Origin of the sequence: Sphaerisporangium rhizosphaerae, assembly GCF_042665155.1 — a bacterium.
Lineage (GTDB): Bacteria > Actinomycetota > Actinomycetes > Streptosporangiales > Streptosporangiaceae > Sphaerisporangium > Sphaerisporangium rhizosphaerae.
The window spans coordinates 1-56,026 of record NZ_JBHTCG010000003.1; the positions used below are offsets into that span (position 1 = coordinate 1).

The 56,026-nt window shown below is 71.7% G+C and carries 55 protein-coding genes; 27 read left to right on the plus strand and 28 right to left on the minus strand.

What is annotated here, in order from left to right:
* The 3 genes from ACFQSB_RS05045 to ACFQSB_RS05055 form a co-directional block, all read left to right on the plus strand.
* Window positions 1-807 (plus strand): DMT family transporter (locus tag ACFQSB_RS05045; protein WP_380824533.1); only part of this gene is annotated, 807 nt, incomplete at its 5' end.
* Complete coding sequence (locus ACFQSB_RS05050) at window positions 804-1,421, plus strand: GntR family transcriptional regulator (protein WP_380824535.1); 618 nt, start codon at window positions 804-806, stop codon at window positions 1,419-1,421. The genes ACFQSB_RS05045 and ACFQSB_RS05050, both read left to right, overlap by 4 nt.
* 80 nt (window positions 1,422-1,501) lie before the next feature.
* The gene (locus ACFQSB_RS05055; RefSeq protein ID WP_354837977.1) at window positions 1,502-1,852 is read left to right on the plus strand and encodes a hypothetical protein; all 351 of its coding nucleotides are present in this window, start codon (window positions 1,502-1,504) and stop codon (window positions 1,850-1,852) included.
* Window positions 1,853-1,925: 73 nt separating this feature from the next.
* Here ACFQSB_RS05055 and ACFQSB_RS05060 read toward each other — a convergent pair whose 3' ends face one another.
* A complete protein-coding gene (locus ACFQSB_RS05060) occupies window positions 1,926-2,702 on the minus strand; it encodes a crotonase/enoyl-CoA hydratase family protein (protein ID WP_380824537.1) in 777 nt (258 codons plus the stop codon).
* 255 nt (window positions 2,703-2,957) lie between these two features.
* Between ACFQSB_RS05060 and ACFQSB_RS05065 the strand changes: the two genes are divergently transcribed.
* From ACFQSB_RS05065 to ACFQSB_RS05100, 8 genes are all read left to right on the plus strand, one after another.
* Complete coding sequence (locus ACFQSB_RS05065; RefSeq protein WP_354917189.1) at window positions 2,958-4,424, plus strand: sugar transferase; 1,467 nt, start codon at window positions 2,958-2,960, stop codon at window positions 4,422-4,424.
* Complete coding sequence (locus ACFQSB_RS05070; RefSeq protein ID WP_380824539.1) at window positions 4,424-5,491, plus strand: glucose-1-phosphate thymidylyltransferase; 1,068 nt, start codon at window positions 4,424-4,426, stop codon at window positions 5,489-5,491. Before ACFQSB_RS05065 ends, ACFQSB_RS05070 begins: the two co-directional genes overlap by 1 nt.
* Entirely contained in the window at window positions 5,488-6,468 is a 981-nt protein-coding gene (rfbB, locus tag ACFQSB_RS05075) for a dTDP-glucose 4,6-dehydratase (RefSeq protein ID WP_380824540.1), read from the plus strand. Before ACFQSB_RS05070 ends, rfbB begins: the two co-directional genes overlap by 4 nt.
* Window positions 6,465-7,337, plus strand: a complete 873-nt coding sequence (rfbD, locus tag ACFQSB_RS05080; protein ID WP_380824542.1) for a dTDP-4-dehydrorhamnose reductase — start codon at window positions 6,465-6,467, stop codon at window positions 7,335-7,337. Before rfbB ends, rfbD begins: the two co-directional genes overlap by 4 nt.
* Entirely contained in the window at window positions 7,337-8,752 is a 1,416-nt protein-coding gene (locus ACFQSB_RS05085) for an MFS transporter (protein ID WP_380824543.1), read from the plus strand. The genes rfbD and ACFQSB_RS05085 overlap by 1 nt, the downstream gene beginning before the upstream one ends.
* A complete protein-coding gene (locus tag ACFQSB_RS05090; protein ID WP_380824545.1) occupies window positions 8,749-9,693 on the plus strand; it encodes a glycosyltransferase family 2 protein in 945 nt (314 codons plus the stop codon). Before ACFQSB_RS05085 ends, ACFQSB_RS05090 begins: the two co-directional genes overlap by 4 nt.
* Window positions 9,694-9,791: 98 nt before the next feature.
* Entirely contained in the window at window positions 9,792-10,973 is a 1,182-nt protein-coding gene (locus tag ACFQSB_RS05095; RefSeq protein ID WP_380824546.1) for a hypothetical protein, read from the plus strand.
* The gene (locus tag ACFQSB_RS05100; protein WP_380824547.1) at window positions 10,970-11,728 is read left to right on the plus strand and encodes a WecB/TagA/CpsF family glycosyltransferase; all 759 of its coding nucleotides are present in this window, start codon (window positions 10,970-10,972) and stop codon (window positions 11,726-11,728) included. Before ACFQSB_RS05095 ends, ACFQSB_RS05100 begins: the two co-directional genes overlap by 4 nt.
* A gap of 228 nt (window positions 11,729-11,956) precedes the next feature.
* Here the strand turns inward: ACFQSB_RS05100 and ACFQSB_RS05105 are convergent, their stop codons facing one another.
* Window positions 11,957-12,877: a glycosyltransferase gene (locus ACFQSB_RS05105; RefSeq protein WP_380824548.1), complete on the minus strand. Its 921-nt coding sequence runs from the start codon at window positions 12,875-12,877 to the stop codon at window positions 11,957-11,959.
* A gap of 35 nt (window positions 12,878-12,912) precedes the next feature.
* On the opposite strand from ACFQSB_RS05105, the gene ACFQSB_RS05110 reads away from it, so the two are divergent.
* Window positions 12,913-13,596, plus strand: a complete 684-nt coding sequence (locus ACFQSB_RS05110; protein ID WP_380824550.1) for an acyltransferase — start codon at window positions 12,913-12,915, stop codon at window positions 13,594-13,596.
* The gene (locus tag ACFQSB_RS05115; RefSeq protein ID WP_354917162.1) at window positions 13,593-14,609 is read left to right on the plus strand and encodes a TolB-like translocation protein; all 1,017 of its coding nucleotides are present in this window, start codon (window positions 13,593-13,595) and stop codon (window positions 14,607-14,609) included. Before ACFQSB_RS05110 ends, ACFQSB_RS05115 begins: the two co-directional genes overlap by 4 nt.
* Window positions 14,610-14,620: 11 nt before the next feature.
* On the opposite strand, the gene ACFQSB_RS05120 is transcribed toward ACFQSB_RS05115, so the two are convergent.
* Both ACFQSB_RS05120 and ACFQSB_RS05125 read right to left on the minus strand, forming a co-directional pair.
* Complete coding sequence (locus tag ACFQSB_RS05120; protein WP_380824551.1) at window positions 14,621-15,559, minus strand: right-handed parallel beta-helix repeat-containing protein; 939 nt, start codon at window positions 15,557-15,559, stop codon at window positions 14,621-14,623.
* 74 nt (window positions 15,560-15,633) lie between these two features.
* Window positions 15,634-16,317 (minus strand): hypothetical protein, encoded by a 684-nt coding sequence (locus tag ACFQSB_RS05125; protein WP_380824552.1) that lies wholly within the window; start codon window positions 16,315-16,317, stop codon window positions 15,634-15,636.
* A 175-nt stretch (window positions 16,318-16,492) separates the two neighbouring features.
* Between ACFQSB_RS05125 and ACFQSB_RS05130 the strand changes: the two genes are divergently transcribed.
* Entirely contained in the window at window positions 16,493-17,668 is a 1,176-nt protein-coding gene (locus ACFQSB_RS05130; protein WP_380824554.1) for a YveK family protein, read from the plus strand.
* A complete protein-coding gene (locus ACFQSB_RS05135; RefSeq protein ID WP_380824556.1) occupies window positions 17,665-19,014 on the plus strand; it encodes an O-antigen ligase family protein in 1,350 nt (449 codons plus the stop codon). Before ACFQSB_RS05130 ends, ACFQSB_RS05135 begins: the two co-directional genes overlap by 4 nt.
* Before the next feature lie 428 nt (window positions 19,015-19,442).
* Here the strand turns inward: ACFQSB_RS05135 and ACFQSB_RS05140 are convergent, their stop codons facing one another.
* From ACFQSB_RS05140 to ACFQSB_RS05160, 5 genes are all read right to left on the minus strand, one after another.
* Window positions 19,443-20,051: an ATP-binding protein gene (locus ACFQSB_RS05140; RefSeq protein WP_380824557.1), complete on the minus strand. Its 609-nt coding sequence runs from the start codon at window positions 20,049-20,051 to the stop codon at window positions 19,443-19,445.
* A gap of 97 nt (window positions 20,052-20,148) precedes the next feature.
* Window positions 20,149-21,318, minus strand: a complete 1,170-nt coding sequence (locus ACFQSB_RS05145; protein ID WP_380824558.1) for a helix-turn-helix domain-containing protein — start codon at window positions 21,316-21,318, stop codon at window positions 20,149-20,151.
* Between the two features lie 270 nt (window positions 21,319-21,588).
* Window positions 21,589-22,098 (minus strand): hypothetical protein, encoded by a 510-nt coding sequence (locus tag ACFQSB_RS05150; RefSeq protein ID WP_380824560.1) that lies wholly within the window; start codon window positions 22,096-22,098, stop codon window positions 21,589-21,591.
* Between the two features lie 35 nt (window positions 22,099-22,133).
* Window positions 22,134-23,228: a helix-turn-helix domain-containing protein gene (locus ACFQSB_RS05155; RefSeq protein ID WP_380824562.1), complete on the minus strand. Its 1,095-nt coding sequence runs from the start codon at window positions 23,226-23,228 to the stop codon at window positions 22,134-22,136.
* Window positions 23,229-23,350: 122 nt separating this feature from the next.
* On the minus strand, window positions 23,351-24,328 hold the full coding sequence (locus ACFQSB_RS05160) for a helix-turn-helix transcriptional regulator (protein ID WP_380824564.1): 978 nt from the start codon (window positions 24,326-24,328) through the stop codon (window positions 23,351-23,353).
* A gap of 45 nt (window positions 24,329-24,373) precedes the next feature.
* On the opposite strand from ACFQSB_RS05160, the gene ACFQSB_RS05165 reads away from it, so the two are divergent.
* The 4 genes from ACFQSB_RS05165 (at window position 24,374) to ACFQSB_RS05180 (ending at window position 26,452) form a co-directional block, all read left to right on the plus strand.
* A complete protein-coding gene (locus ACFQSB_RS05165; protein ID WP_380824565.1) occupies window positions 24,374-24,847 on the plus strand; it encodes a hypothetical protein in 474 nt (157 codons plus the stop codon).
* Window positions 24,844-25,296 (plus strand): hypothetical protein, encoded by a 453-nt coding sequence (locus tag ACFQSB_RS05170; protein WP_354838019.1) that lies wholly within the window; start codon window positions 24,844-24,846, stop codon window positions 25,294-25,296. Before ACFQSB_RS05165 ends, ACFQSB_RS05170 begins: the two co-directional genes overlap by 4 nt.
* Before the next feature lie 127 nt (window positions 25,297-25,423).
* Window positions 25,424-26,167: a dienelactone hydrolase family protein gene (locus ACFQSB_RS05175; protein ID WP_380824567.1), complete on the plus strand. Its 744-nt coding sequence runs from the start codon at window positions 25,424-25,426 to the stop codon at window positions 26,165-26,167.
* A gap of 12 nt (window positions 26,168-26,179) precedes the next feature.
* Entirely contained in the window at window positions 26,180-26,452 is a 273-nt protein-coding gene (locus ACFQSB_RS05180; protein WP_380824568.1) for a DUF6295 family protein, read from the plus strand.
* A gap of 104 nt (window positions 26,453-26,556) precedes the next feature.
* Here ACFQSB_RS05180 and ACFQSB_RS05185 read toward each other — a convergent pair whose 3' ends face one another.
* The gene (locus ACFQSB_RS05185) at window positions 26,557-26,967 is read right to left on the minus strand and encodes a hypothetical protein (protein ID WP_380824569.1); all 411 of its coding nucleotides are present in this window, start codon (window positions 26,965-26,967) and stop codon (window positions 26,557-26,559) included.
* Entirely contained in the window at window positions 26,964-27,209 is a 246-nt protein-coding gene (locus tag ACFQSB_RS05190; RefSeq protein ID WP_380824571.1) for a hypothetical protein, read from the minus strand. The genes ACFQSB_RS05185 and ACFQSB_RS05190 overlap by 4 nt, the downstream gene beginning before the upstream one ends.
* A 202-nt stretch (window positions 27,210-27,411) precedes the next feature.
* Here ACFQSB_RS05190 and ACFQSB_RS05195 point away from each other — a divergent pair, with 202 nt between their 5' ends.
* Window positions 27,412-27,804: a VOC family protein gene (locus tag ACFQSB_RS05195; RefSeq protein WP_380824573.1), complete on the plus strand. Its 393-nt coding sequence runs from the start codon at window positions 27,412-27,414 to the stop codon at window positions 27,802-27,804.
* A 106-nt stretch (window positions 27,805-27,910) separates the two neighbouring features.
* Here ACFQSB_RS05195 and ACFQSB_RS05200 read toward each other — a convergent pair whose 3' ends face one another.
* From ACFQSB_RS05200 to ACFQSB_RS05250, 11 genes are all read right to left on the minus strand, one after another.
* Entirely contained in the window at window positions 27,911-28,444 is a 534-nt protein-coding gene (locus ACFQSB_RS05200) for a cytochrome b family protein (protein ID WP_380824574.1), read from the minus strand.
* A 72-nt stretch (window positions 28,445-28,516) separates the two neighbouring features.
* The gene (locus ACFQSB_RS05205; protein WP_380824575.1) at window positions 28,517-29,614 is read right to left on the minus strand and encodes a DegT/DnrJ/EryC1/StrS family aminotransferase; all 1,098 of its coding nucleotides are present in this window, start codon (window positions 29,612-29,614) and stop codon (window positions 28,517-28,519) included.
* Window positions 29,611-30,300 carry a NeuD/PglB/VioB family sugar acetyltransferase gene (locus tag ACFQSB_RS05210; RefSeq protein WP_380824578.1) on the minus strand — a complete coding sequence of 230 codons (690 nt, stop codon included), beginning with the start codon at window positions 30,298-30,300 and terminating at the stop codon, window positions 29,611-29,613. The genes ACFQSB_RS05205 and ACFQSB_RS05210 overlap by 4 nt, the downstream gene beginning before the upstream one ends.
* Before the next feature lie 70 nt (window positions 30,301-30,370).
* Complete coding sequence (locus tag ACFQSB_RS05215) at window positions 30,371-31,813, minus strand: oligosaccharide flippase family protein (RefSeq protein ID WP_380824580.1); 1,443 nt, start codon at window positions 31,811-31,813, stop codon at window positions 30,371-30,373.
* On the minus strand, window positions 31,810-33,021 hold the full coding sequence (locus ACFQSB_RS05220) for a glycosyltransferase (RefSeq protein ID WP_380824581.1): 1,212 nt from the start codon (window positions 33,019-33,021) through the stop codon (window positions 31,810-31,812). The genes ACFQSB_RS05215 and ACFQSB_RS05220 overlap by 4 nt, the downstream gene beginning before the upstream one ends.
* Before the next feature lie 117 nt (window positions 33,022-33,138).
* The gene (locus ACFQSB_RS05225; protein ID WP_380824583.1) at window positions 33,139-34,260 is read right to left on the minus strand and encodes a DegT/DnrJ/EryC1/StrS family aminotransferase; all 1,122 of its coding nucleotides are present in this window, start codon (window positions 34,258-34,260) and stop codon (window positions 33,139-33,141) included.
* Complete coding sequence (locus ACFQSB_RS05230) at window positions 34,257-35,417, minus strand: glycosyltransferase (protein ID WP_380824584.1); 1,161 nt, start codon at window positions 35,415-35,417, stop codon at window positions 34,257-34,259. Before ACFQSB_RS05230 ends, ACFQSB_RS05225 begins: the two co-directional genes overlap by 4 nt.
* Window positions 35,414-36,397, minus strand: coding sequence for an NAD-dependent epimerase/dehydratase family protein (locus ACFQSB_RS05235; RefSeq protein ID WP_380824587.1), 984 nt, complete (start codon window positions 36,395-36,397; stop codon window positions 35,414-35,416). The genes ACFQSB_RS05230 and ACFQSB_RS05235 overlap by 4 nt, the downstream gene beginning before the upstream one ends.
* Window positions 36,394-37,431: a Gfo/Idh/MocA family protein gene (locus tag ACFQSB_RS05240; protein WP_380824588.1), complete on the minus strand. Its 1,038-nt coding sequence runs from the start codon at window positions 37,429-37,431 to the stop codon at window positions 36,394-36,396. The genes ACFQSB_RS05235 and ACFQSB_RS05240 overlap by 4 nt, the downstream gene beginning before the upstream one ends.
* Before the next feature lie 131 nt (window positions 37,432-37,562).
* Window positions 37,563-41,549: a DUF4082 domain-containing protein gene (locus tag ACFQSB_RS05245; RefSeq protein ID WP_380824589.1), complete on the minus strand. Its 3,987-nt coding sequence runs from the start codon at window positions 41,547-41,549 to the stop codon at window positions 37,563-37,565.
* Between the two features lie 240 nt (window positions 41,550-41,789).
* On the minus strand, window positions 41,790-42,449 hold the full coding sequence (locus tag ACFQSB_RS05250; protein WP_380824590.1) for a class I SAM-dependent methyltransferase: 660 nt from the start codon (window positions 42,447-42,449) through the stop codon (window positions 41,790-41,792).
* A 174-nt stretch (window positions 42,450-42,623) separates the two neighbouring features.
* Here ACFQSB_RS05250 and rfbC point away from each other — a divergent pair, with 174 nt between their 5' ends.
* Together rfbC and ACFQSB_RS05260 are read left to right on the plus strand one after the other, a co-directional pair.
* Entirely contained in the window at window positions 42,624-43,253 is a 630-nt protein-coding gene (rfbC, locus tag ACFQSB_RS05255; protein WP_380824591.1) for a dTDP-4-dehydrorhamnose 3,5-epimerase, read from the plus strand.
* Between the two features lie 305 nt (window positions 43,254-43,558).
* Complete coding sequence (locus ACFQSB_RS05260; RefSeq protein WP_380824592.1) at window positions 43,559-45,268, plus strand: DUF4082 domain-containing protein; 1,710 nt, start codon at window positions 43,559-43,561, stop codon at window positions 45,266-45,268.
* A gap of 84 nt (window positions 45,269-45,352) precedes the next feature.
* Here the strand turns inward: ACFQSB_RS05260 and ACFQSB_RS05265 are convergent, their stop codons facing one another.
* From ACFQSB_RS05265 to ACFQSB_RS05280, 4 genes are all read right to left on the minus strand, one after another.
* On the minus strand, window positions 45,353-46,429 hold the full coding sequence (locus ACFQSB_RS05265; RefSeq protein WP_380824593.1) for a 2-oxoacid:ferredoxin oxidoreductase subunit beta: 1,077 nt from the start codon (window positions 46,427-46,429) through the stop codon (window positions 45,353-45,355).
* Window positions 46,422-48,275 carry a 2-oxoacid:acceptor oxidoreductase subunit alpha gene (locus ACFQSB_RS05270; RefSeq protein WP_354838061.1) on the minus strand — a complete coding sequence of 618 codons (1,854 nt, stop codon included), beginning with the start codon at window positions 48,273-48,275 and terminating at the stop codon, window positions 46,422-46,424. Before ACFQSB_RS05270 ends, ACFQSB_RS05265 begins: the two co-directional genes overlap by 8 nt.
* 258 nt (window positions 48,276-48,533) lie before the next feature.
* Window positions 48,534-48,629, minus strand: coding sequence for a putative leader peptide (locus tag ACFQSB_RS05275; protein ID WP_354838729.1), 96 nt, complete (start codon window positions 48,627-48,629; stop codon window positions 48,534-48,536).
* A gap of 42 nt (window positions 48,630-48,671) precedes the next feature.
* A complete protein-coding gene (locus tag ACFQSB_RS05280; protein ID WP_380824595.1) occupies window positions 48,672-50,237 on the minus strand; it encodes a polysaccharide deacetylase family protein in 1,566 nt (521 codons plus the stop codon).
* A 181-nt stretch (window positions 50,238-50,418) separates the two neighbouring features.
* On the opposite strand from ACFQSB_RS05280, the gene ACFQSB_RS05285 reads away from it, so the two are divergent.
* The 4 genes from ACFQSB_RS05285 (at window position 50,419) to ACFQSB_RS05300 (ending at window position 53,041) form a co-directional block, all read left to right on the plus strand.
* Entirely contained in the window at window positions 50,419-50,790 is a 372-nt protein-coding gene (locus tag ACFQSB_RS05285) for an NADH-quinone oxidoreductase subunit A (protein WP_354838065.1), read from the plus strand.
* Window positions 50,791-50,881: 91 nt separating this feature from the next.
* A complete protein-coding gene (locus ACFQSB_RS05290; RefSeq protein ID WP_459117325.1) occupies window positions 50,882-51,412 on the plus strand; it encodes an NADH-quinone oxidoreductase subunit B in 531 nt (176 codons plus the stop codon).
* Window positions 51,409-52,092 (plus strand): NADH-quinone oxidoreductase subunit C, encoded by a 684-nt coding sequence (locus tag ACFQSB_RS05295; RefSeq protein ID WP_380824597.1) that lies wholly within the window; start codon window positions 51,409-51,411, stop codon window positions 52,090-52,092. The genes ACFQSB_RS05290 and ACFQSB_RS05295 overlap by 4 nt, the downstream gene beginning before the upstream one ends.
* The gene (locus ACFQSB_RS05300) at window positions 52,085-53,041 is read left to right on the plus strand and encodes a complex I subunit 1/NuoH family protein (RefSeq protein ID WP_354838069.1); all 957 of its coding nucleotides are present in this window, start codon (window positions 52,085-52,087) and stop codon (window positions 53,039-53,041) included. The genes ACFQSB_RS05295 and ACFQSB_RS05300 overlap by 8 nt, the downstream gene beginning before the upstream one ends.
* 141 nt (window positions 53,042-53,182) lie before the next feature.
* On the opposite strand, the gene ACFQSB_RS05305 is transcribed toward ACFQSB_RS05300, so the two are convergent.
* Both ACFQSB_RS05305 and ACFQSB_RS05310 read right to left on the minus strand, forming a co-directional pair.
* Window positions 53,183-53,929: an SDR family NAD(P)-dependent oxidoreductase gene (locus ACFQSB_RS05305; RefSeq protein WP_380824599.1), complete on the minus strand. Its 747-nt coding sequence runs from the start codon at window positions 53,927-53,929 to the stop codon at window positions 53,183-53,185.
* Window positions 53,930-54,005: 76 nt separating this feature from the next.
* Window positions 54,006-55,205 carry an FAD-dependent monooxygenase gene (locus ACFQSB_RS05310; RefSeq protein WP_380824600.1) on the minus strand — a complete coding sequence of 400 codons (1,200 nt, stop codon included), beginning with the start codon at window positions 55,203-55,205 and terminating at the stop codon, window positions 54,006-54,008.
* 170 nt (window positions 55,206-55,375) lie between these two features.
* Between ACFQSB_RS05310 and ACFQSB_RS05315 the strand changes: the two genes are divergently transcribed.
* Window positions 55,376-55,975 (plus strand): TetR/AcrR family transcriptional regulator, encoded by a 600-nt coding sequence (locus tag ACFQSB_RS05315; RefSeq protein WP_380824601.1) that lies wholly within the window; start codon window positions 55,376-55,378, stop codon window positions 55,973-55,975.
* The last annotated feature ends 51 nt before the right edge of the window (window positions 55,976-56,026 follow it).

A 56,026-nucleotide genomic window follows, 5' to 3' on the forward strand; every position in this document is an offset into this window, starting at 1 on the left:
GTCGCCGGCGGCGCGGTCCTCGCCGCGGCGGCCGGGCCGGCCGCCTGGCGCCTGCTGACCGGCGGGCGGCGCCGCGTGCTGCCGCTGGCCGCCGCCGCGCTCGCCGTGGCGGCCTACCAGCTCTGCTACTTCGCCGCCGTCGGGCGCACCGGGGTCGCCGTCGGGACCGTGGTGGCGATCGGCAGCGGTCCGGCCTTCACCGGGGTGCTGTCCTGGCTGCGGCACGGCGCGCGCCCCGGCCGGCGCTGGACGGCCGCGACCGCCGCCGCCGTCGCCGGGTGCGCCGCCCTGGTCCTTGGAGGACAGGCGGTCGGCGTCGATCCGGCCGGCGTCCTGCTCGCCCTCCTGGGCGGCCTGCTCTACGGCTTCTACGCCGTGACCGCCGCCCGGTCCATCACCGCGGGCGCGGCCTCCGGCGCGGTCATGGGCGTGATGTTCGGCGGCGCGGCGGTGGTCATGCTGCCGGTGCTGCTCTGGGGCGGCACGCCCCTGCCGGCCGACCCGCGCGGGCTGCTCACCGCCCTGTACCTCGGCTGCGCCACCACCGCCCTGTCCTATTACCTGTACGGGCGCGGGCTGCGCACCACGCCGGTGGCCAGAGCGGCCACCCTGGCCCTCACCGAGCCCGCCGTGGCGGCCCTGCTCGGCGTGGCCGTCCTGCACGAACGGCTCACCGCCGTCTCCTGGGCGGGGCTGGCCCTGCTCGGCGCCGGCCTGGTCGTGGTGGCACTTCCCGCGCGGGCCGGCGCCCCGGAGGCGGGGCCGCAGGCCCGCGCCTGCGGCGAGCGGGCAGAATCGTCGGCGTGAAGCTGCGCCCGGTCTCCACGGTCGACGCCCTCGCCGCCGCCCTGCGCCGGCGCGTGCTCTCCGGTGAGATCCCCCCAGGCACCGCGCTGCCCGAGCAGGAGCTCGGGACGCTCTACGGCGTGGCGCGTCCCACCGTCCGCGAGGCCCTGGCCCTGCTCGTCCACGAGGGCCTGCTGCGGCGCGAGCGCAACCGCAGCGCCTACGTCCCGGAGGTGACCAGCACCGACCTGGACGACCTGATGTACGTCCGCCGGCCGCTGGAGGACCTCATGGCGGTCAAGCTGGCCGGCCGGCGGGTGCCCCGCGCGGACTCCGCGCTCACCCGGATGGCCGCCCTGGAGCGGGACGCCCCGTGGGCCGACGTCGTGGCCGAGCACATGACGCTGCACGAGGAACTGATCGTCGCCGTGGGCAGCCCCCGGCTGCAGCGCCTCTACGGGGTCCTGGCCGCCGAGACCCGGCTCGGCCTGGTGCGGCTGCGCACCGTGTACCCCGACCGGGCGACGCTGGTCGCGGAGCACCGGCACCTGCTGGACGCCATCGCGCGGGGCCCGGCGGAGGCCGCACGGGCGGCCGTGGCCGCCCATCTGGACCACACTTGGGGTGATGAATGACGGTCCGCGCGGGCGGTGAAATGGCGCTGATGAGCGGCTTCCCTTGCATGGAGTGCTCGTAAGTCGTCACAATCGCGCCCATGCACGGCAACTCTGTGCCGGATACCTATGTCTACGTCACCGAAGAGGGCGTCACACGTCACTACGCCGATGGCAGCGTGGAAGCCCTCGCGTGGGAGGACGTCGTCGAGGTCCGGGTCGGCGGGGTCACGGAATCCGACATCCTGATCGTCCTGCTCGACCGCGACGGGCAAGGATGCGTGGTGCCGCGCTCGGCGACCGACGCCACCTTCCTGGCGCGGCTGCGCTATCTGCCGGACTTCGACCTCGAGCGGCTGAGCGAGGCGTTCACGGCCGCCACGCCGACCTACGTGGTCGTGTGGCGCAGCCCCGACCCGCCCGCCCCCCTGCCCGACCTCGAATACGACTGACCCGGTACCAAGGGGGCCGGGTCGTCCGCGCGAGCCCCGGCGGACGGCCGCGCCGTGGTGCGGGCCGTCCGGTTCACGGGCCGGCGTCCGGTGGCCGGTTTCCGTGCCGGCCCTCGCCCGACCTGAAGCGGCCGACGTTCTCGGCGACCGCTCCGCGCAGCGAGAGCAGGCCGTGGCGGTACTCGTTGCGCAGGGCCTCCTCCTCGGCCAGTCCTTCCTGTTCCAGGGCGGAGAGCCGGTCCTGCCGCATGCACTCCTGAGGCTGCCCGGCGAGCTGGAGCGCCAGCTCCTCGGCGTGCGACCGCGCCGTCCCTGGCGGGACCACCCGGTCGGCCAGGCCGATGCGCAGGGCCTCCGCGGCGTCCACCGGGCGTCCGGTGAGGATCATGTCCATCGCCCGGCCCGCCCCGACCAGCCGCGGCAGCCGCACGGTGCCGCCGTCGACCAGGGGAACGCCCCAGCGGCGGCAGTACACCCCGAAGGTCGCGTCCTCGGCGGCCACCCGCAGGTCGCACCAGATCGCCAGCTCCAGCCCGCCGGCCACCGCGTACCCCTCGACGGCCGCGATCACCGGCTTGGACAGGCGCATGCGCGTCGGGCCCATCGGGCCGTCCCCGTCCGGCTCGACGCGGTTGCCGCGCTCGGTGCCGATCGCGTGCAGGTCGGCGCCGGAGCAGAAGGTGCCCCCCTCGCCCCACAGCACCGCGACGGCCGCGTCGGAGGCCTCGAAGGCGCGGAAGGCGTCGGCGAGCGCGGCGGCGGCCGGCCCGTCCACCGCGTTGCGGACCTGCGGGCGCGACAGGACGATGGTCGTGACCGGGCCGGACCGCTCCAGGCGAATACCAGACATGTGCCGAATCTAGCGAGGCCGGGGCCGCCTACACGGTTTTGGACCGTTCCGTCAAGCGACCTCGGTCCGGAGTTAGAGGCCGATTGTGGCCATTGCACGGCTATTTCGCGCCGATGTAACGATCTTTAGTATGTGAACGGGTACCCGCGCTCGTGATGTTTGAGCCACGTGTCAACCAAAGGGACGCAATGGCCGTCTGGTATCTGCACGGTCCGGCAGCAGCCACGGTCCGGCGTGAGCAGGGTAGGGGTGGGCATGAGGGTGGGGCTGGAGGAGCGTGACGCCGCGCTCCTTGAAGTAGGCCCGCTGACGGCGTCCAGCATCTGGACGCGCTCCTATATGCGGGCTCTACTGGCGGGCGATCTGGCGTGTGCCTTGATCGCCTGTGAGGCGGTCATGGGATTCAGGCTCTGGGTGGGCGCCTTCATCCCGTGGTCGGAGTTGTTGTTCGGTTTCGGCCTCGCGCTGGTGGCCTGGCCCGGCGCCATGGTGCTGGCCGGGGTGTACCGCGAGAAGAGTCACGGCGAGGGCAGCGAGGAGTTCCGCGCGGTCTTCGAGGGCGGGGTGGGGCTCACGGCGGCCGTGGCGATCGCCGCGTACGCCACCCAGACGATGATCGCCCGAAGCTACGTCATGGCGATGCTGCCGCTGGCGACGGCGCTCACGCTGGTGTTCCGCTACCGCATGCGCAAGCGGCTGCACCGCCGGCGCGCCGAGGGCGAGTACCTCCGGCGCGTCGTCGCCGTCGGGCACAGGACGGCCGTGCTCGACCTGGTCATGCAGTTCCGGCGCCAGCCGTACCACGGCATGCGCGTCGTCGCGGCGTGCCTGCCGCCGGGGCAGTACCCCGGCAACGGGCTCGACGTCGACGGCGTCCCGGTCTACGGCGACTTCGCCGACGTCGCCATCGTGGCCGACAAGGTGTCCGCGGACGCGGTCGCCGTGCTGGCCTGCCCCGAGCTGGACGGCGCCGCGCTGCGCCGGCTGGCCTGGAGCATCGAGAGCAAGGGCACCGAGCTGTTCGTCGCCCCCGCCCTCATGGACGTCGCCGGGCCGCGCACGAGCATCCGGCCGGTCGCCGGCATGCCCCTGCTTCACGTCGAGCACCCCGAGTTCGACGGGACGCGCCAGATCGTCAAGAGCCTGTTCGACCGGCTGCTGGCGACGGCGGCGCTGACCGTCCTGGCGCTGCCCATGCTGGTGATCGCGCTGCTGGTGCGCACGACCAGCCCGGGGCCCGCCCTGTTCAGGCAGACCCGGGTGGGTCGCGCCGGGCGGGAGTTCCAGGTCTTCAAGTTCCGCACCATGGTGCGGGACGCCGAGAAGCTCAAGCTGGAGCTCCTGGATGACAACGAGTTTGACGGCGTGTTGTTCAAGATGCGGAACGATCCAAGGATCACCCGCGTCGGCGGCTTCCTGCGCCGGTACTCGCTGGACGAGCTGCCGCAACTGCTGAACGTCCTGCGCGGCGAGATGTCGCTCGTCGGCCCGCGCCCGCCGCTTCCCGACGAGGTCGCCCAGTACGGCACCGACGTGCGCCGGCGCCTGGTCGTCAAGCCGGGCATGACGGGCCTGTGGCAGGTCAGCGGCCGGTCCGACCTGTCCTGGGAGGAGTCGGTCCGCCTCGACCTGCGCTACGTCGAGAACTGGTCGCTCATCCTGGACCTGCAGATCCTGTGGAAGACCTGGTCGGCCGTCACCCGCGGCGGAGGGGCGTACTAGTGAAGGCGCTCGTGCTCGCCGGCGGGTCAGGCACCCGCCTCCGGCCGATCACCCACACCTCGGCCAAGCAGCTCGTGCCGGTGGCCAACAAGCCCGTGCTGTTCTACGGGCTGGAGGCCATCGCCGCGGCGGGCATCCGCGAGGTCGGCATGGTGGTCGGCGACACCCACAAGGAGATCGAGGCCGCCGTCGGCGACGGGTCGGCCTTCGGCCTGGAGGTCACCTACCTGCGCCAGCAGGCCCCCCTCGGCCTCGCCCACGCGGTGCTCATCGCCCGCGAGTACCTGGGCGAGGAGGACTTCGTCATGTACCTCGGCGACAACTTCATCGTCGGCGGCATCGAGCCCCTGGTTCGGCGGTTCGCGGGGGAGCGGCCCGACGCCCAGATCATGCTGACCCGCGTGCCCGACCCCCGGCAGTTCGGCGTCGCCCAGCTCGACGCCGGCGGCCGGGTGGTCGGCCTGGAGGAGAAGCCCGACGCCCCCAAGAGCGACCTGGCCCTGGTCGGCGTCTATCTGTTCAGTCCCGCGGTGCACGAGGCCGTCGCGGCGCTCAAGCCGTCCTGGCGCGGCGAGCTGGAGATCACCGAGGCGATCCAGTGGCTCATCGACGCCGGCCGCCCGGTCGCCTCCACCGTGATCTCCGGCTACTGGAAGGACACCGGCAACGTCGCCGACATGCTGGAGGTCAACCGGCTCGTGCTGGAGGAGCTGGACCGGCGGCTGGACGGCGAGGTCGACGACGACAGCGAGCTCATCGGGCGGGTCGTGGTCGAGGCGGGAGCGCGGGTCACCCGTTCCCGCGTCGTCGGACCGGTGATCATCGGGGCCGGCGCGGTCGTGCGCGACTCCTACGTCGGGCCGTTCACCTCCGTGGCGGAGAACTGCCGGCTCGTGGACAGCGAAATCGAGTACTCGATCGTGCTGAGGCGCGCGTCCATTCAGGGGGTGCGCCGCATCGAGGCGTCCCTGATCGGGCACGACGTCGAGGTCACGCCCGCTCCCAACACGCCAAGAGCCCATCGGCTGGTGCTCGGAGATCACAGCAAGGTGCAGATCAGCTCATGAGGGTTCTGGTAACCGGCGGGGCCGGTTTCATCGGGTCGCACTATGTCCGCACGCTGCTCGGCGGCGGCTACCCCGCGTTCGCGGGAGCGCAGGTCACCGTGCTCGACCTGCTCACCTACGCGGGCAACCTCGCCAACCTCGCCCCCGTCGAGGGAGGCTACGCCTTCGTGCGCGGCGACGTCTGCGACGCCGGGCTGCTCGCCGAGGTCGTCCCCGGTCACGACGTGGTGGTCAACTTCGCCGCCGAGTCACACGTCGACCGGTCCATCGAGGGGCCGGGCGCGTTCGTGCGCACCAACGTCCTGGGCACCCAGACGCTGCTCCAGGCGTGCCTCGACGCCGGGGTGCCCAAGGTCGTCCAGGTGTCCACCGACGAGGTGTACGGCTCGATCGACGAGGGCTCCTGGGCGGAGGACGCCCCGCTGGCGCCGCGCTCGCCGTACTCGGCGGCCAAGGCCGGCGGCGACCTGATGGCCCGCGCCTACGCCGTCACCCACGGGCTGCCGGTGTCGATCACGCGCTGCGGCAACAACTACGGGCCCTACCAGTTCCCCGAGAAGGTCGTCCCGCTCTTCGTCACCAACCTGCTCGAAGGCCGCAAGGTCCCGCTTTACGGGGACGGCGGCAACGTGCGCGACTGGGTGCACGTGGACGACCACTGCCGCGGCATCCAGCTCGTCGCCGAGCGGGGGGAGCCGGGCGAGGTCTACCACATCGCGGGCACGGCGGAGCTGAGCAACCTCGAGCTCACCCGGCGCATCCTCGCCGAGCTGGACGCCGACTGGAGCTCGGTCGAGCCCGTCCCCGACCGCAAGGGCCACGACCGCCGCTACTCCCTGGACGACGCCAGGCTGCGCGGCATGGGGTACGCCCCGCGCACCGGCTTCGACGAGGGCATCGCCGCCACCGTCGGCTGGTACGCCGACAACCCGTCCTGGTGGAAGCCGCTCAAGGGCGCTGTCAAGGGTGCTCGGTGAAGCGGCTGCTGGTCACCGGCGCCAAGGGCATGCTCGGCGGCGCCGTGGTGGCCGAGGCCGAACGCGCCTCCGAGGCGCCCGACGTGCTGGCCTGCGGACGCGACCTCCTCGACCTGCGCTACCCCGACGGCGTGCGGCAACTGCTGCGCGAGGAGCGCCCGGACGTCGTGGTCAACTGCGCCGGATGGACCGCCGTGGACGACGCCGAGACGCACGAGATCGACGCGCTCGTGGTCAACGGCAGCGGCGTGCGCGCCCTCGCCCTCGGCTGCGAAGAGATCGGCGCCCGGCTGCTGCACATCTCCACCGACTACGTCTTCGACGGGACGGCCCGCACGCCCTACCCGGAGGACGCGCCGACCCGGCCGATCAACGCCTACGGGCGGGGCAAGCTGGCCGGCGAGGCCGTCGTCCTCGGCCTGCTGCCGCGGACGGGTTACGTCGTGCGCACCGGATGGCTGTACGGCGCGGGCGGGCGCAACTTCGTCCAGACGATGATCGCCCTGGAGCGGTCGCGGGACACCGTCAACGTGGTCGACGACCAGCGCGGGCAGCCGACGTGGACCGGCGACCTGGCCGCGCGCCTGCTGTCTCTGGCCCGCTCCGACGCCCCACCCGGCGTCTACCACGGCACCAGCGGCGGCCAGACGACCTGGTTCGAGCTGGCCCGCGAGGTCTTCACCCTGCTCGGAGCCGACCCGTCCCGGGTGCGGCCCGTCTCCAGCGCGGCCTTCCCCTCGCCGACCGCCCGGCCCGCTTACAGCGTGCTGGGCCACGGCCGCTGGGCCGTCGCCGGCATGCGGCCGCTGCGCCACTGGCGCGAGGCGCTGCACGACGCCTGGCCCTCGCTGGTCGGAGGCCCGATCTGATGTACCTGTCGGAGACCCGCCGGTCGGACGCCTCCAAGGCCGCCGCCGGGACGGGCGCGAGGGGTCCGCGGGCGGGCGGCATGCTCGCAGGGAACGTGGTCGCGCTGGGCACGGTCAGCCTGTTCACCGACATCTCCTCGGAGATGGTCACCGCCGTCCTGCCGCTCTACCTCATCTACCAGCTCGCGCTCAGCCCGATGCAGTTCGGCCTGCTGGACGGCGTCTACACCGGCGCGACGGCCGTGCTGCGGCTGGCCGGCGGGCACGTCGCCGACCGCTTCCGCCGCCGCAAGCTCGTCGCGGGCGCGGGATACGCGCTGTCGGCGGTGTGCAAGCTCGGCTACCTGCCGGCCGGGCGGTCCGTGCCGCTGATCGGCCTGGTCATCGGGCTGGACCGCGCGGGCAAGGGCCTGCGCACGGCGCCCAGGGACGCGATGATCTCGCTGAGCGTCCCGCCCGAGGCGCAGGGTCGCGCCTTCGGCCTGCACCGCGCCATGGACACCGCCGGCGCGCTCATCGGCCCGCTCGCCGCCTTCGGGGTGGTGGCCGCCGTCGGCGCCACCTCCGGCTACGACGCGGTCTTCGTGGTCAGCGGCTGCGTCGCCGCGATCGGCGTGCTGGTCCTGGCGCTTTTCGTCCGCGAGCCGGGCGCCGCGGGGATGTCCGGCCCCGCGACGCCCGGCTCCGCGGCATCTCCGGGGACGGTCATCGAGCCGCACCTGGACGTTCCGACCGGCGCGGTGGCCGCGACGGGGTCGGACGCGGCGTCACCGGACGCGGCGCCACCCGATGGCCGCCAGGCCGAGCAGGCGGCGCGCGGGCGGCGGCGCGGAGTGTCGTTGCGCGGGGCCGCCGTGCTGTTGCGCGAGCGGCCGTTCCGCCGGGTGCTGGTGGCCATGACGCCCCTGTCACTCGCGACGATCAGCGACTCCTTCCTGTACCTGCTGCTCCAGCGCAGGCTGGACATCGACGCCGGATGGCTGCCGCTGCTGCCGGTCGGGGTCGCCGCCGCGTACCTGCTGGCGGCGGTGCCGTTCGGGCGGCTCGCCGACCGCGCCGGCCGCTCCACGGTCGTGATCGGCGGCTACGTGGCCCTGCTGGCCTGCTACGTGCTCCTGCTGCTCCCCGCCGGCCCGGCCGTCCTGGTCGCGGCGCTGGTGCTGCGCGGGCTGTCGTACGCGGCGACCGACGGCGTGGTCAGCGCGCTGGCCGGGCCGCTGCTGCCGGAGGAGCGGCGGGCCACCGGCCTGGCCGTCGTCCAGACCGCCCAGGCGCTCGGCGCGATGGCCGCCTCGTGGGCCTTCGGCCTGTTGTGGACCGCCCAGGGACCGCGGGCCGCGGTCGTGGCGATGGCGGCGGGCCTCGGCCTGGCCCTGGCCGTCGCCGTCCCGATGCTCAGGAAGGCGCGCGGATGAACCTGTCTGTGATCATCGTGACCTATCGCAGCGCCGGCTACGTCGCCCGCTGCCTCGCGGCCGTGGAGCGCGCGATCAAGGCGCTCGACGCCGAGGTCATCGTCGTGGACAACAACTCTCCCGACGACACCGTGGAGGTCGCCAGGGCCGCCGCCCCGTGGGCGACCATCCTGGACCGCAAGGAGAACGGCGGCTTCGCCGAGGGCTGCGTCGCCGGGGCGCGGGCCGCGCGCGGCGCCCACGTCGTCTTCGTCAACCCCGACGCCGAGGTCCAGCCGGACACCTTCACCGCCCTGCTCGACTGCGCGGCCCGCAATCCCAGGGCCGGCATCGTCGGCGGGCGCTGCGTCACCGAGACCGGCGAGAACGACCCGCGCTCGTGGTGGGGCCGCCCGACGCCCTGGTCGGTGTTCTGCTTCGCCACCGGCCTTTCCACCGTCTTCCCGGGCCGCGCCCTGTTCGACCCGGAGTCGCCGACGGTGTGGAGCGGCGAGCGGCACGTGCCCATCGTCACCGGCGCGATGATGCTGGTCGACCGGCGGGTGTGGGACGAGGTGGGCGGGTTCGACACCCGTATCTTCATGTACGGCGAGGACGCCGACCTGTGCCTGCGGGCCAGGGCCGCCGGATACCGGCCCATGGTCACCGACCGGGCCGTGTTCGTGCACCCGGGCGGCATGTCGTCCTCCAGCATCGGCAAGCTGGTGCTGCTGTTCACCGGCAAGGCCACCGTGGTCCGCCGGCACTTCCCGCGCGGGCTGCGCCGGGCGGGGGTGTCCATGCTGCTGTTCGGGGTCTGGCTGCGGGCGGCGCTGAGCCGCGGGGTGGCCCCGCCGGACATGCGGCGGCAGGGACGTCCCACCGCGCAGCGCGGCGACTGGGCCGAGTTGTGGATGGTCCGAAACCGGTGGCGCGGCGGCTGGGATTCCGCTAAATCGTGAAATGTCATTATCAATGGGAATGTGTCGTGCCCGTTGGGTTTCGCTGGGCCGTTAATCAATTCCCTTCGTTAATTCGAGTCAGAGATGTGGGGTGAGTGATGACTCGCCATGAGGGCCGCCTCGGCGCGCTCGCCGCGGTCGACGCGCCCGCGGCCGAGCTCGCCGACCGCATGGTCGGCCTGTCGGTCCGCGGGCTTCCTCCGGGCTACGCCGACGGCATGTTCGTCTTCACCAGGCGCGGCAGGCGCGGGGATGACGGACGCTGGACGGCGGTGCCCGAGGGACGCAGCGTGCGCTACAGCGCGATCGTCGCCCTTGGCGCCGCTGCGCTTCCCGAGGACCGGCAGCGGGACGCCCTCGCCGGCGACACCGTCCACGACCTGGTCGGCAACCTGCTCAAGGAGCTGCCCGCCGTCGCCAACCTCGGCGACGCCGCCCTCATCGCGTGGGCGGCGGCCGAGAGCGGCCACCCCGACCTCGACGCGGGCCTGCGCCGGCTCGCCGAGCTGGAGGGCGCCGTACGCCCCGGCGACCCCGTCTACACCGTGGAGGTCTCCTGGGCGCTGGCCGCCCTGGTCGCCGCCCACCGCGTCGCCGGCGACGGCGACGGCCTTTCCGGGCGGCTGGACCACGCCCGCGAGCGGCTGCTCACCGGCCTGCGCGGCGACCGCCTCTACCGGCACGTCCTCGGCCCGGCCTCCTGGTACCGCGCCCACGTCGGATGCTTCGCCGACCAGGTGTACCCCCTGCAGGCCCTCGCGCGCCTGCACGCGCACACCGGGGACGGCGACGCGCTCAAGGCCGCCGAGCAGATCGCCGCGGGCATCTGCGCCGCCCAGGGGCCGGAGGGCCAATGGTGGTGGCACTACGACGCCCGCACCGGCGGGGTGGTCGAGGGCTACCCCGTCTACAGCGTCCACCAGCTCTCCATGGCCCCGATGGCGCTGCTCGACCTGGCCGACGCCGGAGGCACCTCCTACCTGCAAGAGATCGCGCTCGGGCTGCACTGGATGACGTCCCGGCCCGAGATCGACGACGAGCTGATCATCGAGGAGCTCGACCTGACGTGGCGCAAGGCCGCCCGGGACGACCCCAAGAAGATCGTGCGCGGCGTGCGCGCGGTGGCGACCGCGATCAACCAGGGTTCGCGCATCGGCGTGCTCGACCGCATCTACCCGCCGCTCGCCGTCGACCGCGAGTGCCGCCCCTACGAACTGGGATGGCTGCTGTACGCGTGGCTGTTCTCGCTGCCCCGCGACACGCCGGGGAAGCAGGGGTGAGCGCCGCGCCGCCGCGCCGGGCCCTGCTCGGGCTCTCCCTGGACGCCCTCACCATGGAGCAGACCGTCGCCCGGTGCGTCCAGGCCGTCGAGAACCGCGAGAACCTCACGATCGGGGTCGTCAACGCGGCCAAGGCCGTCAACATGAGCCACGACCCCGCGCTGCGCGACTCGGTGACCTCCTGCGACCTCGTCGTCGCCGACGGCCAGGCCGTCGTGTGGGCCTCCCGGCTGCTCGGCCACCCCCTCCCCGAGCGGGTGGCCGGCATCGACCTGTTCACCGCCCTGATGGAGGAGGGCGCCCGGCGCTCCTACCGGGCCTACTTCCTCGGCGCCCGCCCCGAGGTGCTCGACCGGGTGGTCGCGGAGGTGCGCCGCCGCTACCCCGGCCTCACGGTCGCCGGGGCCCGCGACGGCTACTTCACCGACGAGGAGGCGCCCGAAGTGGCCGCGCGCATCGGCGAGGCCAAGCCCGACCTGCTGTTCCTCGGCATGACCTCCCCGAAGAAGGAGATCTTCCTCGCGCGCTTCGCCGACGACATCCGCGCCGGGGTCAACCACGGCGTGGGCGGGTCCTTCGACGTCCTCGCCGGCAAGGTGCGCCGCGCCCCCGTCCTGTGGCAGCGCCTCGGCGCCGAGTGGCTCTACCGCTTCCTGCAGGAACCCCTCCGCCTCGGCCCCCGCTACCTGTCCACCAACACCCGCTTCGCCTGGATGGTGGCAAAGGAGTACCTCCACGCCCGCAACCACCCATGACCCTTGGGCTCCATCCTGGAAATGGTGCCTTCGGCGCTGTTCTTCCAGGCGCCCCTGCCCGCCCGGCTTGCCCGCCGTCGCGCAGGTGTCTTCACCTTCGGTGGCTGGGGTGGTTGTCGTTTCCGTTCGACGCTGTGGCTTTTTGGGCGCCGGAGCGCCGGGATGGTGGTCGGTGAAGTCGGCGCCGTTGTGCGGCGGGTGGCCTGGGGGGCGCCGATGAGCGCTTCGTCAGGTTCTGCTGCTCTCGTCGCGCAGCCACGTCGTGTAGTCCTTGGCCCGTACGGCCCGGCGGGCCCGGGCGCGCGCGACGAGCGTGACGGCCAGGAACACCCCGAGATGAGGCACGAGCCACGGCGCGCGGCCGGCGATGGCCAGCAGGTCGCGAAGGCCCGTGCGGGCCTCCTGGCCGGACATGGGACCCTGCTGGATCTCCGCCACCACGGTGACGGCCCGCACCCGGCGCCGCAGCAGGTCGCCGAGCGTGCGCGGCGGGTGGATGACCGCGTGCGCGTGCCGCACCACGCGCCGTTCGGCCGGCTCGAAGGCCAGCGAGGCCGCCAGGTCGTCGCCCATGACGGGCGGCAGGTCCATGAGGCGGCGGTTGCCCTCCTCCGACACCGCGATGACGCCCCGGCCGAACAGCCCCTCGCGGACGGCCGGCAGGCGGCTCCAGACGGCGTAGTAGGCCCGCACGGGCCACGGCCGGTCACTCAGCACCAGCGCCCGCTCAGGAGCCGCCGCGAGCGCCTTTGGAGCGGTCCCACGCGACGGCGCGGCGACGCCCTGGACGTCATCCGAACCACCGTCCGTGTCGCCGTTCGGGGCTTCTGCCGTGCCGTCGAGCAGGGAGTCGCGGAGGGCGCGGAGGTCGGCGGTGCCCATCTCGATGTCGGCGTCCACGTACACGCGGGGATGCGCGGTCGCGGCCTCGTCGCCGAGGCGCAGCGCCTCTCGCTTGGACGGCACCGGCGTCTCGACCACGCGGACCCCGAAACCGCGCGCCACGGAAGCGGTGTCGTCGTCGCATCCGTTGGCCACGACCACCACGTCGAACTCGTCCTTGGACGCCTCCGCCAGAAGGCGGGAAAGCAGCCGGCCGATGACCCGCGCCTCGTTGTGGGCGGGGATGATGACGCTCGCGCTTGGCATAGTTCCGAAGTATCCACCCCTAACGGGAGTCTCCGATGACCGAACCGCGAATAGCGGCCACCGCCGATGTCGATCCGAGCGCCACGATCGGTCCCGGGACCGTGATCTGGCACCTCGCCCAGGTGCGCGAGCACGCCGCGCTGGGGGAGGGGTGCATCCTGGGCCGCGGCGCGTACGTCGGGCCGGGCGTCCGCATCGGCGACCGGGTCAAGCTGCAGAACTACTCGCTGGTGTACGAGCCGGCGGTGCTGGAGGACGGGGTGTTCGTCGGCCCGGCCGCCGTGCTCACCAACGATGTCTACCCGCGCTCGACCGACATCGACGGCACGCTGAAGCGCGACGGCGACTGGAGCGCGGAGGGCGTGGTCGTGCGCCGGGGCGCCTCGGTCGGCGCGCGCGCGGTGATCCTGGCCGGGCGCACCATCGGCCGGTACGCGCTGGTCGCCGCCGGCGCCGTGGTGATCAGGGACGTCCCGGACTTCGCGCTCGTGGCGGGCACCCCGGCCCGCCGCGTCGGCTGGGTCGGCCGGGCCGGCGTCACCCTGCGCGAGGAGTCCCCGGGCCGCTGGCGGTGCCCCCGCACCGGCGAGACCTACATCGAGGCCGACGGCCTGCTCACCGGCCCGGAGTCCCCCGCGACCCCGTCCCCTGAGCGCGAGGACCCATCTCACACGGCGCCCGACGACCCGTCCCAGGTGGCGCCCGGTGGGACGTCGTGAAGGTGGGGAGCCTGTCGGGGCGGGCGCGGGTCGCGATCCTGGTGGTGGCGGTCCTGCTGGCCGGCGCGGTCGGCACCGTCTACGTGCTGCGGGCCAGGTCGCAGGCGGCCCGTCCCGCGCCGGCCGCGGCGCCGGCCGCCCGTCCCGCGCCCAGTGCCACCGCGCTGGACGCGGGCGACCTGCTGGCGGTGCGCGCGGGCCCCGCGGCCGACAGCGGCCAGGTCTTCGCGATCGAGCGGGGCGACGGCGGCGAGCAGCGTCCCACCGGCCTGCACTGCAAGCGCTTCTACGCGGCGGCCGGCACGGCGCTGTGCCTGCGCGTCAGCACCGGCCTGGTGACCCGGTCGGAGGCCATCGTGCTCGACCGCGGACTGCGTGAGCTGCGCAAGGTGCCGCTGTCCGGCATCCCGAGCCGGGCGCGGGTGTCGGCGAGCGGGCGCATGGCGGCCTGGACGTTCTTCGTGGCGGGCGACTCCTACCTGAGCGTCGGCTTCTCCACCCGCGCCGGCATCCTGGACACCCGCACGGGCACGCTCGTCAAGAGCCTGGAGGACTTCACGCTCGTCAAGGACGGCCGCGTGCACAGCGCGGCCGACCTGAACTACTGGGGTGTGACGTTCGCGGCCGACGACAACCGCTTCTACGCGACGGTGTCGAGCGCCGGCAAGACCTACCTGGTGCAGGGCGACTTCGCCGCGCGCCGCATGCGGGTGCTGCGGGAGAACGCCGAGTGCCCCTCGCTCTCCCCGGACGGCACCCGCGTGGCGTACAAGAAGCGCGTCGGCGACGCGACCGACCCGTGGCGGCTGTACACGCTGGACCTGCGATCGGGCCGGGAGACGGCGCTCGCGGAGACGGCGAACGTGGACGACCAGGCGGCCTGGCTCGACGACCGCACCGTCATGTACGGGCGGCTGCGCGGCGACAGCTCCGACGTCTGGCAGGTCCCGGCCGACGGATCGGGCACGTCCCGGCTCCTGCTCAAGGACGCCTACTCGCCCGCCGCCATGTGACCCACCCCCGGTCAAGGGGTGACGGGCTCGCGGGTGTCCTCCCAGGTGTTGCGCTTGAACTCGTTGCCCTTGCCCTTGGCGTTGAAGTACGTCACCGGCCCCCAGTAGCCGCCCTTGGGGAACAGGCGGCGGGTGAAGACGTTGCCGACGATGCGGATGCCGGTGGCCTTGCCGAACTTGCCCTCGCCGCCGTAGATGGCGTACCCGCCGCCGCCCAGCAGATTGTGCTCGATGAGCACGTCGTGCGCCCGGCTGAAGTCCTGATAGATCGAGATGGCCGAGGTCTGCGAGATCTGGTTGAGGATGGTGTTGTGGCGGATCGTCAGGGTCAGCCCCTTCTGCGGTGACCCGTTGACCTGCGGGCCGGTCACGTGGTCGCCGGGGTACTCCTTGAAGTCGTGCATGTAGGAGTCCTCGATCAGCCCGTGGTCGGTGCCCACGGAGTTGGACACGGTGTGGATGTTCGCCCGCCGGACGGTGATGTCGCCGCCCTGGTTGAGCACGCCCCACTGCGCCTTGACGACTCCGTTCCCCGAGATCTCGCAGTCTTCGATCACCGCGCCGGACGCCCCCGCCGCCTGGATCACCGACCAGTCGCCCTCGCCGACCACCCGCACGTTCCGCACGGTCACGTCGGCGGCCTTGATGTTGAGCTTGCCGTGCACCTCCAGGTTCTCCACCACGGCGCCGGGCTTGAGCACCGTGACCTCGCCCACCTTCTTCAGCGGCGTGCCCGGCCGCACGCCGGTGGTCGCCGCCGAGGGGAAACCGTCGCCCGCGGGCGACGGGCGCGTGCCGGGTGAAGGCGGGGTGCCGGGCTGGCGGGTCTGTCCCGGGACCGGCTCGCGCCCGTCGTCGGCCGAGCCGCTGCCGCAGCCCGCGGCGGCCGTGCCGGTGAGCGCGAGCGAGACGGCGAGCAGGGTCAACCGGCGCGACAGCGGAGAGAACACCGAGGAACTCCAGGTGGTAGGTCTGCGGAACGCTCCACAACGGGTTCGCCGGAAGCGCGCTGTGCTGTTTCCGATCAGATCTGGATGGTCGTGCTCGCCCCGACGCGCGGAGGCCGCAGGCGCCTCGGCGGGAGCGGCGCGACCGGCGGCGGCCCGGGCCGGTACCGGTCGGCGCTCCTGTCACGCGTGGCGAACAGGACGGCCACCGACGAAAGGAGCGTGAGCAGCACGATGCCGGCCATGGCGCGGCTTCTCTGCAGGGACTGCCGCTCGGGCCCCATGATGTCGCCGATCGGCTGCCACTTGATCATCACCTTGCCGCTGGCCCCCGCGGACGTCTGCAGGCGCTGCAGCTTCTGGGTGAGCAGCTTGAGCGCCAGGTTCAGCGTGTCGATCGACTGCTTGGGGTCGTCCGACAGGGCTTGCAGGCTCGCGTACGGCTGTCCGTACACGGGAAGCTCCTCGTTGCCCCAGTGGGCCACCTCGTAGTGGAAGGCCGCCGTGCCCCCCATGGCGCGCAGGCGCTCCTTGGTGCTCGGGTTGTCGAAGAACCGCGCCGTGGCGAGCGCCATGTAGATGTGATTGTCGGTGAAGTGGTCGTACACCTCTCCCTGGAAGTGGGAGGTCTTGGTGATGAACGCGACCGTTACCGAACTCTGGTAAAGAGGTGACCTATAACGGACCCACATCACCGCGCAGGCGGCGACCAGGAAGATCAGCGCCAGGCAGCAGCACCGCGCAACCACTCGCCTTCGCACCGACACATCGTGGCACAGGCGTACGGAGTTTGGGACGGGCCTGGTAAAGAAAGCACTCAGAGGAAACACTTGAAGGCGAATGACAACGCGCCGAGGTGTTCGGGCGTCCTATCTTCGGCGGCTCGGCGGGGTGGGAATGACAGACATGGCCGGCCGGCAGGGGTGAAGGGACACTATGGACCTGCTTGATTCGCTGCGCGCGCTGCTGCGGCGATGGCCCGTGACGGTCGCGTTGCTGGCGGTGACCATCATCGCGACGGTCGGGGCGCTGATGGCCATCCCCTGGCAGTACGAGTCCAAGGCCACCGTGGTCTTCCTGTCGTCCAGGAAGGGGTCGCAGCCGGTCGGCGGCAACCCCTGGCTCGCGTTCGACGCCTCGCTGACGATCACCGCCGAGGTGATCTCGCGGGGCATGAGCGACGAGCGCACTCTGCAGATGCTGAAGGACGAGGGGAAGACGGCCGAGTTCACCGTGGGGCTCGCCCAGGACTCGCGGGGCCCGCTGCTCGACATCACGGCCACCGGCCCCGATCCGAAGGTCGCCCAGGCGACGATGGAGACGCTCGCCACTCTGAGCCAGCAGCGCCTCACCGAGATGCAGCAGAAGTCCGCCATCCTCCCTGACGCCACCATCCGGGCCGAGCTGGTCACCTCCAGCGACAAGGCCGAACTGACCCCCGAGAAGAAGATCCGCCTCCTTGTGATCATCTTCGCGGGCGGCATGCTCGTGACCATCGGCGTCCCGCTGTTCCTCGAGTCGCTCGCGCAGAAGCGCCGCCGGCTCGCCCAGCCCGACCACGGGGGCACCAGAGTGGGCCAGCCGCCCGCCGGGCCCTCCCACCCCCAGCGCGTCCCGCGCTCCGCCGGCGGCGGCGCCTCGCCGCGTCCGGCGGGCGGCGCCCCCCGCGGCCGGCCGTCCGCCCGGTCGCCGCGGCCCTTCGACCCGCCCGAGCCGACGCTCTACGACCGGCGCATCACCTCTTCACCGTCCTCCCCCTCGTCCTCCTCGGCGCCGTCCAAGCACACGCCCCCGCCCGAGCCGCGCGACCCGTGGGCCGGGCAGCAGGAGATCGAGGAGGGCTACACCGCCCCCATGCCGCCGGTCAAGCCGCAGGACGACCTGTACGTGTGGACCGACGACATGGAGCGCCCGCGCCGCGGCGCGGGCTCCGGCGCGAGCGGTTCGCCGGGCAACGGCTCGCGGCCGGGCGCGGCGTCGCGGTCCTCCTCCGGCGCCGAGTCCTCCTCCTCGGCGGCGCGCAAGAGGCCCGGCTCCCACTCGCGTTCCGCTCCCGACGACGCCGACGACGAGCCGTACGTCGTGTTCGACCCGACCAGGCCGGGGCGGTGACCAGCACCTCCGAGGCCGCCGCACCCGTCCACCATCCCGCGGGCAGGCCGGTACGCAGGACCAGGCTGCAGAAGACCCGTGTCGACCCGGTGACGATCATCACCTTCTTCTTGATCGTCCTGTTCGTGATGCCCGCCCGCTACGTGGTCGGCCCGCTGGGCGGCGCGGGCTCGCCGTCGTCCATGGTGGCCGTGCTGCTGCTGGTGTGGTACCTGCTGTCCACGCTGTCGCCGCGCTGGACGCCCATCCGGGGCAGGCAGCCGCTGCGCCCGGTCATCGTCTTCATGGCGCTGTCGGTGCTGGCGAGCTATGTCGCCGCGGCGACCCGGCCGCTGTCGGGCGACGAGGTGAACGCCGCCGACCTCGGCCTTGTGCTGGTCGCCGGGTGGGCCGGCATCGCCCTGGTCACCGCCGACGGCATCAACACCATGGACCGCCTGGAGACCCTGCGCCACCGCATCGTGATGGGGGCGTCGTTCCCGGCGTTCGTCGCGATGATCCAGTTCTTCACCGGCATCGAGGTCACCCAGTACCTCGCCCTGCCCGGCCTGGTGGAGAAGGGGTCGGCCGTGCTGTTCGAGCGCGAGGGCTTCTTCCGCCCGGCCGGCACCGCCACCCACCCGATCGAACTGGGCGTCGTGCTGGCCGCCGTCCTGCCGCTCGCGCTGCATGGAGCGATCTACTGCCGCATCCCCGAACAACGGCGCAAGCGGTGGATGATGGTGGCCCTCATCGCGGGGGCGCTGCCGATGAGCGTCTCCCGCTCGGCGATCCTCGGCCTGTTCGTCGTCATGGTGGTGCTGCTGCCCACCTGGCCGTCGGAGTGGCGGCTGCGCGCGATCCTCATCTTCGGCGCCGCCGCCATCGTGATGCGCGTGCTCATCCCGGGGCTCATCGGCACCGTCCTGAACCTCGTCTCGGTCATCGGGTCGGACGAGAACTCCACCACGCGCACCGGCGACTACGACGCGGTGGTGGAGGCGGTGACCCAGCGCCCCCTGTTCGGCCAGGGGTTCGCCACCTACCTGCCGCGCATCTACCGCGTGATCGACAACCAGTACCTGATGTCGTCGCTGGAGACCGGCCTCGTCGGGCTGGCCGCGCTGATCATCTTCCTGCTCACCGGCTGGATCCTCGCCCGGCGGGCCCGCAAGGCCGCCGCCGACGCCGAGACCCGCCACCTCGCCCAGTGCTTCGCGGCCTCCGTCGCCGTCGCCATCTTCGGGTTCGGCACCTTCGACGCCTTCAGCTTCCCGATGATCACGAACGTCATGTTCCTCCTCGTCGGCTGCTGCGGCGCCCTCTGGCGCCTCCAGACCCAAGCACCCCACCCCGTCATCCCGTAGAGGCCGCACACCTCGGGAAACGGCCCTCGCTCCGCTCGGACAGCCTTCTGCGGGTCACCGTCGTCCCTGGCCCGGAGACGGCCTCGCTTCGCTCGGACAGTGCCTTTTGGGGCTCCCGCCCCAAACCCCAAGGCAGGGGCTCCGCCCCCGCACCCCCGCCCACGGTGGCGAGATCCACCGTTCAGCTTCAACGCCCGTGGCCCGGGCGCGGTCGGGTTTTCCGGTCTCGATGCCCCCGGCTCCTGAGAGCGCATAAGCAACGTGATTCGAGTGGGCGACATCGAGAGGGCCGGGGAGCAAGGTCCCTAGCTCCTTCTGGGAGCCATCACCTCGAATGCCGTCTCGGCTTATTGGCCCATACCCTCGTGTGTGACGGGATCTACGCCCGATCTGTATGCCGCCTCACTCAATCCCTCTTTGTCGAAGTTTCATTGGTCGAACCGGCGGAGATCCTGTTTCTGCTGAACGCTTCGGGCGACGGTGCGAGAGGCGTTCTCCATCGTCCGGCGTGTGGCTGTTTCGGTCCGCTCCGGTAGGTCCTCGGGCATGCGTTGGCGGGGACAGGAGGGAATGTCGTCCCGCTGGTATCCGATCTCGAACCAGACCGTGCGCCCGGCGTGGTCGGTGTAGACGCCCCAGCGATCGGAGACGGCTTCTACGAGGAAGAGACCTCTGCCGCCCTCGGCGTACATGTCAGCGCTGATCTGCGGGATGGATTCACTCCCGTCGTCCACGATGTCGGCGTGTATGAAGTCGTAGCAGTCGGCGAGGGCGACGACGACTCTGCCGCCATTTCGGGAATCGGAATGGATCACGGCGTTGGTGACGAGCTCGGAAACGAGCAGGGTCACATCGTCCAGGGCCGGATGGCCGATGCCCAGCTTCTCCCGTACATACTCGCGTGCTCGGGCTACCGATGCAGGCGAACCGATCAGGTCGGTAACGCCTAACAGCCTTCCCTTGATCTCGCCGTCCGAGCCGAAGGTGTGACGTCTGTGATTTCCGTAATGCTCTTCTCCGGGATCCTGCATTCGCATGGGGAAAACGTATGAGCGTGCAGCGCCATACGACTAGATCGACTTTGTATCACTCCGCCGGAGCCCGAAAGTGAAGTGACACATCGCGTGTCACTGTTCAGTAGTCCAGCCGGACGAAATCGGCCAGATCTCGCATATCTCCGGTGAGAGTGCGTCTACCGGCAATTACCCCCTTAAGGATGTCTTTCGCGTATCCCTGGGTGACGATCCACTCCGGAGAGTCCTGTCTGATACGCCGCAGGACCTCGAATGCCTCGCCGTACTGCCGGGTCCTGCGGTGGGCGTCCGCCACATCGAGAAGGTGGCGGTTACGGTTGTTGGAGGTAGGGAGAAGGTCGTCGGCGGGGATGGCCTGTGACATGCGCAGGACAAGGTCGGGACGGTCTTCCACCATGGCGTTCTCCGCCCTCTTCATCGCCACGGTGATCGGGCCGAAGGTCCGGAGGAAATCGTCATCAGGGGAGATGTCACGACTGATGGCCACAGCCGCCGTCCGCGCCAATCGGATCGCGTCTTCCGCCTCCCCCGGCCGGTTGTCGCGCACGGAAGCCGCCGATGACCGCAGGAGTAACCATCCCCAGGCAGACAGTTCCCGAGGAGTCGCACGAGAAATACGAGGCTCGACGTCATCCGCCCAAGCCATCGCCAACTGTCGGGCCTCGTCAAGCCGTCCTTGGCGCAGAAGCAGCCAGCACCGCGTGCTCACGATGGCCGCCGCTTCCAGACGGTCGTCCGCCTCATCGATACCTCGCCGCAGAGCGAGCTCCGCCGCTTCGAACTGCCGCGTCTGGGTCAGAAGCCAACCGGTCAGGTGAAGCACGCGAACTCGCAGGAAGCGCGTCGAGCGATCGGCCGCCGCCAGCATGTCGGCGTCCGTCAGCAGCTTCGGGACGGTCGTCGCCAACTCGGCGTACCTGTCGTCCTTCCACAGTGGCATCGAGGCATCCAGCGCCGCGCGAAGGCCGTCCACGGTCGGTGCTTCCTCGGGCTGGTCTCCAAGACCGTGCAGCGCACGTCGGACCGCCTGCCAGCGGTCGATTGTCTCGGCGTCCGCCTCGTCGGTCGCGTGGTCGGTGAAGATCGCGGTCGTCGGCACGCGCAGCGCGGCGGCGATCTTCCGCGCCGTCTCCAGTCGCACGTCCGACCGGGAACCCTGCTCAAGTTTCCGGATGAGAGAGGCGGACACCCCGGAGATGGCGGCAAGCTCCGCCTGGCTCATGCCACTCCGCTTGCGAAGACTGACGACCCGCTCTCCTATCGTGGCCACCAAATCATGCTAGGCCGGAACGGGCCACCTGAGCAGTGCATAAGCGAGCCTTGGCTCCGTACCCGCCGCGTGCGGCCCGGCTCGCCAGGCCGGGCGCCGGAGTTCGCCCAAGGGCAGGAGCCGCTGCCAGGCGGCGACGATCGCGATCACCGCTCGCGTTGGTCATCGCCGCCGGTACGTCGTCGTCCACGACCGATGTCAGGCGTGGGGGCGGGGGTAGAGGGCGGCCAGAGCTTGGGCGGTTTGGGTGAGTTTGTGACTGTGCAGAAATCAGAGCAGGCCGTGATGCTTCGCCCATCTGGGCAGTTCGGTGCCTGTACAGGGAAGGCGCATGCCGGTGGATCTAAGCGCGTCGACATGGCCGCAGATCTCCACCAATGTCATCTTCGCCAGCGCGTGCAGGCGAGTCAGCAGCCACACGGTGCCGTGGATCTCCAACCCCTGACAGCGTCCGACTCTCGTCGCATCGCGATCGTCGGTGAGCGCGACCAGTGAATGCGTCTCTGCCGCCGCGAACACGCTGGCTTCCCCGAGGTCATATGAGCCTGCGCCCAGAAGTTCGATCCACCGCCCGAAGGCGGTCAGCCCCTCGGCGGTGTCCTGCGGCAGGATCTGTAGCCACTCCAGTTGGGCGAGTGACGTGAGCGAGGGGTACTGGTGGATGTACTTTCCGATCTCGGCGGCCACGATGGTCGTTGTGGACATCTCGACCACGCAGGCGCCGAGGACGTCGAGACGGTCGGCTTTCGCGAAGTGGTGGATGACCATGGTGTCGGCCACGAGCGGGGGCAATGGGACGCCGGGCTTGGCCCTTGTCATGGGGCGTCGTCCTCGTCCTGTCTTGGTGGGAGGTCCGTCTCGTTCGTCAGTTCCCCGTGCATCAGCTCCATCGCACGGCGGCTCGTGATGCCGCCGTTGCGATAGGCCGTCATCACGGCATGAGCGATCCCAGGAGACACGCGGATGGAATCCAGGTCCGGCTGGGGGGTCCAGCCCAGGGAATCTCTGAACTCGGCGAACGTCGGCACACAGGCTCGCAGGGCGGACTCCTCCGTCCTGCTGATCACCGCGGCGGCCCTGGCCTGCCGAAGGGCCAGTGTCCACGATGTTCTGTATTCGGCGGCCAGGTGGACGAGGGCGGATCTGATCGGGCCGGACGACGTCCGCACACGGCCGACCACCTCTGCCGGAAGGAGAAGCTCCGCCGCAAAGGCTTCGACCGTCGCTTCGCGCTCTTCACGAGAAGCGTGAACCCCCAGATCGGTCGAGTATTCGTCGCCGAGTATCAGATGTCCGAGTTCATGGGCCGCGGTCGTGCGACGGCGGCCGGGATCACCGTTCGCGCTGATCACCGCCGCCGCCACATCGCCGTCCACAGCCGAGGCGCCGTCCCCGGGAAGGTCGGTCAGCAGAAGGTACTGACCGCACTGTTCACACAGGTCGGCCATGGATTGCACGGGATCGGTGCCGATGCCGAGCTGTTGTCTCAGCCATGTCGCGGCGGCCTCCGCGGCCGCACGTCCGTCGACCTTGCCGGGGTAACGCCTGATGGGCTGTGGGACGAGTACACCCAGCGACATGAGAAGCCTGATGTCGCGGATCCACGACGCCAGAGCCGTGTCGATGCGATAGGAGGCCAGAGCGGCGTCGGTGGTCGTGTCTTCGGCCAAGGGCGTGCGGCGGGACATGACCGCCGGCGGCGCGGTCAGGAAATGTGAGATCGGGTGATCGAGAGCTTGGGCGAGCCGGGCCAGCTCAAGCGCGTCCAGTCTTCTGCTGCCTGCCTCGATCTTACTGATCATGGTCCGATCGAGGCCGATGGCCTGGGCGAGTTGCTCCTGGGAGAACCGCATGGCCAGGCGTGATTCCCGGACCCGTTCCCCGATCTCGGTCCAGTCGAGCGCACTCATGTTGCGATAATCGCACGCCTGGAGGCGCTTTGCCAGCCGACAGGGGGCAACGGTGGGCACGGGTTCGCACAAGAGGAGGCATCGCGGTGAGATGCGGACCAGCTCCTTGTGCTGAGGGGACGTCAGATCTGCGAGTAGAGGGTGGCGAGGGCTTGGGCGGTTTGGGCGAGTTTGTGGCGGAGGTCTGGTGGAGCGAGGACGACGACTTCGGCGCCTAGTTGGAGGAACTGGCCGTGGGCGTGGGTGAGGGACTCGATGGGGACGGTGGCGGTGACCCAGCCGCGGTCGTCGGGCGGGCCGGCCGTGTCCGCGACGGCGGCGGTCACGGCGGAGGTCATCACCTCGGCGAGCCGCTCCCGTCCGGCCGGTGAGAGCCGGATGACGGCGTGGCCCTGGACGAGCCGCGTGCGGAAGTCGGCGAGGTGGTCGCGCCAGTAGCCGCCGAGGTCGAAGCCGGCCGGGCGGGTGAAGGTCTCCTGCGACACCCGCAGGCTCAGGATCTGGCTGACCCGGTAGGTGCGCAGCGTGCCGTCGCACCGGGCGACGAGGTACCACTTGCCGGCCTTGAGGACCAGCCCGTACGGCTCCAGCGTCCGCTCGACCTCCGTGGGCTCGGCCCAGCGGTGGTAGAGCACGGTGACGACCCGCCTGTTCCACACGGCGTCCGCGACCTGCGGGAGGTGGGGCACCTGGTCGCCGTCGTAGTACCAGCCGGGCGCGTCGAACAGCAGGTGCTCGCGCAGGCGGCGCGCGCTGGAGCGCAGGTCGGCGGGGAGCGCGGCCTCGATCTTGCGTTCCGCGGCGGCGGCCAGCGCGCCGAGGCCGAGTTCGGCGGCCGGTCCGGGCAGGCCGGCCAGGAACAGCGCCTCGGCCTCCTGGCCGGTCAGCCCGGTCAGGCGGGTGCGGAAGCCGTCCAGCAGCCGGTAGCCGCCCTTGTGCCCGGCTTCGCCGTACAGGGGGATGCCGGCGGTGTGCAGCGATTCCACGTCGCGGTAGATGGTGCGGACGCTGACCTCCAGCTCCTGCGCCAGTTCCTGGGCGGTCAGGCGGCCCCGCGACTGGAGCAGCAGCAGGACGGACAGAAGCCGGGAAGCTCGCATATCTGCTGACAATACGTGTCAGTGGAGGGGGCATACCGTGCGGCCATGCCGTTCATCGAGAAGCACATGCGGCCGCTCGCCCCCATCACGGTCGGCGGCCGTCCGTACAAGCGATATCACGTCGACCGGGCCGACCGGCCGATCGAGCCGGAGGTGGAGAAGGCCGCCTACGAGTTCCTGCCCACCCTGGTGCCCGCGCCCGCTCCCGACGCGCCGGCCGGCTGGATCGTCCTCCACAGGGGCGGGGACACCGGCGCCTACCTGTGCGTCTACACCTGGGTGTGGGACAACGTGGTCGACGCGCGGACCGCCGCCGCGGGCCAGCCGGCCGTGGACTGTCCCGACGAGGACCCCACGCACTTCGTGTCCGAGGACCGGCCCTGGGTCGGCTGTGTGTGGGAGCTGCCCGCGCTGGAGCACGAGCGGTCCTCGTGGGTGCGGCACATGTTCGTCAACGACACCCCCGATCTCGACGGCTACCTCGCCGACACGCGCCCGGAAGGCATGGTGGGACTGTGAACGACTTCGACTTCTACGTCGGGACCTGGGAGGTCGCCAACCGGCGGCTGCTGAAGCGCAACGCCGGGTGCACCGAGTGGGAGGAGTTCTCCGGCGTCTCGGTGGCGCACGGCTTCTGGGGCGGGGCCGGGAACTTCGACGAGATCACCTTCCCGGACAAGGACTTCAACGGCGTGACGGTCCGCGTCCGCAACCCCGCGACCGGCGAGTGGTCGCTGTACTGGGGCAACAGCACGCGCGGCCTGGACCCGGTCCCGGTCGTCGGCCGGTTCGTGGACGGGATCGGCGCGTTCTACGCCGACGACACCGACGACGGGCAGCCGATCAGGGTGCGGTACACCTGGTCGGACATCACGCCCACGACGTGCCGGTGGGAGCAGGCGTTCTCCTACGACGACGAACGCACGTGGGAGACCAACTGGATCATGGAGTCGACGAAGGTGTCCTGACCACGCGCCGCGGGAGCCGGTGAGCCGGCCCGGGGCTCGCGCCCGCCCGGCGGGCCCCGGGGCGCTCAGGGAAACGCCATCTTCTTCTGGTAGTTGAATAAGGGACCAGAAAGAGGAGGCAAGTCTGATGAGCGACGCGATATGGGCCGGCACGGTGGGCTTCACGGGACACGAGCAGGCCGAACTGGAGGCATACCTCGCCCGGCCGCTCGGTGACCGGCCGCGGGGCGGGGTGGTCGTGATCCACCACATGCCCGGCTACGACGAGGGCACGAAGGAGATCGTCCGCAGGTTCGCCGCCGGCGGATACGCGGCGGTGTGCCCGAATTTGTACTCCCGGGAGGGCGCCGGCGTCAGCCCCGACGACCAGGCCGCCGCCGCGCGGGCCAAGGGCGGCGTGCCGGACGAGCAGCTCGTCGGCGACGTCGCCGGGGCCGCGGCGTACCTCAACTCCCTCGACCACGCCAACGGCAAGATCGGCGTGATCGGGTACTGCTCGGGCGGCCGCCAGTCGTTCCTGGCCGCCTGCTCCCTCCAGATCGACGCCGCCGTCGACTGCTACGGCGCGTTCGTGGCCGCCGACCCGCCCGCGGACTTCCCGCTCAAGGCGCGCTCGCTGCTGTCCAGGGCCGCCGACCTCTCGTGCCCGCTGCTGGGGTTGTTCGGCGAGCAGGACTCCTACCCCGCGCCCTCCGAGGTCGGTGTGATCGAGGCCGAGCTGGACAAGCTCGGCAAGGAGCACGAGTTCCACATCTTCCCCGACGCCGGGCACGGGTTCTTCTCCACCGACCGTGCCGCCTACCGCCCCGTCGCCGCGGTCGAGGGCTGGAAGAAGATCTTCGCCTTCTACGGCCGCCACCTCGCCGCCTGACAGGAGTCCGCCATGTGCACCTACCTCACCGAGAACTTCGAGCTCGACGGCGCGGGCAAGGGCGCCACCGGCTGGTTCACCGTCAGCCAGGGCGCCGTCTACGTCGACCACCCCTACCACGCCACCCACGAGCACACCGTGAACATCGACTTCACCAACCCCTCGGAGGGCCCGTCGGCTCGGGTGGCGGTCGAGCTCACCGAGGAGTCGGCGCTGGCCCTGGTGGAGGCCATCCACAGGACCCTGGCCGCCGCCCCGCCCGGCCTCGCCTCCGCCAAGCGCTGACCCCGCGCCTCCTCCAACGAGGGACGGGCCGCCCTGCCCGCCAGGCCCTCGGCCCGTCCCCGCTACGGCTGATCACCCAGAAAGGCGTCATCGCCGCCGGAATCTCAGGCGTTCACCCCGTGCTTGGTGGTTTCGCCGAGCAGCTTTCCGACCGCCTGATGACTGACACCCAGGAGCGCGCCGATCTCGCGCTGGGCATAGCCGCGTTCTCTCAGGCGCCGTGCGGTGGCGCGAGTGCGCCTGGTCGCCTCCTCGCGGAGACGCTCGGCCTCACGGCGCACCTGGCGAGTGCTGACGAGTTCGTGGGCGAGTGGTTCGTCGGCGGGGGTGATCTCGATGTCGCCCACATCCGCGGGATCGACGTCGAAGTGCAGGGCGAGGAGATCGCGCACCATCGCCTCGGCCTTGTCCAGACGGCGGGCCTGCGTGTAGGCGGGGCGCCGCAACCCCGGCCCTTCGACGACGAGTGCCCACCAGTCGCCGGACCTCTGAGCCGTTACCCGGAAGGTACTCACCTGCCCTCTCCCTCCCTTTTGTCCTCAGCCCGCGCCGCGTCATCCAGCATCTCTTCCCAGCTTCGCAGAATGCCTCTGGCGGTCAGCTCATTGATCTCGCTATGCCGTGGGACGATGACCGCTTCGCCGCCGACATACCACTTGTCGTGCCCGGCACCGTGCACATCAGGGGTCTTGGAAAATTCGAAGCCGAACTTCTTCGCCAAGCGCGCCATCCGATTGAGAAGGTCATTTCGCTTCACCCAGGTTAGGCTACTTGGTTGCCAACTACAAGGCAGGCTGGTTGCCATGCGATGCGGGCCTGGGACTCCAGCAAATGCCGTCAAGGCAGCAGGTGCCTCAAGGTGGACGACCGACTCGCCACCAGCGCCTCGTGCACCTGGGCCGTCGGCGACGTCGCGAGGAGCCCGCACGTCCGGTGGCGTGATCGTAGGATGGGCGGCCATGAGCGTTCGCGAGCTTCGTCTGGTCGTCACCGCCGAGGACTACGAGGAGGCGCTGCGGTTCTACCGTGACGTGCTGGGCCTGCCTGAGCTCGCCGACTTCTCCTCGCCGGACGGCAGGGTGCGGCTGCTGGACGCGGGCCGGGCGACCCTGGAGATCATCGACTCCCGGCAGGCGGAGTTCATCGACCGCGTGGAGGTCGGGCATCGGGTCGCCGGGCCGATCAGGGTCGCCCTGGAGGTGGGTGACACGGCCGGCACCGCCGCCGAACTCGCCGATGCCGGGGCGGAGGTCATCGCACCCCCCACGCGCACCCCGTGGAACTCGCTGAACGCCCGCCTGGCGGCCCCTGCCGGGTTACAGCTCACCCTGTTCGAGGAACTCGGCGACTGAAGCCGCCGCCGCGGTCTGCTCGTCCCGGCCGCCGGCCTGGTTCTCCGCGCGTGGTGAGGCTGGGTACGTCGTCGCGGGTCAGAGGAAGCAAGCCCGGAGTGGGAGGTCAGAGGGAGTAGATGGCCAGGGCGGTGAGGCCGATGCTCAGGGCGACGAAGCCGAGGGTTCTGGGACGCTGTGCGGCCTCCCGCCGGGAGGAGACGACCAGGACGGCGCCGAGGGTCGCCGCCGCAGTCAGGTGCAGTCCATACCACACGGGGATCGGCACTTTGGCGAGGAAGGTGCCGCTCAGCAGGTCGTCGGCGGAGGCGTAGCCGGCAAGCCCTGTGAGCGCGCCGAGGCCCAGCGCGGCGAACCCGTAACGGAAGCGGCCGAACAGGATCCACGCGACGACCCCGAGGCCGAGCAGCACTGAGGAGTTGTGGTGCAGCTGACGCACGAGCAGGCCACCCCGCACGTCCATTCTGATCTTCAGGACGGAGGCGTAGGCGTCGCTCATCTGGGCGCCTTGCAGCGGCGCGTAGGAGCCGTCGTATGCCACCGTCCCCCCGCCCGGCTCGTAGTAGTACGCGAGGAAGCCGCCGGTGAGCAGGACGACCACAAAACAGTAGACGAGTATGTCGCCCATCAGTTGCCGCACGCGATCCACCGCCGTATCCCACCACAACGGGATGAAGCGGGGTTGGCTTTCTGATCAGGTCCCGGCCGGGCGTCACAGTTGCCGCAGGACCTTGTCCAGGGCCTCGGCGACGCGCTCCTGCTGGTCGGCGGTCAGGTGGGGGTGCATGGGCAGCGACAGGATCTCGGCGGCGGCCTTCTCGGCGACCGGGAAGTCGCCGGGGCCGTGGCCGAGATCGCCGAAGGCCGGTTGCAGGTGCACCGGCACCGGGTAGTGGATCTGGGCCTGCACCCCGGCCTCCTGGAGCCCGGCGAGCACCCGGTCGCGCTCGGGCACGCGGATCACGTACAGGTGCCACACGTGCACGTTGCCCGGGGCGGCGCGCGGCACCCGCACGCCGTCGATGCCGGACAGCAGGTCCGCGTACCGGTCGGCGGCGGCGCGGCGCAGCTCGTTCCACCGGGCCAGGCGCGCGAGCTTGGCTCGCAGCACGACCGCCTGGAGGGTGTCCAGGCGCGAGTTGAAGCCGAGCGTCTCGTGCCGGTACTTCACCTCGCTGCCGTGGTTGGCGAGCAGGCGGACCGCGCGGGCCGTCTCGGCCGAGGAGGCCAGCACCGCCCCGGCCTCGCCGTACGCGCCGAGGTTCTTGCCCGCGTAGAAGCTGGTCGCGGCCAGGCCGACCGGGGGACGCCCGGCCTGCTCGGAGCCCTGTGACTGCGCGGCGTCCTCCACCACCGCGAGCCCGTGGCGCGCGGCCAGCTCGTGGACGGCTGTCATCGGCGCCTGCTGGCCGTACAGATGGACCGGCAGCACCGCCGCCGTGCCGGTCCCGGCGGCGGTGGCGGCCGACGCCGGGTCCAGCAGCAGGAACTCCTCGTCGCAGTCGGCCAGCACCGGCCGCAGGCCGGCCCGGACGACGGCCTCGGCCGTGGCGACGAAGGTGTTGGCGGGCAGCACGGCCCCGGCGCCGGGCGGCAGGTCACTCGCGCGCAGCGCCAGCTCGACGGCGTCGGTGCCGTTGCCCACGCCCACGCAGTGCGGCACGCCGGAGAAGGCGGCGTACTCCTGCTCGAACGCCGCGACGTCCGGGCCCTGCACGAACGCCGTGGTCGCGAGCACGCGATCGAAGCCCTCGCGCACCTCCTCGGCCACCTCGGCGTGGGCCGCGCGCAGATCGACGAACGGGATCATGTCAGTGCTCCAGGAGAGGGAAAGGGAGGGACGGGGACGGTGGAGGGGCGCAGGAAGCGGGCGGGCACGCCGGCCCAGACCTCGCGGGCGGGGACGTCGCGGGTCACGACCGACCCCATGCCGACCAGGGCGTAGGGCCCGATCGTCAAGGTCTCACGGACCAGCGCGCCCGAGCCGACGTAGGCGCCGGAGCCGACGCGGACGGCGCCGGCCAGTCGCGCGCCGGCGGCGAGCGTGGCGAAGTCCTCCACCACGTCGTCGTGCGTCAAGGTCACGTGCGGCATCACGCTGACGTGCGCGCCCAGCGTGACGGCGGCGGTCAGCACGGTCTGCGCCAGCACGACCGACCCCGGGCCGATGGTGGAGGTGCGGGACACGCTCGCCGCCGGATGGACGAGCGTGGCGTACCGGGCGGGCGGCAGGCCGAGACGGGCGACGATGCGGGCCCGGCTGGTGTGGTCGCGGGGGCTTCCGGTGCAGACCACGACCTGGGCGTCCTCCCGCTTCACCGCCAGGTCGGAGCCGCCGAGCACCGGCACCCCGTCCACGACGGCGCCGTGCTTGGCCGGGTCGTCGTCCAGGTGCCCGAGCAGTTCCCATGTCGGGGAGACGTCGTTGACGGCGTGGACGAGCTGCGCGGTCTCGCGGGCGAACCCTCCGGCGCCCACGATCAGCAGCGGCGTCACGCGGCCGCCCGGGGACGCGCCGCCGGCAGGGAAGGGAGTGTCATGCGGTCTCCTTGGTCGCGATGCGGGCTCACGCGGCCCGCCTGAGGTCGGCGAGCACCCGGCGCCTGCGGTAGCCGTACAGGCCGACGACGAGCACGCCCGCCGTGCCGGCCGCCGCGAGGACGCCGAGATCAGGGACGATGACGCGGCCGGCGCCCACGGCGAAGGCGCCGACGGCGAGCGCCGCCAGCACCGCGGGCCACAGGCTGCGCGCCAGGTCCGCCGGCCGGACGCCGGCCCGGCCGAGCATCCACAGGTAGGCGGGCAGCACCACCAGGCCGGCCACGGCGACCAGCGCGACGGCGGCCCCGCGCAGCCCGCCCTGGGTGACGCCGAGCCACATCGCGGGCACCAGCACGGCCAGCCACAGCCCCTGGACGGCGAGCACGGCGCGCGAGCGTTCCAGGACGACCAGGTAGTCGTAGACCAGCTCGAAGAAGATCCGCAGGCCGGCGAGCACGCCGAGCCCGGCGAGCGCGACGGCGGCCGGCCCCCACTGGTCCCCGTACACGAACCGAATGATCGCGGGAGCCGCGCCGCTCAGCAGCAGGCACATGGGCAGCGTCAGCCCGACCAGCAGGGCGGCGACCGTGACGAACGAGCGGCTCAGCGTGGGCCGGTCGTGCTGGAGCCGGGCGAACGCGGCAGGCGCGACCGCGCGCACCGGCTGGGAGAACACCGCGACCGGCCACCCGGACAGGTTGACCGCGAGCACGTAGAAGCCGAGCGCGGTGGAGCCGAGCACGTGGCCGACGACGATCTGGTCGGCGTAGCCCACCGCGAAGACCAGCAGGGACGCACCGGCCAGCGGCAGTCCGAACCGGACGAGCCGGCGGGCCACCTCACGGTCGAAGCCGAACCGCAGCCGCTGGGGCGCGAAGGAGACCAGCAGGGCGCCGCCCGCGAGCGAGCCGCAGACCCGGCCGACGGCCAGGCTCATCGCCCCCCAGCCGAGCAGGGCGAGCGCGAGGGAGATCAGCGCGCCGAGCCAGTTGTCCACCTGGTCGGCGATCATCTTGCGTCCCTGCATGAACTCGCGCTGCATCAGGGCCGCCGAGGTGGACACCAGCCCGTTGGTGACGACGCTGAGGGCCAGCACCCGCACCGGGCCGGTGGCGGCCGGGTTGCCCATCACCGCGGCGAACGCGGGCGCCGCCGCGACGAACGCGCCGCAGACCAGCACGCTGAACCCGGCCGACATCGTCGCCACGGTCGGCACGATGGACCGCGGGTCGCCCGGCCAGCGGACGATGGCGAGGCTCACCCCGAGCTCGTTGATGCTCAGCATGGCCAGCAACGCGACCAGTGCGACCGCGAACGTGCCGAACTCGGCCGGCCCGAGCACCCGGGCCAGCGTGATGCCGATGGCCAGCGTCCCGAGCCGCGCCGCGATCGTGCTGAGCAGGCTCCAGCCCAGCGCCCTGCCCGCCCGGCTGCCGAGCGACGGCGCGTCGACCTCCGGGGCGGTCACGGCCTGCTCCGGGCGACGGCGTTGAAGTCGTCGCGGGCCTCGGTGCCGCGCAGGCGGGCGTAGCGGCGGCGCAGCTTGTGGCCCAGCACGCCGGCGGCGGTGCCGACGGCGTCCAGCGCGGCCGGGCGCTCGGTGACCGCCTGCTCGTAGATCTCCACCTGGACGCGCGCCGCGCGCTCCAGGCTGAAGCGTTCCACGACCAGGCGCCTGCCGTACTCGCCCAGCTCGCGCCGCAGGCCGGGGCCGGCGTGCAGGCGGCGCAGGATGGCCTCCAGGCGGGGCGCGCCCTCCTCGCGGCCCGCGCCGAGGCCGTACCACCCCTGGCCGAGGAAGGTCTTCTCGCTCTCGGGGGTCAGCAGCTCGAAGAACCCCAGCTCGCCCTGCACGATGAGCGGCTTGGCGAAGGCCAGCGAGCGCAGCGCCGAGCCGCCCATGGCCAGGCACACCTCCGCCGCCGCGTACGCGGGGCGGGGGTCGAGGAGCTGGCCGGTCACGACGACGGCGCGGCGGCCGGCGGCGGCGTTGGCGGCGGCGGCGCGCTCCTCCACCTCGGCCCTGGCGGGTCCGTCGCCGACGATGACGAGCCGCAGGTCCAGCTCGGCGGCGAGCCGGCCGACGACGTCGATCGCGGTGAGCAGGCCCTCGAGTTTCAGCTCGGCGACCAGGCGCCCCACGACCACGATGTCCAGCGGCCCCTCCGGCAGGTCGAAGGCGCGGCGGAACTCCGCCGCCGGGTGCCCGGGGGCGTTGGCGTGCACGTCGACGGGCGGCTCGATGAGGTGGACGTGGCGGCGTCCGGGGGCGGCCCGCTCCTGGATCTCCCGGGTGCCGACCACCAGCGGCAGCGAGGGCGGCAGGAACGGGGCGACCGACATCGACATGATCGTGCAGACCGCCGCGGAGGGGCCGCGCAGGCTCGCGTAGAACGCCTCGACGCCCGGCGGCCACTCGTAGCCGTGGATCACGTCGATGCCTCGACGCACGGCCAGGTCGCGCAGCATCCGCGCGGTCGCGGGGGAGGGCCTGCGCCGCCCGGGGTCCAGCGGCAGGTGCGGCAGGCCCGCGTCGGCGAGGTGGGCGACCAGCGGGCCGGGTTCGCCGATCACGCTGACCTCGTGGCCCAGCCGCTGGACGGCGGCGGCGAGCTCGACGGCGTTGAGCTGGCTGCCGCCGACCTCCATGGCGTGCGGGTACACCAGAATGCGCACGGTCAGGTCTCCATGGGGTGGGAGGTCACCGGGTCGGTCTCCTCGAAGGTGGCGGTACGCGGGACGCCCCCGGGGGAGGCCCCCTGGATGGGAGGGCTCCCCGTGGGGGGCGGGAGGTCAGGTTCGCGCGGCGGCGTGCAGGGCCTCGACGACCTGGTCCTGCTCGGCCTCGGTCATGGCGTGGAACAGCGGGAGGATCAGCGAGTTGGCGGTGAGCCACTCGGTGTGCGGCAGCTCGGCGGCAGGGACGTCCGCGTAGGCGGGTTCCAGGTGGGCGGCCATGATGCCGCGCCGGGCGGAGACGCCCCGTTCGGCGAGGAAGCCCAGCAGGTCGTTCCTGCTCATCGGGAAGCCGGCCGGCAGGGCGATCCAGAACGACTGGTAGTTGGTGCGGCCGTGGTCGGTGTCGCCGGCGGTGGTGAGGCCGGGGATGCCGGCCAGCAGCTCCTGGTAGCGGCCCGCCAGCGCCCGCCGGCGCGCGACGAGCTCGGGGAGCCTGCGCAGCTGCACCAGGCCGACCGCCGCCTGCAGGTCGGTCATCCGGTAGTTGAAGCCGACCTCGCTGTACTCCTCAGGCGCGGTGGAGCCGCTGGCGTGCCGGTCGGCGGCGCTGACGCTCATGCCGTGCTCGCGCAGCCGCCGCGCGCGGGCGGACCACTCGGGGTCGCCGGTGGTCAGCATCCCGCCCTCGCCGGTGGTGAGCAGCTTGCGGGGGTGGAAGGACCAGGCGGCGACGCTCGCGCCGGCGCCGACCGGCCGGTCGCGGTAGAACGACCCGGCGGCGCAGGCGGCGTCCTCGATGAGTGCGAGCCCTTCGTGCACCAGGCGGATGTCGTCGACGTCGGCCGGCACGCCGCCCTGGTGCACGATGATCACCGCGCGGGTGCGGGGGGTGCGGGCGGCGTCGATGGTCTTGGCGGTGAGGTTGCCGGTCGCCGGGTCGATGTCGGCGAACACCGGAGTGGCCCCGACGTACCGCACGACGTTGGCCGTCGCGATGAACGACAGCGAGGGGACGACCACCTCGTCCCCGGGGCCGACGCCCGCGAGCACCAGGGCCAGGTGCAGCGCGGTGGTGCACGAGGAGGCCGCCACTCCGTGCCCGGCCTCGACGCTCGCGGCGAACGCGCGCTCGAACTCGGCCACCCTCGGCCCCTGCGCGACCCAGCCGGAGGCGATGACCTCGCCGACGGCGGCTTGCTCCTCCGGGCCGAACCACGGCCGCATCACCGGGATCATCGCCCGGCCACCTCCCTGATCTCAAGGCCGAGAAGATCCGCCAGCAGGCGGACCCTCTGGTTCCAGTCGTGCCGTGCCGCGAACGCCCGCCGCGCCTCGGCGAGCGCGGGCGTGCGGGGGGTGCCGAGCCCGGCCGTCACGGCGGCGGCGAAGTCCGCCGGGGTCCGCGCGACCGCGATCAGCGGCCCGGCCGAGAGCCAGGCGGTGGCGGGCAGGTCGGTCGAGACCGCGGCCCGGCCGGCCGCCAGGTACTCCAGCGTCTTCAGCGGAAAGCTCGCCCGGTTGAAGGCGCTGTCGGCGTAGGGCGTGAGGCCGACGTCCATGACCCGCAGGTAGGACGGCAGCTCCTCGTACGGCTTGCGTCCCACCCAGTGCACGTTGGGGCGGGCGAGCAGCCGCGGCCACCGCTCGGGCTCGTAGTCGCCGGCCCGGGGGCCGACCAGCACCAGCGGCGCCCCGGTGGCCGCGACGGCCTCCAGCAGGGCGATGTCGATGCGGGCGTTGATGTGCCCGACGAACCCGGCGGCCGGCGTCGCGGCCAGCTCGGCCGGCAGGTCCGCGGGCAGGGCGGCCTGGTCGATGTCCCGGTAGGCCGACACGTCGCACCCGTTGGGCACCAGTGCCGCCGTGCGCCCCTCCCGGCCGAGCCGCTCCACCAGGTCGGGCGAGACGACGGCGACCGCGTCCGCCCGCGAGGTCATCCGCCGCTCGGCCGCCGACAGCCGGGCGGCCGACATCCGGATCAGCGAGGCGCCCGCCACCAGGTCGTCGGTGAGGTAGCGCACCGTGCGCGCCCGCGGCGCGAGGTCCAGCAGGTCGGTCGTCCCGGCCACGACCACCGCCGTCACGGCGCCGCCCACCCTGCGGGCGGCGGCGCGCACGGCACGGCGGGCCAGCGTCGCGGTGACCCGTTCGACGCCCCTGCGGTAGGCCGCGGGCGGCGCGACCGGGCTGAGCCGCCACAGGCCGGCGTGGACGCTCCGCAGCACGTGCCCGGCCTGCCCGGTCTCGGGGTCGCGCAGCCCGGAACGGACCGGCCGCGGCGGGTCGACGTACAGCACGTCGGTGAACGCGCTCAGCCGGTCGGCCATGTGCCGGTCGGTGCCGCTCACCCCGTCGTACCGGGTGCCCGCGCCGTAGACCAGCAGGTCGCTCACCGGGCCTTCTCGGCGCGCCACCAGGCGACCAGCCGGCGCAGGCCCTCTTCGAGGTCCACCTCGGCCTTCCAGCCGAGCCGCTCGGCCGCCGCGCCGACGTCGGCCAGGCGCCGGGTGACGCCGTTGACGGCGCGGGCCGGGCCGAACTCCAGCCCGAGGTCGCTCGCGTCCATGACGGCCATCAGCGCCTCGGCGAGCCCGCGCAGGCTGGTCTCGGTGGCGCTGGCGATGTTGAAGACCTCGTCGGTGACCTCTCCCGACGCGGCGAGCAGGTTGGCGCGGGCGATGTCCTCGGTGTAGACGAAGTCCATGGTGGCCAGGCCGTCGCCGAGGATCAGCGGCGGCCGGCCGGCCTCGATGCGCTCCATCCAGCGGATCAGCACCTCGGTGTAGAGCCCGTGGATGTCCATGCGGGGGCCGTACACGTTGAAGTACCGCAGGGCCACGTAGTCCAGGCCGCGCATCGCGTGGAAGCTGCGCAGCAGCCCCTCGTTGAAGGTCTTGGCCGCGCCGTACAGGGTGTCGTTGGCGTAGGGGTGGTGGTCCTCGCGGGTCGGGAACTCGGTGGCCAGGCCGTACACCGAGGCCGAGGAAGAGGCGACGACCTTGCGCACGCCGGCGTCGGCGGCGGCCTCGACGACCTCGTAGGTGCCGTCCACCAGCACCTGCAGGGCCAGGCGCGGCTCCTCGGCGCACTGGGTGATGCGGATGGCGGCCAGGTGGAACACCACGTCCATGCCCTCGGTGAGCGAGCGCACGAGCGCGGTGTCGCGGATGTCCCCCTCGACGACGCGCAGCCGGCGGGAGTCTCCGGCCGCGGCCTCGGCGGTGGCCAGGTTGGCGCGGCGCCCGCGGACGAAGTTGTCCAGCACGACCACCTCGCCGGCGCCGGCGGCGAGGAGCTGGTCCACGACGGTCGAGCCGATCGTGCCCGCGCCCCCGGTCACCAGGCAGCGGCTGTTCTCAAGTGCCGAGATCATCGAATGGTTCCCCCAAGGTCGATTCGTCTGCCGTCATTTTGGATGCTTCGCCCCGCCGCTTCCAGGAGTGCGAGCACGCGCAGTCCCGACCTGCCGTCGGTGAGCGGGGCCCGGCCCTCGGTTATGGACGCCGCGAACTCCGCCATCACCCCGCGCAGCGCCTCGCGCTCGGGCAGGGCGGGTACGACGACGTCACCGGTGCGATAGGAGATCAGGGCCGCCCGGCGCTCGTCCTCGCCCGCGGCGGCCAGGTCCACCCCCCGGTCGTACACCGACAGGCGCTGGGCGGGGTTGACGTCGTCCCACACGATGGTGCGGCGCGAGCCGCCGATCACGGTCGTGCGGATCTTGGTGGGGCTGAGCCAGTTGACGTGCACGTGGGCGATGGCCCCCGACGACAGCCACAGGGTCAAGTACGCCAGGCACGGCCGGCCCGCCCCGATCGGGTCGGAGGTGTGCGCCGCCACCGCGACCGGGGCCACGCCCTCGGGGAGCACGAAGTCCAGGATGGACAGGTCGTGCGGCGCCAGGTCCCACAGCACGTCCACGTCCGGCTGCACCAGGCCGAGGTTGATGCGCACCGAGTCGACGAACTGCACCTCGCCCAGCTCGCCGGAGGCAACCAGGTCGCGGATGCGGCGCACCACGGGCGTGTAGCAGAAGGTGTGGTCGAGCATGAGCACCCGCCCCCGCTCCTCGGCCAGGGCCACCAGCTTGGCGCCCTCCTCGTAGGTCGGCGTGAGGGGCTTTTCGACCAGGACGTGCTTGCCGGCCTCCAGGGCGGCGCGCACCAGGTCGAAGTGCGTGCGCGCCGGGGTGGCGATGGCCACGGCCCGCACGTCAGGGTCCTTGAGCACCTGCTCGACCGAGGAGGTGGGCCGCACGGTGGTGTAGCGGCCGAGCACCGCCCTGGCGCGGTCCTCGTCCAGGTCGCACAGCCACTCAAGGCGCAGCTCCGGGGTCGCCATCGCGTTGCGCACCAGGTTGGGGCCCCAGTAGCCCGCACCGATCACGGCAAGGCCGATCGACGTCAAGGCGGCTCTCCTGTCCTGTAGGTCGGGGATCGGGTGGTGTGTCGGTCTTCGGTGACGCGGGTGATGCGGGCCGGGTGCGGTCCGGTCGCCGCGGGGTCCCGCCGCGATCGAACCGCACCCGGATGACGGGACTAGCTCGACGGGGTGAACAGCACGTCCACCCAGTAGTTGGCCCCGTTGAAGCTGGCCGACGGGAACCCCGAGTCGGTCCCGTACCGGTAGACGCCGTTGCCGCCCGCGGGTCCGCCGTTGGCCGCCGCGGTCAGCGGGGAGTTGGCGTACGGCCCGGCGTTGAAGTACGCGCCGTCGCCCGCGTAGTGCCCGTTCGGCGCGTGGTAGGAGGCGACGTACACCTGCCCGGCCACGACGTCCACCGGGGTGGCGAACTGGAGGGTCTGCCAGCCCGAGGCCGACTCGTTGACGAAGGCGCCGGTGGCCAGCGGGGTGCCGGTGGCGCTCCACAGGTTGCCGACGTGGGCGCCGGTGTTGCCGGCCCCCTTGTAGAAGCGGACGCCGGTGACCTGGCCGTTCATCTCGGCGGTGAACTTCACCCCGACCTCGACGGCGTCCGCGTCGGCGTTCGACGGGTTGGCCGGGACGGCGTTGCTCGCCCAGATCGAGCACGGGCAGCTCGCCGGGCCGCCGGTGGTGAACGACCACGACGTCGTGGTCATGGAGTTGTCGGCGTCGTCGAGGGCGCCGCTCACCGTGACCGTGTACGTCGTGCTCTGCGCCAGCGGGGAGTCGGGGGTGAAGGTGAGCAGCGTGCGCGCCTCGTTCAGCGACCGCGTGCCGGCGACCGCCTGGTTGGCGGCGTTCTTCACCGTGATCGTGGCGGTGTTCTCCTTGATCGGCTCGCTGAACGTCGCGGTCACCGCCGTGCCGGTGGCCACGCCCGTGCCGCCGTGGTCGGGCGACTTGAGCGTGATGTAGGGCGCGGTGGTGTCGGCGAGCCGGGTGAAGATGACGTCCACCCAGTAGTTGGTCGCCCCCCACGACTGGTCGGGGTAGGACCGCGTGCCGTACTTGTAGACGCCGTTGCCGCCGCTGGTGCCGCTCGCGAGCGCGCGCAGCGGAATCGCGGTCACCGCCGAGGCCAGCCCGTTGCCCGTCCCCGAGTAGTGGCCGTTCGGCGCGTGGTAGGAGGCGACGTAGGTGGTGTCCTTGGTCACCGGCCACGGCGTGCCGAAGTACACCTCCTGCCAGCCCTGCGTCGACTCGTCGGTGAAGGTCGCCGTGGTCAGCTCCGCGCCGGTCGAGGACCACAGGGTGCCGGTGTGGGTGCCGGTGTTGCCGGCGCCCTTGTAGAACCGGATGCCCTCGATGAAGCCGTCGGTCGCCGGCTGGAACTTCACGCCCACCTCGACCGAGCCGGTGTCGTTGACGCTCAGGGTGTCGGGCACGGTGACGTCCGGCCAGATGCTGCACGGGCACAGCCCGGCCGTCCAGGTCTTCGCCGTGGTGAAGGCGAAGGTGTACGGCTGGGTCATGGTGTTGTTCGCGTCGTCCTTGGCGCCCGACACCGCGACCGTGAACCGCTCGCCGGGCGCCAGCGGCGCCGACGGCACGAAGGTCAGCGACTTGCGGGAGGCGTCCAGCGACACGGCGCCGGCGACGGTCGCCTGCGTGGCGTCCTTCACCGTGAACGTCGCGGTGCCCGCCTGCACCGGCTCGCCGAAGGTGACCTTCGGCTGCACGCCGGTCGGCACGCTGGACGAGCCGGGCACCGGCACGGCCGAGGTGACCGCCGGTGGGTAGACGTCGTTGACGGTGAACACGACGTCCACGTAGTAGTTGCCGCCGTTGAAGGTCTGGTTGGGGAAGCCCGCCCCCGCCCGGTAGACGCCGTTGCCCGCCGTGCCGGTGGCGGCCGGCGCGGTCAGCGGCGCGTTGGTCAGCGGCTGGTAGCGGAAGAAGTTCGCGTCGGCGGCGTAGTGGCCGTTCGGCGCGTAGTACGAGGCCACGTACTCGGTGCCGGCGGTGACGAACACCGGCGAGGCGAAGTTGAGCTTCTGCCAGCCGGTCGAGGTCTCGCCGGAGAAGGTGCCGGTGGCCAGCGGGTTGCCCGCGGTGTCCCACAGGGTGCCGGTGTGGGTGCCGGTGTTGCCGGAGCCCTTGTAGAACTTCACGCCGGTCAGGTAGCCGTTCACCGCCGGCTTGAAGCGCACGCCGAGCTCCAGCGCGCTGCCGTCGTTCTCGGCCGGGTTCGCGGGCTGGGTGGAGGAGGTGAACAGGCTGCACGGGCAGTCGACGGTGACGTTGCGGGAGGCCTGCGCGCCGATGTTGCCGCTGTCGTCGGCGGCGCGCGCCTTGATGGTCGTCGCGCCGACTCCGGTGACCTTCCACGTGTAGGTCCAGGCGCCGCGCCCGGTGGCCGGGTGCCAGGTGGCGCCGCCGTCGGTGGAGACCTCCACGGCGCCGACCTGGCCGCCGACGTCGGAGGCGGTGCCGCTGACGGTGACGGTCGAGCCGTTGTTCACCGTCACCCCGGCGGCCGGGGCGCTGATGGCGGCCGACGGCGCGGTGGTGTCGGTGGACTTGACCGCGGCGTTCAGCCCGGAGGTGAGCGACTTGGGCTGCACCCCCATGTCGGCGAACAGGTTGACCGTCGCCTGCTTGATGTTGAGGTTGCTGTAGTCGTTGTCGTCGTAGCTGTCGTGCTCGCCGTCCAGGCCCCACGACCACTGCACCGTCCCGGCGCCGAACACCAGGGCGCCGCTCGGGGCGCGGTAGAACGTGATGCGGTGGGTGGCGCTCTTCTGCGCGACGTTGGTGCCGTAGTCGATGAGCACCTGCTCGGCGGTGGAGGTCGTGGTCGACATGGGCACCAGGCCGGCGGGCCGCGAGCCGTTGTCGAGGTCCTCGTCCCACTCGTACCCGACGACGCCGGGGATGTTCATCGAGCCGGTGGTCTGGCCGCCGACCCCGGTGCCGCGCCAGAAGCGCATCTTGCCGTCGGCCACGGGCACGGTCAGCGGGATGCCCTCGCAGCCGTTGTCGGAGGTCGTGCAGTTGACGGTGAACAGCGTGCCGGTCAGCGCGTTCTCGGGCCTGCCGCCGTCGGCCGGCGGGCTGAACCGCGGGTCGCGCCAGGTGCCCGTCCAGACGTTCGCCGTCGGGTCGATCTTGGCGTTGGCGTGGGTCTCCTTGTAGGAGACCAGCGTGCGGTAGGAGTTCTCCCAGCGGGTCTTCCAGTAGACCTCGTTGCCGCTGAAGAAGGCGAGGTTCACGCCGTTGTCACGGGCGTTCTCGAAGGCCGCGCGCTCCTCGCCCGACCAGTACTCGTCGTGGCCCACCGACAGCACCGACTTGTGGGTGAGCAGCGTGGCGGGGCTGCGCGCGGCGTCCAGCGACGACATGTACGACACGTTGTAGCCGTTGGCCTCCAGCCAGCGCACCATCGGGTACTCGTTGGCGAAGACGAAGTCGCGGCCCCAGGGCGTGGACTCCCGCGTGTTGAACGGGCGGTTGTAGCTGACCTTGACCGCCCGGCCCGGCGCGATGACGCTGTCGCCCCGGTAGAGGCTGTTGAGCACCTTGTTCGGGTTGTCCTCGGTGGCGGTGATGTCGCCCCAGGAGTTGTAGGCCTGCCAGGTGCTGTCGGAGGTGCGGAACAGCACGTCGGAGGTGCTCGCGTCGTCTCGGACCACGAAGACGATGTGGGTGTCGTCGTTGGTGTCGGTACGGATCACGTGGGCGAAGTAGATGCCCGAGACGGACGTGGTGGGAACGGTCCAGCTCGCCGCCGTGCCCCAGCCACAGGCGACCTCGCCGGTGGTGGTGTTCTCCGGGCAGTGCGGCTGGTTGCGGGAGACCGAGGTGGTGGCGGGCACGGTGATGACCTTGCGCGCGCCTTTGCCCTGGTAGTACCCCATGCGGTAGATGTCCACCTGCAGGTTCAGCGCGGTGGACCGGATCTTGAAGTTGATGGTCTGGCCGACGTTGACGCTCATCTGGTCGCCGTAGCCCTCGACCGTCCCGTGCGGATTGGTGTCCCACTCCGACCGGTCGCTGCCTGTGATCTCGTTCTCACAGGTGATCTTGTTGCCGCCCGCGTCGCAGGGACCCATCGCCTGCGCCGGCGCGGCGGGGGTCGACAGGAGTGCGGCGAGAGTCAACGCCGCTGCTGCGAAAGCCGACCTGTGTCGGCGCGCGGCACTGCGCGATTTCATGAAGCTCCCACGTGATTTCGAAAAGGGTCGCTTGCCCCGGTGGTGCTCACGCTGTGGAGCGTGGTCCCGACGAGAACGACGTCCGGGCGTGTGGACCGGTTTACGCGGTGCCGCCGACCGCGGTCACATGCGTCCCATCCGTAACACGAGGGCACTGACGCGCGTGCCGCGCCCGCCCGGCCAGGGTCAGCGGGCCTGGACCGCGATGACCGACTTGACCAGACCGCCGAGCCGCTCGAACCGGATCTGGGAGGAGGGGAAGTAGTGCCGCATCTCGGTGATGCTGAGCAGCTCGACCTCCATCACGATGGTGCGCGCCGCCTCGCGGTCGGAGGTGGGGGTGTGCACCAGCGGCCAGCGGCGCAGCAGGGACGTGCGCACGGCGATGGGAAGGTACTGGAAGCCGGGGAACAGGAAGTGCGGCTCCACGGGGAAGTAGCGGTAGGGGGTCTGCACCCAGTGGCGTCCGGCGAGGCGGTGCACGGAGTCGGCGAACATCTGGCGGCGGAGGTGCCCGCCGACGTGCTCGATGACGGCGTTGGAGAACACCAGGTCGTACTTGGTGTCCAGGATGGCGGCCGGCAGCTCGCAGGCGTCGGCCACGTCGGCCCTCAGCCAGCCGGGAAGCTCCGCCGGGGGCTTCTCGAGGTTCACGACGTGCACATGGGCCGGACGCACCGGCGCGCGCAGCCAGGCGCTGGCCGTGCCGCCGAGGTCGATGACCGACATTTCCGACAGGTCGGGGAAGCTCTGCGCGAACCAGTTCCATCGACGGGCCCGCGCTTTGGCGCCGAGCGAGTCGGGGGCGTCGACGAAACGGCTGCGCAGCGCGTTCAGACGGCTCATGGTCTCTCCTTGGCGAGGAGTGCGATGGGGGGTGTGGAGCTCGCTGCCATTGACTCCGCCGGAGTGGGCACGTTCCAACGGGACCGCCCAACTATCGCACGGCCCGGTCCGGACGCAGCACGCGCCGCCGTCATTCGATAGCGCACTGAGATCGGAGCTGTCACGCTTGGCCTCGTGGAACGATTGAAGATCGAAGACACCTACCTGCTGACCCCCGCCGTCCACGAGGACGACAGAGGGGCCTTCCTCGAGTGGTACCGCGCGGACCGGCTGTCGGACCTCGCCGGCCATGACCTGAGGCTGGCGCAGGCCAACTGCTCGGTCTCCCGGCGCGGCGTGCTGCGCGGCGTGCACTTCGCGGACGTGCCGCCGGGGCAGGCCAAGTACGTCACCTGCGTCAGCGGCAGCGTCCTGGACGTGACCGTGGACATCCGGGTCGGCTCGCCCACCTTCGGCATGTGGCAGGCCGTGGAGCTCGACGACCGCACCCGGCGCGGGGTCTACATCGGCGAGGGGGTGGGGCACGCCTTCATGGCGCTGAGCGACCGGGCGACCGTCGTCTACATGTGCTCCGAGCCCTACAACCCCGCCGGGGAGCATGGCCTGCACCCGCTGGACCCCGACCTCGGCATCGAGTGGCCCGCCGATGTCGAGCCGCTGCTGTCGCCCAAGGACGCCGCCGCGCCCACGCTGGCCGAGGCGCGCGAGAAGGGGATGCTGCCGCTGTACGAGGACTGCCTCGCGCACTACGCCGGCCTGCGCGCGGCCCGCGGGGCCGGAGCCGGCGTGGCGCACACGCAGTGATCATGAGGTGACGGGCGGTTTTGGGTGTGATGAATCCGGCGATTGTGGCATCGAAATCCCGGTTCTCATGCTGATTCAGCGCTATTGCCCATATAAAACGTGGGATCTGGTTGTCTCGTCGTTTCCCAACCGCAACAATGGCCTCGACTTGAACATGATCGGAGTCCGGCGTCCGCGAGCGCCGGAGGTGGAGGCTCGGGCCAGTGAGCGATTCCCGGCACGCGGACGGACGGCGCCCCCGGCGCCGCGCGGCGTCCGCCGAGACGAGATCGACCGGGTCACGCCGTTTCCCCGTCACGGGATGGGTGACCCTGCTGGCCGGGGCGGCGGTGCTCGGGGCCACCGTGACCGTGGTGGTCGTCAACCGTGAGACCACCGCGCCGCCGGTCGCCGCCGCCCCCGTCGCGGCGGAGGTGACGCTGGAGACCAGCCTGTGGAAGTCGCGCAAGGTGAAGGCCGCCGTCCAGGACGAGCACACCCCGCTCGAACTCGGCACCCGCTTCAAGGCCGCCCGCGACGGCGAGGTCGCCGGCATGCGGTTCTACAAGCCGGCCGCCGAGCGCGGCACGCACCGCGGCAGCCTGTGGAGTTCCGACAGGAAGCTGCTGGCCAAGGTGAGCTTCACCGCCGAGACCAAGAGCGGCTGGCAGCAGGCGATGTTCGACCGGCCCGTGCCGATCGTCGCCGGCCGCGTCTACACGGTGTCGTACCACACGACCAACGGCGGGTACGTCGCCTCGCCCGGCGTGTTCGACGAGCCGGTCGTCTCAGGGCCGCTGACCGCGCAGGCCGGGGTGTTCGCCCCCTCCGCCAAGGCGGCCTTCCCCTCGCGCGTGCACCACAGGCGGGTGAGCTACTGGGTCGACGTCATCTTCCGGCACCGGGAGCGCCACTACCCGCGGCCCTCCGACTCCCCGGCGCCGGGCGACCCGAGCGTCTCGCCGACCTCCTCGCCCGAGGGCTCGGCGAGCCCGACCGTCAGCGAGACGCCGACCGGCGGGGTCACCACCACTCCCACGGCCGACGGGTCCCCGAGCCCCTCGTCCAGCCCGACGCGCAGCCACACCTCCGACGCCTCGGAGTCGCCGACCGCGAGCGGCACGCCGAAGCCGTCCGGCAGCCCGACGCCCAAGGCCTCCCCGAGCGCCACCCCGAGGCCGTCGCTGAGCCCGGACCCGACCAGGCAGCCCACCAGAGAGCCGTCCGCCACCCCCAAGCCGACCCAGACCACCACCCCGCCGCCCGCCGGCGGCTTCCCCGGGGCCGGTGACACCGGCGTGCCGTCCGGCGTGAGCCTCAAGGACAGCAAGTCGATCACGGTCACCAAGGACGGCACGGTGATCGACGGCATGGAGGTCAAGGGCGAGATCAACGTCGAGGCCGACGACGTGACGATCCGCAACACCCGGGTGGCCGCGGCGCCCGGCGACTGGGGCATCATCCAGCGCAACGGGCACAGCGGGCTCACCGTCGAGGACACCGAGGTGTTCGGCGACGGCAAGCAGCGCACCCAGTTCGGCATCCTCAACCAGGGCGGCGACCTGACCGTGCGCCGGGTGGACATCCACACCATCAGCAACGGCATCCTGACCGAGCAGGGCCTGATCGAGGACTCCTACATCCACGATCCGAAGTACTACTCCGGCGACCACACCGACATGATCATGTGCACCAGCGGGCCGCCGTCCGGGGCCAAGCTGGTGATCCGCGGCAACACGGTGGTCAACACGCTGGAGCAGACCGGCGCGGTCGCGCTCTTCCAGGACTTCGGCGTGGTCCGCAACGTGACCGTCGAGGGCAACTTCCTGGCCGGCGGCGGCTACACCGTCTACGGCGGCGCCGGCAGCAAGGGCACCTCGTCCAACATCAAGGTCGTCGGCAACGTCTTCAGCAAGGACGTGTGGGCCAAGGGCGGCTACAACGGCCCGGTGGCCTACTGGGACAAGGACGGCTCCGGCAACGAGTGGAAGAACAACGTCTGGGAGGACGGCAAGACCGTCCCCGAGGGCGGCTGACCCGGCCCCGGGCCCATCCCGGAGAACGAAGGAGGCCCTCCACGCCGTGGCGTGGAGGGCCTCCTTCGTGTCATGCGCCCCTGGTCAGCCGACGCGCCAGGTGTCGCCGCCGCGCAGCAGGTCGCCCAGCCGGCCGGCGCCCTGGTCGGAGACGGCCTCGTGAAGCTGCCTGCTCATCAGCGTGTCGTACGCCGGGCGGTCGACCGAGCGGAAGATGCCGATCGGCACGTGCTCGAACGCCGGCTCGTCCAGCCGGGACAGTGCGAAGGCGACCGAGGGGTCGGGGTCGTGCGCGTCGTGCACCACGATCTCGTCCTCGGGCACGCCGGCCCGGTCGACGACCGCGAGGCGCCCGTCCGGGCCGCGGCGCACGGCCTTGGAGCCCGAGACGATCGGCTGCCCGTGCTCCAGGCGCAGCGTGATGTCGTCCCGCACCTCGGGGTCCTTGAGCGCCTCGAACGCGTTGTCGTTGAAGATGTTGCAGTTCTGGTAGATCTCGACCAGGCTCGTGCCGCGGTGCGCCGCCGCCTCGCGCAGCACCGAGGTGAGGTGCTTGCGGTCGGAGTCCAGGGTGCGCGCCACGAAGCTGGCCTCCGCGCCGAGGGCGAGCGAGATCGGGTTGAACGGCTTGTCCAGCGAGCCCATCGGCGTCGACTTGGTGATCTTGCCGACCTCGGAGGTCGGCGAGTACTGCCCCTTGGTCAACCCGTAGATGCGGTTGTTGAACAGCAGGATGTTCAGGTTGACGTTGCGGCGCAGCGCGTGGATCAGGTGGTTGCCGCCGATCGACAGCGCGTCGCCGTCTCCGGTGATCACCCAGACCGACAGGTCGGGGCGGGAGGCGGCCAGACCGGTCGCGATCGCCGGCGCCCGGCCGTGGATCGAGTGGAACCCGTAGGTGTTCAGGTAGTACGGGAAGCGGGAGGAGCAGCCGATGCCCGAGACGAACACGATGTTCTCGCGCTTGAGCCCAAGCTCGGGCAGGAAGCCCTGGACGGCCGAGAGGATGGCGTAGTCACCGCAGCCCGGGCACCAGCGCACCTCCTGGTCGCTCTTGAAGTCCTTCAGGGTCTGCTTCTCGGTGGCCCGGGGGATGAGGGTGAGCCCGGTGCCACGGCCGATCGGTTCCGCGGTGTGCCCGTTCGTCGCGATGTCACTCACTGTCGATCACGTCCTGGATCACTCCGGCCAGCTCCTCGGCCTTGAAGGGAAGACCGCGCACGCGGTTGTAACTGATGATGTCCACCAGGAACCGCGCCCGCAGCAACAGGGCGAGCTGGCCGAGGTTGATCTCGGGCAGCAGCACCTTGTCGTAGGAGCGCAGCACCTCGCCGGTGTTGGCGGGGAGCGGGTTCAGGTGGCGGAAGTGGGCCTGCGCGATCTTCCCGCCGGACGCGCGGGCCCGCCGCACGGCCGCGGCGATCGGCCCGTAGGTCGAGCCCCAGCCGATGACCAGCACGCGGGCGTCGCCGTCGGGGTCGTCCACCTCGAGCGGCGGGATGTCCTGCGCGATGCCGTCGATCTTGCCCTGGCGCAGCCGGACCATGAGGTCGTGGTTGTGCGGGTCGTAGGAGATGTCGCCGGTGCCGTCGGCCTTCTCGATGCCGCCGATGCGGTGCTCCAGGCCGGGGGTGCCGGGGACGGCCCAGGGACGCGCCAGCGTCTGCGGGTCGCGCTTGAACGGCAGGTAGGTCTCGCCGTCCTCGCCGTTCGGCTCCACGGTGAACTCGACCGACAGGTCGGGCAGCTCGTCCACCTCGGGCAGCCGCCACGGCTCCGAGCCGTTGGCCAGGTAGCCGTCGGACAGCAGCATGACGGGCGTGCGGTACTTCACGGCGATGCGCGCCGCCTCGATCGCCGCGTCGAAGCAGTCGGACGGGGTGGCGGGCGCCACGATCGGCACCGGCGACTCACCGTTGCGGCCGTACATCGCCATGAGCAGGTCGGTCTGCTCGGTCTTGGTCGGCATGCCCGTCGAGGGGCCGGCCCGCTGGACGTCCACCACGATCAGCGGCAGCTCGGTGGTGACGGCCAGGCCCACGGTCTCGGCCTTCAGCGCCACGCCCGGGCCGGAGGTCGTCGTGACGCCGAGCGCGCCGCCGAACGCGGCGCCGAGCGCCGCGCCGACGCCCGCGATCTCGTCCTCCGCCTGGAAGGTGCGGATGCCGAACCGCTTGTGCTTGGACAGCTCGTGCAGGATGTCGGAGGCCGGCGTGATCGGGTAGGACCCGAGGAACAGCGGCAGCTTCGACTGTACCGAGGCCGCGATCAGGCCGTAGGCCAGGGCCTGGTTGCCCGAGATGTTGCGGTACAGGCCCGGGGCCAGCGTGGCCGGCTTGATCTCGTAGGACACCGAGAACGACTCGGTGGTCTCGCCGAAGTTCCACCCCGCCTGGAAGGCCGCGATGTTGGCCTTGGCGATGTCGGGCTTCTTGGCGAACTTGCGCTCCAGGAACTTGATCGTCCCCTCGGTGGGCCGGTGGTACAGCCACGACAGCAGGCCGAGGGCGAACATGTTCTTGGCCCGCTCGGCGTCCTTCTTGGAGATGTCGAAGCCCTCGAGCGCCTTGACGGTCAGCGAGGTCAGCGGCACGGCGTGCACGCGCCACTCGCCGAGCGAGCCGTTGTCCACCGGGCTCTCGGCGTAGCCGACCTTCTGCAGGTTGCGCTTGGTGAACTCGTCGGTGTTGACGATGAGGTCGGCGCCGCGGGGCAGGTCGCCGATGTTGGCCTTGAGCGCCGCGGGGTTCATGGCGACCAGGACGTTGGGGGCGTCGCCGGGCGTCAGGATGTCGTGGTCGGCGAAGTGGAGCTGGAAGCTCGACACGCCGGGGAGGGTGCCTGCGGGGGCGCGGATCTCGGCGGGGAAGTTGGGCAGGGTGGAAAGGTCGTTCCCGAACTGCGCGGTCTCCGCCGTGAAACGATCACCGGTCAGCTGCATGCCGTCGCCGGAGTCGCCCGCGAAGCGAATGATCACGCGGTCGAGTTGCTGAACCTGCTTGGTCACAGCTCGGTCCTCCTCGACGCGCCTGGGCGCCGTCGCTCGTGGCACGTATTCATTTCCATGCTAGATCCCTTGGGGCTGCGCGGGCTTCTTTACGCATGCGCGTCGATCAGGGGTGTGACCGTGGGTCCCCTGGTGACGGCAATGATCTTTCGGGCGTGCCGGAGCAGGTCTGACATCGGGGGCGATGGCAGGCGCCCGGCACCGTGGGCCGGGTGGCTCAGATCGACACGGGGGCGGTGACCACCGCGGGGGGCGTGGTCACGACCGGAGGCGGTTCCTCGTACACAGCCCCGCGGCAAGCCTGCAAAGATCAACGTGCAAGCGGGAGTAGAGCACGTATCCGGTCACGCTCACCAACTATATGTCCCTTCACCCGATGACTCCGAGTGCCTCGCCTCATGGAGTGATTCCAGAGGCGGCGCCGCCGGTGTCCGGGACGGTCGCGGGGGCCTCCTGGCGCCGCGTCCGCGCACGTCGCGGCGGTGGGTCGGCGCCGGCGTACACCTGCCCCGGCCCCATATGGCGCGAGCCGTACAGCTCGGGTACGGTCACGAAGGCGTACCCCTTCTTCTCCAGCCCCGTCAGCACCAGCGGCAGCGCCCGTGCGGTGGCCGCGCCGGCCTCATGCATGAGGATGATCGAACCGGGCCTGGCGCCGTCGACCGCCCGCCGTGCGACGGCACGCGGGTCGGGGTCCCTGGCGTCGGCGGTGTCCACGCTCCATCCGACGATTGAAAGGTTCAGCGCGCGCGCCGCGGCGGCCACCTTGGCGTCGGTGTCGCCGTACGGCGCCCGCATCAGCCGGGGCGCGCGGCCGGTGGCGATGCCGGCCGCGATCTGCGTGCGGTCCAGTTCGTCGGAGATCCGGTGGACGTCCATCGTGGTCAGGTCGCGGTGCGTCCAGGAATGGTTGGCGATCAGGTCCCCGGCGGCGGCGATCCGGCGCAGCAGGTCGGGCCGCGCCTCGGCGTTGGGGCCAAGGGCGAAGAAGGTGGCGCGCGCGCCGTAGCGGGCCAGGATGGACAGCAGCGGGCCGGTCCGCGGGCCGGGGCCGTCGTCGAAGGTCAGCGCCACGCACTTGGTGACCGAGCAGTCGGACCCGCCGCCGGCGCCGCTGGCGCCGCCACCACCGTTGTCGGCGTCGTCGTCCCCGGGGGAGGGCGAGTACTCCGGCGGGGGTGAGGCGGCCAGGGTCGGCGGCGTGGCCGCGTCCACCGCCTTCATGACGCGGCGCCCGAGGTCCGAGAGCAGGCCGGCGGCCTCGTGCCCGGGCACGGCGACCGCGATGCGCCCCATCCGCGCCGGGGCCACCCGGCCGTCGTCGAACTCGGCCACCAGGTCGCCGTGCGGGTTGAAGTTGAGCGAATCGAACAGCGTGCGGTCGGGCCGGACCGCGCCCGCGGTGATCCCCGGGCCGAACGTGCCGAGGCGTGCGCGGACGACCGTGGCGAGCGTGTCCAGCGCCCTGGCGTCCTTGACCAGGTCGGCCGAGTCGTGGACGCGCCCGTCCGCGCCGTCGTACCAGTAGGTGGCCAGCGAGGTGCGCCAGGTCCCGCCGGTGAAGGTCCCGGTGCGCAGGCGCACGCCGAACACCCCGCCCGAGGCCGCCGTCACCTGCCAGCCGATGTTGAGCTCGGACGGCCCGGCCGCGCCCCGGCGGGCGCCGGGGGTCGCGGCGAACCGGCGGACGGCGGCCGCGGTCACCTGCCGGAGCCGCTCGCCGAGGGCGGGGGCCGAGGCCGGCGCGGGGTACCCGGCGAAGACGTGGCGGTCCGCCGAGTCGTCGGAGGTGGTGTGGACGGCCAGTCCGGGGATGGAGGCGGGGTCGACGAAGTTGATCGTCGTGGGCTGCGCGGGCAGGGTGGCGGGCAGGTCGGGCGAGGAGAAGGGCATTGCCATCCCGCATCCGGCGGTGATCGCGATGACGGCCGCGACACCTCCGGCAAGGGGCAAACGGGACATGACTGCCACACTAGGCACCCTTAGATACCCATTTACTGGGATTTTAGGTGATGAGAGACTGGGTTTTGACCGCGACGGGTAGTGGACGGGTGACGGACGGCTATTTCCTGTCCGGTACTGGAGGTCTCGCGACGTCAGGCCGTGGGCACGCGCTCCGCGGGCGGGCGAAGGAGGAGGCGGAGTGGGCGGATATTTCGGCTCTTATGCCGTTGTGGCGCTGCTGATGGCGATCGGCGTCGCCGTGTTCGCCGGCGGCCTTCTGGTCAACAGGCTGCTGCGGCCCGACCGTCCCACGCCCGACAAGCTCACGACCTACGAATGCGGCGTGGACCCCGTGGGCGAGGGCTGGGCGCAGTCACAGGTCCGGTACTACGTCTTCACCTACCTCTACGTCGTGTTCGCGGTGGACGCCGTCTTCCTGTTCCCGTGGGCGACGGTCTTCGCCGCACCCGGGTTCGGCATGGCCACGCTGGTCGAGATGTTCGTCTTCCTGGCCTTCATCGGCATCGGCATCCTGTACGCCTGGCGCAAGCGCGTGCTCGCCTGGACCTGACGGGCCGCGCCCTCGCCCGCGACGGCGGGGCGCTCCCGTCCGCAGGTGGGGGGCACTCGCACGGAGGTGCCGGAAAGGAGACAATGCCCTCATGGCAGCCAGCGATCTCCCGATGCCGACCGTCGGGCCGGTGTCCCGGCTCGCCCCGAAACCGATGCGCTTCATCCTCAACTGGGGCAGGCGCTACTCCCTGTGGGTGTTCAACTTCGGGCTGGCCTGCTGCGCGATCGAGTTCATCGCCACCTCGATGAGCCGCCACGACTTCATCAGGTTCGGCGTGATCCCCTTCGCCAACGGGCCCAGGCAGGCCGACCTCATGATCGTCTCGGGCACCGTCTCGGACAAGATGGCCCCGGCCGTCCGGCGTCTCTACGAGCAGATGCCCGACCCCAAGTACGTGATCTCCTTCGGCGCCTGCTCCAACTCCGGCGGCCCCTACTGGGACTCCTACTGCGTGACCAAGGGCGTCGACCAGATCATCCCGGTCGACGTCTACGTCCCCGGCTGCCCACCCCGCCCGGAGGCCCTGCTGCACGGCATCATGCGCCTCCAGGAGAAGATCGCCGCCGAGTCCCTCGGCGACCGCTACGCCGCCCGCCCCGAGCAGGGCGGCACGGCGTGAGGGCGGCCATCGAGGAGCGCTACGGCGACCGCGCCGAGCTCTCCGACGCCTTCGGGCAGCTCACCGTGGACGTCGCCCCCGCCGACTGGGTCGACCTGCTCACCTTCGCCCGCGACGGCCTCGGGTGCGCGTTCTTCGACTGGCTGACCGGCGTGGAGGAACCGCCGGACGCCTTCTCGGTCGTCGCCCACCTGTTCGACCCCGTCGAGCACGCCCACCTACTGGCCAGGACCCGCGTGCCGCGCGCCGACCCGCGGCTGCCCAGCGCCACCGGCGTGTACCGGGGCGCCGACTGGCACGAGCGCGAGACCTTCGAGATGTTCGGGGTGGTCTTCGAGGGACACCCCAACCTGGTGCCGCTGCTGCTGCCCGACGGCTTCGAGGGGCACCCCCTCCGCAAGGACTTCATCCTCGCCGCCCGCGTCGCCAAGCCGTGGCCGGGCGCCAAGGAGCCCGGCGAGTCCGGCGCGGGCTCGCCGAGCCGCCGCAAGACCCTGCCGCCCGGCGTCCCCGCCGACTGGGGGCCGAACGCCTCCGCGCCCCCGCCGGTGCGGGGCCCGCGCGCCGTCCGCGAGACGCCGCCCCGGCGGCCCCCGGCGGGGCCTGAACGCACGGAACGGCCCGGGCCCGAAGCGGGCCCGGCCGCCGGCTCGCAGGGACGGGAGGACGGCGATGGCTGAGGTGCTGGACGTCGCGCTGCGCCTCGCGGTGATCGTCATCGCCTTCCTGACGCTGCCGCTGATCGTCGGCCAGACCGAGCACAAGGCCATGGCCCACATGCAGTCGCGCCTCGGCCCCATGTACGCGGGCGGCTTCCACGGCTGGGCGCAGCTCATCGCCGACGGGGTGAAGTTCGCCCAGAAGGAGGACGTCATCCCGGCGGCGGCCGACCGGTGGGTGTTCTCCATCGCCCCGGCGGTGGCGCTGGTGCCCTACCTGGTGGTGATGGCCGTCATCCCCGTCGGCCCCGGCCTGTTCGGCGCCGACCTGGACGTCGGGGTGTTCTTCGTGCTCGCCGTGATGGGCGTCGGCGTGCTCGGCTCGATCATGGCGGGGTGGTCGTCGGCCAACAAGTACTCCGCGCTCGGCGGCATGCGGGCGGCGGCACAGCTCATGTCCTACGAGCTGCCGCTGGTGCTCGCGGCCTCCTCGGCGGCGATGGCGGCGGGCACGCTGTCGCTGCCCGGCATCGTGGAGGCGTGGCGCTGGTGGTGGCTGCCGTGGCAGCTCATCGGCGCGGTGGTGTTCTTCGTGGCGGGCCTCGCCGAGCTGCGCAGGCCCCCGTTCGACATGCCGATCGCCGACTCGGAGATCATCATGGGTCCGATGACCGAGTACACCGGCATCCGCTTCGCGTTGTTCCTGCTGTCGGAGTACGTCGGCATCGTGGTGTTGTCGGCGTTGACGGCCGTGCTGTTCCTCGGCGGCTGGCAGGGGCCGCTGCTGCCCGGCCCGGTCTGGACGCTGATCAAGATCTTCGCGCTGGCGTTCGTGGTGATCTGGGTGCGCGTCAGCTTCCCCCGCTTCCGCGCCGACCAGCTCCAGAAGCTCGCCTGGATCGGCCTGGTCCCCCTCGCCCTGCTCCAACTGGCCCTCACCGGTGTGGTGAAGGTCCTTTTCCTCAGTTGAACGCCCGCGCCGCCACTCGCGGCACACTGCCCCGCCCGCCCTGGGTGGGCCTTTCTCCCGGCGCCGGGCCGGCGGGAGGGGGGATGGCGAGTCCGGCGCCGCCGTGCGGCGGGCGACCCGGGTGAAGGTGTCCGGTGGCTGCTAGCGGCCGAAGACGGCGCCGCCGTTGATGTGCAGGATCTGGCCGGTGACGTATCCGGCCTCCGGAGAGGCGAGGTACCTGATGGCGGCCGCCACCTCGGCGGGCGTGCCCGGCTTGCCGACCAGGGTCTGGTCGACGCGCGACCGGACGAACTCCGGCGTCGCGCGGTCGCCGAAGAACTCGGTGTCGGCGACGTACCCGGGGGCGACCGCGTTCACGGTGATCCCCTCGGCCCCGAGGCGCTGCGCCAGCTCGTAGGTGTAGGCGTGCAGGGACGCCTTGGCGCCGCCGTAGGACCCCGGGCCGCGGACGGCGGCGATCGAGGACAGGTGGACGACGCGCCCGCCCGGCCGCCGCAGGTACGGCAGCAGGCCCTCGGTGAGCAGGACCGCCGTCAGCACGTTGGCCTCGAAGTTGCGGCGGTAGCCCTCGGCGATGCCGGCCAGCGTGCCGTCGTCGGAGGCGGCGACGTTCCCGCCCGCGTTGGTGACCACCACGTCGACCGGGCCGTGCATGGCGATCGCCTCGGCGGCCTCCTGCGCCTGCGCCGGATCGGACAGGTCGGTGGCCCGCCAGCTCACCAGGTCGGCGTCGTAGGCGGTGTTCAGCCTGGCGGCCGCCTCCTTCAGCACCTCGCCGCGCCGGCCCAGGATGACCACCTGGGCTCCCTCCGCGGCGAAGGCGTCCGCCGTGGCCAGGCCGATGCCGGTGCCTCCTCCGGAGACCACCACACGTCGCTGTTCCATCTCGTCCCTCTTCTGTGACGTTCGTGGCGCTATTAGATCGTTCATTCCGCTCCGCGTGGTTCCGGGACCCGCCGCCTCAGTAGTCCTTCAGGGAGATGGCGTTCGCGGCCTTGTGGATCGGCTCGAGGATCTTAGCGATGACGCGGTCCTTGCCCGGCATGTACGGCATGATGCGCAGCATCGTCATCTGGAAGCGGATCAGCCCCCTGCTGCCGAGCACCATGTGCTTGACGTTCTGCGGCCCGAGCTTCTGGTTCTCCTCCACGAAGTGCCGCATCTCCTTCTCGTAGAGGTCGAACGCGGCCCCGTGGTCGCCGCCCGCGGCGGCCAGCTCGCCCGCCAGGACGTACGCGCCGACGAGGGCCAGGCTGGTGCCCTGGCCGGAGGCCGGGGAGGCGCAGTATCCGGCGTCGCCGAGCAGCACCACGCGGCCCTTCGACCAGCGGTCCATGCGCACCTGGCTCACCGAGTCGAAGTAGAAGTCCGGCGCGGAGCTCATCGCCGCGAGCAGCCGGGGCACCTCCCAGGTGTCGGTGGCGTAGGCGGCGGCCAGGAGGCTCTGCTGACGCTCGCGGTCGCGGCGGTCGTACTCGAGCGGGCCGGAGGCGAACAGGAACATGGCCTTGGCGCCGGTGTCCTTGGCGGTGCTGTACATCAGCGCGGTGCGGCCGGGGGAGACGTAGGTGACCTCCTCGCGGTCGAGGCCGAGGTGGTTGCCGACGCTGAAGATCGAGACGTGGTAGCCCAGGTCGTGGACGTAGTCCTCCTCGGGGCCGAAGACCAGGCGGCGGGTGACCGAGCGCAGGCCGTCGGCGCCCACCACCAGGTCGAACTCGCGGGTCGCACCGCTGTCGAAGGTGACGCGCACCCCGCCCGCGGTGTCGGCGACGGCGGCGATCGAGCTGTCGAACAGGTACTCGACGTCGTCCTTGGTCAGGTCGTACAGCATGCGGTTGAGGTCGCCGCGCAGGAGCTCGGCGTCCTCGCCGGTCCGGCCGCCGAAGTCGTCGCCCTCCATGCTCGCCACCCGCCGCCCCGCGGCGTTCACGAACGACCCCTGCCGGACGTCGGTGCGCTCGCGGCGGATCTGGTCGAGCACGCCCATGCGCCGGGCGACCTCCACCGCGGCGCCGCGGATGTCGACCTTGTAGCCGCCGTCCCGCAGTGCGGGGGCCCGCTCGACGACGGTGGGCGCGAAGCCGTGGCGGCGCAGCCAGTAGGCCAGCGCGGTGCCGGCGACGCCCGCGCCGGAGATCAGGACGGTGCGGTTCTTCATGGGGGGCTCCATCGGCTCGGCCGTTCCCGCTCGGTGCGGGCCTCGGCGTTCGTCCGCCGGTCCCTCAGCGGGCCGGCGTGTCGTTCCGCTCGAACAGTACATCTGTATCAGTCAACTGTGCAATACATCTGTACGAGACGAATGTATGAGACGCGTGTAGACTCCGAGCCATGGGCAATCGAGAAGACCTGCTGGCGGGCGCCAAGCGCTGCCTGTACGAGAAGGGGTACGCGCGCACGACGGCGCGCGACATCGCGGCCGCGTCGGGAGTGGTGAGCCTCGCGGCCATCGGCTACCACTACGGGTCGAAGGAGGCGCTGCTCAACGCGGCCCTGCTCCAGGCGCTCGAAGAGTGGGGCGAAGATCTCGGCCGCATCCTGTCGGCGCAGGTGGACCCGGCCGCGACCCCGCGGCAGCGGTTCGAGGCGGCCTGGACGGCCGTGGTCAGGTCCTTCGAGGAGAACCGGCCGTTGTGGGCCGTCCAGTTCGAGCTGGTCGCCCACATGGACAAGACCCCGGAGCTGCGCCAGGCGTTCGCCGAGTCCGGGCGGCAGGCGCGCCTCGGCCTGGCGGAGCTGATCGGCGACCTCGGCGTGGGCGCGGACGAGCACACCGCCGAGAGGATCGGCGCGCTCTACCAGGTCATGCTCAGCGGCCTGGCGGCGCAGTGGCTGGTGGACCCGCGGGCGGTCCCGACGGGAAGCGACCTGGTCGAGGTGCTCCAGCTCCTCGCCGGCGGCCTGCACCCCGCCACGGGCACGACCGGCTGAGCCCGTCGTGCCCCGGACACGGAGTCATGCCGCGCTGCGCGCGCCGCCGCC

Bases quoted from the DNA above. Each gene is read 5' to 3' on its own strand.
- rfbB (WP_380824540.1), top strand. From the start codon at position 5,488: ATGAGGGTTCTGGTAACCGGCGGGGCCGGTTTCATCGGGTCGCACTAT.
- ACFQSB_RS05280 (WP_380824595.1), bottom strand. From the start codon at position 50,237: ATGTCCCGTTTGCCCCTTGCCGGAGGTGTCGCGGCCGTCATCGCGATC.
- ACFQSB_RS05250 (WP_380824590.1), bottom strand. From the start codon at position 42,449: ATGAGCCGTCTGAACGCGCTGCGCAGCCGTTTCGTCGACGCCCCCGAC.
- ACFQSB_RS05155 (WP_380824562.1), bottom strand. From the start codon at position 23,228: ATGAGTGCGCTCGACTGGACCGAGATCGGGGAACGGGTCCGGGAATCA.
- ACFQSB_RS05130 (WP_380824554.1), top strand. From the start codon at position 16,493: ATGGACCTGCTTGATTCGCTGCGCGCGCTGCTGCGGCGATGGCCCGTG.
- ACFQSB_RS05205 (WP_380824575.1), bottom strand. From the start codon at position 29,614: ATGATCCCGTTCGTCGATCTGCGCGCGGCCCACGCCGAGGTGGCCGAG.
- ACFQSB_RS05110 (WP_380824550.1), top strand. From the start codon at position 12,913: ATGACCGAACCGCGAATAGCGGCCACCGCCGATGTCGATCCGAGCGCC.
- ACFQSB_RS05140 (WP_380824557.1), bottom strand. From the start codon at position 20,051: ATGCGAATGCAGGATCCCGGAGAAGAGCATTACGGAAATCACAGACGT.
- ACFQSB_RS05300 (WP_354838069.1), top strand. From the start codon at position 52,085: ATGGCTGAGGTGCTGGACGTCGCGCTGCGCCTCGCGGTGATCGTCATC.
- ACFQSB_RS05195 (WP_380824573.1), top strand. From the start codon at position 27,412: ATGAGCGTTCGCGAGCTTCGTCTGGTCGTCACCGCCGAGGACTACGAG.
- ACFQSB_RS05290 (WP_459117325.1), top strand. From the start codon at position 50,882: ATGGCAGCCAGCGATCTCCCGATGCCGACCGTCGGGCCGGTGTCCCGG.
- ACFQSB_RS05175 (WP_380824567.1), top strand. From the start codon at position 25,424: ATGAGCGACGCGATATGGGCCGGCACGGTGGGCTTCACGGGACACGAG.
- ACFQSB_RS05180 (WP_380824568.1), top strand. From the start codon at position 26,180: ATGTGCACCTACCTCACCGAGAACTTCGAGCTCGACGGCGCGGGCAAG.
- ACFQSB_RS05165 (WP_380824565.1), top strand. From the start codon at position 24,374: ATGCCGTTCATCGAGAAGCACATGCGGCCGCTCGCCCCCATCACGGTC.
- ACFQSB_RS05315 (WP_380824601.1), top strand. From the start codon at position 55,376: ATGGGCAATCGAGAAGACCTGCTGGCGGGCGCCAAGCGCTGCCTGTAC.
- ACFQSB_RS05305 (WP_380824599.1), bottom strand. From the start codon at position 53,929: ATGGAACAGCGACGTGTGGTGGTCTCCGGAGGAGGCACCGGCATCGGC.
- ACFQSB_RS05065 (WP_354917189.1), top strand. From the start codon at position 2,958: ATGAGGGTGGGGCTGGAGGAGCGTGACGCCGCGCTCCTTGAAGTAGGC.
- ACFQSB_RS05310 (WP_380824600.1), bottom strand. From the start codon at position 55,205: ATGAAGAACCGCACCGTCCTGATCTCCGGCGCGGGCGTCGCCGGCACC.
- ACFQSB_RS05225 (WP_380824583.1), bottom strand. From the start codon at position 34,260: ATGATCCCGGTGATGCGGCCGTGGTTCGGCCCGGAGGAGCAAGCCGCC.
- ACFQSB_RS05090 (WP_380824545.1), top strand. From the start codon at position 8,749: ATGAACCTGTCTGTGATCATCGTGACCTATCGCAGCGCCGGCTACGTC.
- ACFQSB_RS05105 (WP_380824548.1), bottom strand. From the start codon at position 12,877: ATGCCAAGCGCGAGCGTCATCATCCCCGCCCACAACGAGGCGCGGGTC.
- ACFQSB_RS05095 (WP_380824546.1), top strand. From the start codon at position 9,792: ATGACTCGCCATGAGGGCCGCCTCGGCGCGCTCGCCGCGGTCGACGCG.
- ACFQSB_RS05160 (WP_380824564.1), bottom strand. From the start codon at position 24,328: ATGCGAGCTTCCCGGCTTCTGTCCGTCCTGCTGCTGCTCCAGTCGCGG.
- ACFQSB_RS05055 (WP_354837977.1), top strand. From the start codon at position 1,502: ATGCACGGCAACTCTGTGCCGGATACCTATGTCTACGTCACCGAAGAG.
- ACFQSB_RS05085 (WP_380824543.1), top strand. From the start codon at position 7,337: ATGTACCTGTCGGAGACCCGCCGGTCGGACGCCTCCAAGGCCGCCGCC.
- ACFQSB_RS05235 (WP_380824587.1), bottom strand. From the start codon at position 36,397: ATGATCTCGGCACTTGAGAACAGCCGCTGCCTGGTGACCGGGGGCGCG.
- ACFQSB_RS05060 (WP_380824537.1), bottom strand. From the start codon at position 2,702: ATGTCTGGTATTCGCCTGGAGCGGTCCGGCCCGGTCACGACCATCGTC.